Raw genomic sequence first — 57,671 nt, 5'->3', positions numbered from 1 at the left:
CAATAAAATAATATGGATCCGTAACTGTTCCGTCTATATCTATACAAATACTTAATTTCTTCATCTACTACCTCCTTGAATAAGGCTACTTATTATATTATTGTATATTTTTATATAAAAATCAAGTAAAACAAATACAAAAACCTTCAGAAGGAAGATTTTTCTATGCTTAATAAAATTATATCATTTTTGTTTTATGAATAACTTATTAAAAACTTATACTTGAGACTATTTTTAAGCAACGGAGACCGTAGGAATCGTTGATGATATGAGTGATTGCGTTAGCGAGTAGACGAATTTTTGATATTAATTTTAACTTTATTCATTTTATCTACACAACTGTGTATTAATTTATCTGATAACTTTATATTATCTTTTGTTTTAATTATATATTTTGGGCTCTTTTTATCTAAAAATTCTATACCATAATCCATAGCCTTCTTTCTTATATAAAAAGCCTTTTGTATATCTAACTTTGCATCCTGTAAAAGCTTTGTATTTTCTTTATCTTCAAACTCAGGTACTTTCAAATTTTTATACATTAACTCTGCTTGCTCACATTTTTGTCTACTATTTTGAGCAGCTTTTCTTAAGTCATCCATATTAGCTTTGCCCTTTTGTAGTTTCTTTAAAACGCCATAACACTTTCTAAGTGGAACAAGCCCTTTTTTCTCTATATCCTGTATTTCTTTTTTAAATCCATTAAAGATTTGTAACTCATTAACTTTCTCTTTTTCTACATCCTTTGTATTATTTTGATTATCAATAACTTCTGCTTGATTTTTCTTTAAATCTTTATTATATATTTTATCTACATTCGTAACCTGTACCTGAAAATCATTATTTTTAGTTTCTTTTTCTAGGTTATCTTTATAAACAATATTTTGTTTTTCACTTTTTTTATCGTCTATTTTATTGTTATTATTAGCTATAATCATTATATTTTTTATCTTATCATTTTTATATTTAATAGTTTGTATGGTATCATCCATCTCTTTATTCATAACAAAAATTGACGAAACTGTTATTATATATATTAGTGTAAACATGTATTTATTTTTATTTTTATATGTTAAAATTATAATTATAGGAAATAAATATACTATAAATAATACAATTTTATTCATAAAATTTCACCTCTTAATATTTGTAATCATTAATATATTATTGTTTGATAGATGAAATTTTATACACTTTGAGGAGGTATTATCATGAATGTTTCACCTATATACCAAATATTAAGTATGATTCTTTTAATATATATTATCTATTTCTTTATAACTAAAATAATTAAATTACCTACAAGAGTATATAATTATTTAGAGAATATGGATAAAATAAAGAATGATTAGCATAAGTACTGTATTTATCAGTTTTCATAACTAAAAAGAGGGTTGTTGAAATAAGCTATTTTTTATAGCAGTATTTCAGTAACCCTCTTTTTCACTTAAAATCTACAGTGAATCATTTAATCGACTATGCAAATTTTTGTTTTAATATTATAAATTATACAAATAGAGATAATAGACTAGTTGCTAAAATTAACATAAATGCTCCACCAATACGTGATGAAATCTGAGCAAATGGCATTAATTCCATTCTCTTACTTGCAGAAAGTACTGCTACATCACCAGTTCCACCCATATTGGCCATACATAAACCTCCAGTTATAGATGCTTCTATAGCATAAAATCCTAGAAAATGTCCTACAGCACCTGAACCAATTGTAGCTCCTACAACTGTAGTAAATACTAATACTATATATATTAGTGATAAAGATCCTATAACTGCATTTAAATCAGTATATGCTACACCAATTCCTACTAATAATGTTGGTGTAAAGTTTGTCATAACAAATCTAAACCACTGAAATGCACCTTTTTCATACTTTTGAGGTACAATGCCCAATACCTTTACAATGGCTACAGTTATAATCATTAGAGCATAAGAGTGTATAGGTATAAACTTAGCTAGTATCTTACCCCATACAAAGAAAGTCGTAGAAAATAATATTCCTATTCCCATTAATTTATAATCGAGTTTTATAGCTTCTTTTAATTCTTCTTTGATATGCTCTTGTGATTTCATTAATTTCCCATTTCCAGTTAAGTTTCTTCTTTTATCACCTATCTTATCTAATAATCCAGCAACAGCAATTGCCATTGCATTTCCTAATGCAAGTGCTGGAACCATTTTTGACATCATACTAGCAGGATCAACCTCTAATACCTGACCAAACATTTCTGCTAAAGGAACTGCTCCGGCTCCCATACCACCACCCATAATAGGTATGGCTATATAAAGTATTGCTTCCTTAGCTCCATATCCCATAATCATACCAACAAATCCTGTTAATCCTAAAGATACAACAACTCCTCCAATAATAACAGGTAAATATCTTATAGCTGCGCTAATTAACAACTTTCTATCCATTCCTAAAATACTACCTGTTATAAGGGCTGCAATATAAAAACTTAAAAATCCTTCGCTTTTCATAAAGTTAGTCATAATCTCTTTTGAACTTTCAGGAAGTATTCCATATGTTACTAATGCTGCAGATACAAATATTATAACGATTGCACCTCCACCCAAATAATCTTTTATTATTGGTAATCGGTTTCCTAACTCGTTCAGTGATGCACCTATAACCATCATAAGAGGTAGTGCTCCAATCATACCTTTAGGAAGTACTCCCATATAAGTTGCTGTTAAAATTATAATTGATAAAATTATAAACATAGGAAGTGAAATTCCCATTATATGAAACTTTTTATTTTCTATCATATTTTTAGATTCAGACATACTATCCCTCCTTCTTTATTTTATAAAAATTCGTCTACTCGCTAACGCGGTGACTCATGTCGCCAACCATACCTACGGGCTCCGTTGCTCAAAAATAGTTTCAAGTGCAGTCTTTTCATTAATATTATCCGCAGATTTAAAATCATATAATATCCTTAAGCATAAAAATCAATATAATTCTAAACTATAATATTCTTGAAATTCCAGTATCTTTAGCAGCCTTTTCAACAGCATTTGCAACAACTTCAACTATTCTTATATCAAAAGGTTTTGGAATAATATAATCCTCATTTAGTTCACTGTCTTGTATTATTTGCGCAATAGCATTAGCTGCAGCAACCTTCATTTCTTCATTAATATCACTTGCTCTTACTGCCAAAGCACCCTTGAATATTCCTGGAAATGCCAAAACATTATTTATTTGATTTGCAAAATCAGATCTTCCTGAACCTACTACTCTTGCTCCAGCCTCTTTTGCTAAATGAGGCATAATTTCAGGAATAGGATTTGCCATAGCAAATACAATTGCGTCCTTATTCATAGAAGCTATCATCTCTTTTGTAACAACATTTGGTGCTGAAACTCCAATGAATACATCAGCATTTTTTATAGCATCTTCTAATTTTCCTTTTTCACTATTAGGGTTTGTAATTCTAGATATTTCTTCTTTTAATGCATCATTATTTTCTTTTCCTTGATATAGTATCCCATTTTTACCACATACTAAAATATTTTTAGCATTCATATTCAGTAACATCTTAACAATTGCAGATCCTGCTGACCCTGATCCATTTACTACAATTTTTATATCTTCCCATTTTTTATTTACTAATTTTAATGAATTTATTAATCCTGCTGTTGTTACAATAGCAGTTCCATGTTGATCATCATGAAATACTGGAATATCTAATTCCTCTTTAAGTCTTCTTTCAATTTCAATACATCTTGGAGCTGAAATATCCTCAAGATTAATTCCTCCAAATGTAGGTGCTATTTTTTTTACCAAATCAACAATTTCATCTACATCTTTTGTATCAACACATATAGGAAATGCATCTACTCCTGCAAACTCTTTAAAAAGTACAGCTTTTCCTTCCATTACAGGCATTGCAGCCTCAGGACCAATATCTCCAAGTCCAAGTACAGCAGTTCCATCACTCACAATGGCAACTAAATTCCCCTTTGAAGTATATTTATATACATCTTCCTTATTTTTTGCAATTTCTCTACATGGCTGTGCAACACCAGGTGTATATGCTACACTCAATTCATCCTTATTAGTTACAGCAACCTTAGATACTACACTAATCTTTCCTTTATATTCCTCATGAACCTCTAATGCTTTTTTAGAATAATCCATATTTTATCTCTCCTTTATGCTTCAAATTAAATCTACATACTCTTTTATATTAAATAGTATGTTTTTTCATAATCATTTTCAATATTTATAACTTATTATAAATATTTTGTAAATTAAAAACATTTCGTTATTTATTTTTCAATTTCAGATGTTCAATCAATGTTATCCATAAATCAAAAAACTCTTATTGATAATATATTATCAATAAGAGTTTTATTTTTTAGTCAGGTTTATATTTGTAAAGATATGAAGGTCTCCCTCTAGAGCCATATTCTATCTTTTTATCAATACTTCCTATTTCATCTAGATAATCTAAATATCTTCTAATAGTAACTTTTGACATACTCATATTTTCGGATATCACTTCGCTAGATAATAAGTCATCTTTGTTTTCTTTTAAAAATTTAATTATCCTATTCAAAGTAAATCTATGAAGTCCTTTTTTTAAATCTTTTTCTTTATATTCCTTGTCCAAGTTCATAAATAACTTATCTATTTCCCTTTGTTCTATAAACGCTTTTCTCACCAATATATTTTTTCTATCTTTATAATTTAATAATGATTTTTCCAACCTCTCAAATTCAAACGGCTTTACTAAATAATCTACTGCACCTAATTTTAATGCTTCATTAATCTTATCTGTATCATTTGCAGCTGTAACCAAAATAAAATCTACCATTTTATTTTGGTTTCTAACACTTCTAAACAATTCCATACCATCTAGCTTAGGCATATAAATATCTAGTATTACTAAATCAATTTTTGTATCATTTATTATCTGAATAGCATCTTCTCCATTATTTGCAATAGATTTTACCTTAAACCCATCTATTTTATTGATAAATCTTTTATTTAATTCTGCCAGCATAGGATCATCTTCTACTACAAGTACATAAATCATACTTTTTCCTCCTTAGGTATTCTAACTAAAACACTTGTACCTTCTTTATACTTAGAGTCTATAAGTAGCTTTCCTTTTAACTGATTAATACTTTTTTGAACTAAGAATAATCCTATTCCTCCTTCATCTTTTTTAGTAGTAAAACCTCTTTTGAATATATGTTCTATATTTTTATCTTCTATGCCTATTCCATTATCATTAACCTCTATTTCTACAAAATCATTGACATCTTCTATTCTAAAATAAACTTCCCCATCTTCTCCTTTTCTAATTATAGCCTCCATAGCATTATCTAGTAAATTTCCAATAATCGTAAGTAAATTTTCATTCTGAATATTTTTATAGTGTTTCTCAAGATAACAATTTTCACATAATTCAATATCAATATTTAATTCTTTAGCTCTATTTAACTTACCTAGTATAATCGCTGATATAGTTGTATTTTTTATATTCTTCGTAAGGAAAAATCTCATTTGCTCTTGTTCTTTTACAATATCTTTGATATACATTCTTAGTTCATCTATCGCATTTAACTTTACAAGACCTAATATAACATGTAATTTATTCATAAACTCATGAGTATTTGCCCTTAGTGCTTGAATAATTTGTCTTACACCTGTAATTTCTTCTGCTAATCTTTTAACCTTTGTTCTATCATTAAAAGATGCCATAGCTCCTATAATTTCATCTCCATCCTTCATAGGAACCCTATTAGTCAATATCACTGTATCATTAATAATTTGTTCTTGGTTATACTCACATTCTCCACTTTTTAAGACTTCTAATAATCTACTTGTTGGAAATACATCTAATACATATTCTCCTACTACATTTGGTTTTTTTATATTAAGTACCTTTATAGCATAGTCATTAACTAAAGTAATCCTTCCTTTTGAATCAATAGCAATAATCCCTTCCATTATAGATTCAAGCATAGCTCTATTTTCCTTATACAAATATACAATTTCATAAGGCTCTAATCCTAAAAGGCTATCTTTTGTTCTTTTTGCAATTATTAATGCACCTATTATTCCCAAAATTATTCCAAACAAAGTAAATCCGCATATAGTTATAAGTGCATCCGCTCTGAATTCTTTAATATCTTTATATAGTACTCCAACCATTACAAACCCAATTTGATCTTGTTCATAAAAAATAGGTTCAAAAGCCCTAATGGAAATTCCAAGTGTTCCCTTTGCTTGTGATATATATCCAACGCCTTCATTTATAACCTTTTGCTCATCTCCTCCTACAAAATGCTTCCCAAGCTTGTCTTGGTTTGGGTGAGCATATCTTATGCCATTCATATCAGCTATAGTAATAATATCTACTCCATCTAATTCTTCTAATAACTTATGCATACTTTTTTGAATTTTTGTGAAATCTTTTTGCTTCAAGCCCTTTTGAATATCAGGCGAGCTTGATAATATTACTGATATATTTTTTATGTTGTCTTCTACCTTATTTTGTATATTATCTAGTGACCATTTTCCTACAAATAAAATACTCATTCCTATTGATACAAGAATTAATACAATTATTAGCATAGCAATTTTAGTTTGAAAAGAAAGACTTTTTTTCATAATTAGCTCCTTAATTAATTCTATAATTAAGTTTATTATAATAATTAGAAAAAATCAAACAATTACAAACAAAACACACTATCTAATTCTAGTGTGTTTTTCATGTCTATAAATCCCTTCTTTGAAATTTTCTAACAGCTAATATTATCATACTCAATATATAAACTATAATATAAATCATCATAGCAGAGCTTGGCTGAGTATTTGAACTAATAAAACTACTTATGCTCAAATTTAATCCTGATGATGTAGTAAATAACAGTGAAGAAGTCTTTCTATAAATCACATCTGATGGCATAATAAGGCTCGTTATAATCCCTATGTTGTTCAAAGCTTGTTTTGTGGATTCAATAGTAATAGCTATAGATATTTGCTCTAAAAAACCACCTATCATAGCACAAAAATACATTATAACTAATATAACTCCAGATGCCATTGTCGACATAAAAGAGCTAAAAAATATTCCTATTGATGTAAGTAAGATCGGTAAAAGGTACAGTGTTAATAAAGACTTTAATATAGACTTAAATGCTAAATTAACTATCATCCCTTTTCCAAAAAATATATTAAGACCTATTATACTAGAATAAAAGAATGTAATATATGGTATTAACACTAATAATACTCCTATAAATTTTCCAAAAACTATTTCATACCTTTTTATAGGTTTTGCCAGTATAGCATCATAAGTTCCATTTTCTATTTCAGATGAAATAGCTCCAACACTTGAAAAAATGGATAAAAAAGATATTATAAATATCATTGCATAAATTCCCATAGTTATAAGCTGACTTGAAATAGTAGTTCTCATAAATGCTTCTTGAATTTCTAGTGAGTCATATGCATAATTTAGTGCAGTACCGTATAATATTAGAAAAGCTACTGTAAGTGCAAGAGTTAAGTAAAGTATTTTTTTCTTTCTTATTTCAATAAAGGTAAGCCTTATTATTGTACTCATCTTTCATCCTCCTCTCCCACGGTATTTATAAATAATTCTTCTAGTAGATTTTCTTTTCTCTTTATCATATATATTAATCCATCATTTCTAACTATTGTATTTGCAACCTTTGGAATATTACTATCATCTACACATATTTCAATTTGATTGTTTGATATATTAACGATAGGATCAAATTTTTTTAATTCACTTACCATATTCTCATTTATATTTTCTACAGAAACTATTACAGGTGAATTTATCAGTTCAGTCATTGTTCCTATCTTTTTCATCTGACCTTTATCTAATATAGCAACTCTATCTGATATCATTTCAACTTCACTTAACAAGTGAGTGTTTAAAAATATTGTCTTTCCTTGTTTTTTTAAGTTAGATATAATATCACGAACTTGCTTTCTTCCTACAGGATCTAGAGCACTTGTAGGCTCATCTAAGAATAATATTTTAGGATTTGAAAGAATAGCACATCCAAGCCCTATTCTTTGCTTCATACCCTTACTATATTCTTTTAATTTCTTATTTTCGTGACCCTTAAGTCCTACTATTAAAAGAACTTCCTCTATTCTATATTTTATATCTTGCTTATTCATTTTGTATAAAAGACCATGATTGAATAAAAGTTCATATCCCGTAAGCCAATTATGGTATTGAAAAAGTTCTGGTAAATATCCTATTTCCTTTCTAACCTCTACATTACCTATTCTTTTGCCAAGAATAGTGGCATTTCCTGATGTTGGGTAAAGTATTCCAAGAAGAGTTCTTACGAATGTACTTTTCCCAGCACCATTTTTCCCAAGAAAACTAAAAACTTCCCCCTCTCTAACAGAGAGGGAAATATTACCAAAACCGCCTTTCCCATTGAATTGCTTAGTTAAATTGTAAGTTTGTATAACCATAATTAAAACATCTCCTCAATAGCTTGTATTACCTCTTTTTCTTCATAATCACTGTTTATTATATACGTATTTCCTTCATAGTTAAAAAATATACTTATATGATAATCCGATTCTTCATTATTTTTTATTAATACAGCAGTTTGTCCATTAATAGATATATCTTTCTTTATTTGAGATTCTGGATTATATGGTATTACAAGTGTAGATTCTAGCTTATCTATAGCTGCAAATTGTCTCTTTAAATTTTCTGGTAATATTTTCATAGTAATTAACGTATTTATTAAATCTTTTTCATCTACATCCTTTGGCATTTTAATCTCTGGTTTTTTCATTTGTACAACTTGTATATAAGTTTCCATTCTATTTTTATTATTTTGTTCTTGTTTATTCATTGTATATGACATAGAATCTTCAAAGCTAATAGCAAAGTTCTTATTATCTAAAGTTTTTGGAAGTTTAATATCTTCTCCCAAATAAGCTAATAAATCATTCGCTTTATCTACATCTAATTTCATATTTAAATTAGATGCTGGAATTTTATTTACATATTCATATTTAAAATTCTTAGGTAATTTGATTATATTGTCTATTTTTAATTCTTTTTTTATTGTATCTTCTGTTGGGTTATCTAAGCCTGGTAGTACTTCTTCTTGTGAAGTTACACTTATATTTCCTATTTCCCCAATTTTAAGCTCACCCTTACCTTTTTCAAATAGTGCTTCAATTTCTCTTATATCTTTCAGACTAATAGCAACAGTTTTTACTTCTTGAACTCTAAAAATCTTTAAGAAATCCTCTGCCATTACTCTAACAGGTTCTGCAAATACTAATCCTGCACAAACAACTAATCCAGCAGCTACTGCCGTCCATTTTTTCATATTTTTATTCATATTTATTTTTCTCCTTTTTTCTATATTTATAATAGGTCTTGATGGTATTTCTAAATCCTTGTTTAGTAAGTTTTTTATTAATTCGTCTTGATGACTTAATGCATTGTATCTTTCTTTACAAATTGAACAAGAATTTATATGTTTTAATACCTCATCTAAATCACCTTCATACGTATTATCTATTATTTGTTGAAGTATCTTTTCTTCATAACACATTAAAATCACCTTCTCCTTTATATAGTTTTAAAAACTTTTTCTTTCCTCGCGCTATAATCTGTCCTATATTATTTTTAGGAATATTGGTTGCATTGTGTATTTCTTCATAAGAGTATCCTGAAAACTTTAAAATAAGACATGTACTTTGTTCATTTGAAAGACTAGATAAAATATTTCTAACTGCTTCTATCTGCTCATTTCTAAATATTTCATCTTCTATAGCGAATATATTATTTGTATCCTCTAACATATTTTCTTCTCTTTTTACTCTTCTTTTTTCACCTCTTATGTGATTAAATGCCAAATTAGTAGCGACTTTAGATAGCCAGGCTCCTACAAACTCTATCTCCTCTTTTGCATTATAATACCTTATAAATACTTCTTGAGTTATATCCTCTGCTAATTCATTACTTCCTAATAAATAATATAATTGTTTATATACTACGGGATAATATTTTTCGTAGTTTAATTGAAATTCTTCTTCTTTTAATTGTTTTTTTCTTAGGATCCCAAAAATCTTAATCACCTCCTGCTTTCATATATATAAACACCACTATATTAAAAAAAATGACACTTGTATTAAAAATTTTTTAATACAATAAATGCCATAGCTTTCATGAAAGCTATAGCATACAATATATCAATCTTCTTCAGGTTCAAATTCCCAGTCAACTTCATAATAGCCCTTTGTGTTTTCTCCAGTAGCAATAAGTCTATATATAGTATTCTTCTTAATAGGTATACTTATACTCGATTTTTTATTTGTATGAAAAGTTGTAACTACTTCTCCATTGTATTTATAAACCCCCAGCTTCAAAGTACCTTTTTTAACCTTAGATTTATAATTTATCTTAAGATTTCCATCTTCATGATATCTTATTTCTGCTTCCTCACTTGAGTTGAATTTTAAATAACTACTTTCAAATGAATTATCAGTCTTAATTACTTCCCCATTAACAGCTTTTTTATACCTATCTATTCCATTATGTATAACCTTAACGGTTAATAATGACCCTCCAAGCAAAGATGTAATTAAAATAAATATAATTAATATTTTTTTTATAATTCTTTTATCAATTCTTATTCTTTTAGGAATATCTTTATTATGTGAATTACATTGTACTTCATTGTAAAAATTATTTTTATAGCTAATTATAAGATATGTAAGAAATCCTAGGTGATATGGGACAAATATAGTAGTTATTGTCCATAAGATAGTATCTAGTGCTTTATTCTTGCTATCTTTATATACATAAACAACTGTAAATATAAAAAATAGAACCTTGCATATACTAATTACAATGCTTACTCCAGCTAATAAGGACATACTATTCATAATATCTAAAATAAAATTATTTATATTATTATTCTCGTACATTTCTACCATTTCCATTTAAATACCTCTCTTTCTTTATATTATAATAACTATTATACACCATTTGTATATTTATGGTTATTTATGTAATTATTTTCACACTATATTTTTTTTGATTTTATTTCAAAAAAATATAGTATGAAACCGATTCCTATGGTACAATATCCTATAATACACATTAAGGGGTGATTTTAATGGATTTAAATAAAATACCTAAGATAGAATTACATTGTCATCTTGATGGAAGTGTTAGACCTAGTACGATATTAGATATTGCTAATAAGGATAGTATAGATATTCCAACTAACGATATAGATGAACTAAAAAAATATATAACTGCTCCTAAAGAATGTCACTCTTTAGATGAATACTTAGCTAAATTTGATGTTGCTAATAAAGTTATGCAGACGAAGGAAAATATTAAAAGAATTACATATGAGCTTATTGAAGATGTTTCAAAATACAATGTAAAGTATATAGAGATAAGATTTGCTCCTTTATTCCATATGGCTAAAGGGCTTAAGTTTGATGAGATAATTCAGAGTGTTTTAGATGGGATTAAAGAAGCTGAGAGTAAATTTGATGTAAGAGCAAATGTAATATTATGTTGTATAAGGCATATGAGTGCTGATGATGCTATATTCACAATAGAGGAAGGTAAAAAGTTTTTAGGAAAAGGTGTTGTTGCAGTTGACCTTGCAGGTAGTGAAAGCTTATACCCACCCGAAAAATTTAAAGTGGCCTTTGATCTTGCTAAAAGTTATGGATATAATATCACGATTCATGCAGGAGAAACTGGAATTGGTGAGAATGTATTTAAATCAATTGAGATGCTTCATGCGCAGAGAATTGGTCATGGAGTATTCGCCAAAGACTGTGCTAAGTCATATCAAATGCTAAAAGATATGGGAGTAACCCTTGAGATGTGCCCGACTAGTAATGTTCAAACAAAGGCAGTTAATGCATACAAAGAACATCCTATAAAAGACTTTTTAGATGATGATATAAGAATTAGTGTAAATACAGACAATATGACTGTATCTGATATAGATTTAGATAGAGAATTTGAACTATTAAGTGAAGTTAAAAGCTTAACTGAAGAAGATTTCAAGAGAATTTATCTATATAGCGTAAATGCATCTTTTACATCTAATGAAGTTAAGAACGAACTTAGAAAATATGTAGACTAATATATAAAAACGCTGGTCATCAAAATATTTTTATGATCAGCGTTTTTAATTCACATTAAGATTGATGCTATTGAGTATAAATATCATTGTTATTTTTATCGCGAAGAATTATACTTTTAATTTCTCTTTTTGATCCATAATTTTCATATGAGATCACTGTTGCCTTTTGTTTATTAGTTGTTTGTGATATCATGTATGGTTCATTTGTATATCCTTTATCTTCAAATTCAACTGTAATATCTTCTGCTCTTTTCCTTAAATCCTCATTATTAATAAATAGAGCAATATAGTTTTCTTTACTATCACTAATTTGCATATATACTATATCATCAGGATGATTACTATTATCAACACTCTCTTCAATATATCTTATTTCATCAGAAGATTCATCACGGTACAACTTCATAATGCCATACTTGGTTTCTTTTTCATAAGTTATTATATAACCATTATCTTTTTTTTCAGTATTAAGTCTTTTAATTTTATTTTTCATTGCAAAGTTATCTACTTCTTCATATGTCAATATTTTGTTATTTGGTTGCTGAGTCTTATCCAAGTCACATCCAAATAGATTAATTGCTAAAATAAAACTAACAAGAATTAATCTATATTTTTTCTTCACTTTGATATTCCTCCTCTTTATTTCATATTTCGATGTATACTTTTGAATTCATAACCATTAAGTAGTATATAATTATGAACAACAAAACTTTCCAAGATAAATCAAATTTATTTGTATACTTATCGGAATAGTTTTATGTTAGGATAAAAGTATATTTTCTTCAGTATCTATATCAAATAAATGTATTTTATCCCCATCCATAGCTAAAACTATTTCTGCATCATCCTCTATCTTATATCTAGTATTTAATCTAGCTGTTACACTTTCTCCAGCTACATTTAAGTATACATAAATTTCTGCTCCCATATTCTCCTGTATTTCAACTTTTGCATTAAAAGCCGTCTCTTTAGAAGCTTCTATAAATGTATCTTCCATATGAATATCCTCTGGTCGTATCCCTAAGAATACATTTTTACCTATATACCCTTTTTTCTTTAATACTTCGCCGTTCCCCATAGGAATTCTTATTTTCACATCATTAAATGAAGCTACTATATTTTCATTTTCTTCATCAATACTAACTTCTATTAAATTCATTTGAGGAGCTCCAATAAATCCTGCAACAAACATATTCTTAGGATTTTGATAAAGCTCTTGTGGAGTATCCATTTGCTGTACAATTCCATCCTTCATAACAACTATTCTATCTCCCATAGTCATAGCCTCTACTTGGTCATGAGTTACATATATAAATGTAGTTCCAAGTTTTTTATGAAGCTTACTTATCTCTGTTCTCATCTGAGTTCTAAGTTTTGCATCTAAGTTAGATAAAGGCTCATCCATTAAAAATACCTTTGGCTCTCTAACTATAGCTCTACCTAATGCCACTCTTTGTCTTTGTCCCCCTGATAGTGCCTTTGGTTTTCTATTTAATACACTTTCTAAACCAAGTATCTTAGCAGCTTCTTTAACCTTCTCATCTATTTGATCTTTAGGTATCTTTCTAAGCTTTAATGCAAATGCCATATTGTCGTAAACGCTCATATGAGGATAAAGTGCATAGTTTTGGAATACCATAGCTATATCCCTATCCTTAGGAGAAAGTTCATTAACTACTCTATCCTCAATCTTAATCTCTCCAGATGTTATATCCTCAAGTCCTGCTATCATTCTTAAAGTAGTAGACTTACCACATCCAGAAGGGCCTACTAGAACAACGAATTCCTTATCGTTTATATCTATATTTACGCTTTTAACCGCCTTATATCCATTGTCATATTCTTTACATATATTATTCAATATTACGTTCGACATAAAACCATCTCCCTTAAGTTTATGAATATATTTTATCATAATTTGTCAATAAAAAAAGAAGCATCAATGCCTCTTTATCCAATATGAACCTTCTCTCTTATTTTTTTCAAGTTAGGTCCAAATTCTTTGTCTAATTCTTTTCTATATTTTTTATATATTTCAGCCAAAAATATATCGTGAACTATAAAACATTCTGCCATAAGCATAAAAGCTTCATTCTCTGTCCATATAGCTTGAGATTTGCTACCTTTAAATACTGAAAATAATGATTCATTACCATCAGAAACAAGTGTAAACCATCTACCTAATTTAATCGTATCTTCTTCCATATATTCCATTTCATGAGAATAGACTTCTCCTACTCTCTCATTTGGTTCTCCATATAAAACCGCAATTATTTCTATTCCTCTTGCTTCAAGCTCTTTTAAATCATTTGCAAAAAAATTATACTCATCCTTCCAGCATTCTAAGTATATAAATTCTTTTGAATTTGAAAAGACCTTTTTTATTTTATTTATTATATTTTCTCTTCCTTGAAAATGCCACATATAAGAAATATTACTGTTAGAATCAAGTTCTTTTACATTTTCTTTTAAAAATTTAACAGTTTCATTTGTGCTTTTTTTGTAATTATCTAAATATTCTTCAAAATTCACAGCTATATATTTAGTAGGATTGTCTCCTATTATATTGACTAGACCTTTTTCTAAAAGTTTATTCATTGTTTCATATATTTTAGCTTGTGGAACTGTAGATAATTTGCTTAATTCATAAGCTGTTATGCCTGGTCTTTTAAGTAAAGCTATATATGCTTTTGATTCATACTTATTTATTCCTATTTTCATCATATTCTCTATTATCTTTTCTTCTTTCATTTCCTTCTCCCTTTCTCAATTCTACAAATTTCTACATACTTATACTAAACTATTATACATCCTATATTATTAACAATTCAAGAAAGATCTATAAAGTGAAACTTAAAAAGGATACACTCTTAGCTTTCGGATAAAATTAATTATTATTCGTAGTATATTAAAATAAAAGAGAAATAGCAAAGCTATTTCTCTTCATGTTCAAATTGTAGATAAAGTGGAACTTAATCCAGAAACTGTAGAATTTTTGTCTAGCCTTAAGAGTGAGTTTGTCCTATAAATTATTTAACTATTAATGTTCCTGTTTTTCCTTCTATTCCCTCTGCTGCTTTTTCCAAAGAAGTAATTAAAGATTTTCTTCCTTCTTTAGAATCTGCAAATTTCATTGCAGCTTGAACTTTTGGAAGCATAGATCCTGGAGCAAAATGACCTTCTTCAATATACTTATTAGCTTCCTCTAAAGTTATCTTTTCAAGCCATTTTTCATTTTCTTTTCCAAAGTTTATAGCAACTTTTTCTACAGCTGTAAGTATTATTAAATAATCTGCATCTAATATTTCAGCTATTTTTTCACTTGCAAAATCCTTATCTATAACTGATGGTACTCCAACTAAAGAATTTCCTTCTTGTACAACAGGTATTCCCCCACCACCAACAGTAATTACAATATGGCCATTATCAACTAAAGTTTTAACTGTTTCCTTCTCTGCTACATCTATAGGCATAGGAGATGGTACAACTCTTCTATATCCCCTTCCTGCATCTTCTTTCATTTTATATCCTTTTTCTATTTCAAGCTTTTTAGATTCTTCCTCTGTATAGAAAGCTCCTATAGGCTTTGTTGGATTTTCAAAAGCAGAATCATTTCTATCAACTATAACTTGAGTCACAACCGTTGCTACTGGTGTATTCATGTTTCTATTTAATAATTCTTCTCTTATAGCATTTTGAAGATGATATCCTATGTATCCTTGACTCATAGCTCCACATTCTGGGAATGGCATTTCTGGAGTATTAGCTTCTGATTTAGATGATATCTCCATAGCTAAATTTATCATTCCTACTTGTGGTCCATTTCCATGAGCTATAATTACTTCATTTCCATCTGCAATTAAATCTACTATTGGTTTTGCTGTATTTTTAACTAGTTCTAATTGCTCTTTAGGATTTTTTCCAAGAGCATTTCCACCTAGTGCTACTACTATTTTATTTTTCATACTAATCCTCCCTCGGTCAATTTAACTGTATAATTTAATAACAGGGGATTAACCCCTGTTATTTTTAAAGATTTCCTATAGTTGAAACCATTACTGCTTTTATAGTATGCATTCTATTCTCAGCTTCATCAAATACTTTTGAATGTTTAGATCTGAATACCTCATCAGTAACTTCCATTTCCTTTAATCCGAATTTTTCAGATATTTCTTTTCCAACAACAGTCATTTCATCATGGAATGCCGGTAGACAATGTAAGAATATTGCATCATCATTTTCAGTTTTTCTCATCATATCCATATTAACTTGGTAAGGAGTTAATAATTTAATTCTTTCTTCAAACTGATCTTCTTCTCCCATTGAAACCCAAACATCTGTATAAATTACATCTGCACCTTTAACATCATCAACATTTTCAGTTAAAGTTATAGTTGCTCCTGTTTCTTTTGCAGTTTCTTTCATTTCAGCTACTAATTCTTCTGATGGCCATAATGACTTTGGTGCAAGAGCAACAAAATCCATTCCCATTTTAGCAGCACCTATCATTAATGAGTTACCCATATTATTTCTTGCATCTCCAGCATAAACAAATTTAACCTTATTAAGTGGCTTATTTACATGCTCTGTTACTGTTAAAAAGTCAGCAAGTATTTGAGTTGGATGGTATAAATCAGTTAAACCATTCCATACTGAAACTCCACTATGCTTAGCTAATTCTTCAACTGTTTCTTGCTTAAATCCTCTGAATTCTATACCATCATAGAATCTTCCAAGAACTTTTGCAGTATCTTCTATTGATTCTTTTTTGCCCATTTGAGAATTTGTAAGGAAAGTTACATTTGCCCCTTCGTCAAAAGCAGCAACTTCAAATGCACATCTAGTTCTTGTTGAATTTTTTTCGAATAATAATACTACATTTTTTCCTTCTAATAAATTACCCTTTATTCCTGCTCTTTTTTTGTTTTTTAAATCTCTAGATAAATCTAGCATATATCTTATTTCTTCTGGTGTAAAATCCTTTAATGTTATGAAGTGTCTTCCTCTTAAATTTACTGGCATTGTAAATTCCTCCTTTTGAATTTATTAATTTATAGTTTACATTTATTTTTTATTTTAAGCTTTCTCTAACAAGTGGCATTGACATACATCTTGGGCCTCCACGACCACGAGATAATTCTGAAGATGGCATAATATGTAGTTTTACACCATTTGCTTGAAGCAATTTATTTGTAACATGGTTTCTAGAGTAAACTACAACTTCTCCAGGAGCAATTGCAAGTGTATTAGATCCATCATTCCACTGCTCTCTTCCTGCATCTATCATATTTCCTCCACCACATCTAATTAATGTAACGTTATCAAGTTCTAAGTACTTTTCAAGTATATTTTTAAGCTCCATAGTTTCTTTTTCTATTATTATATCTTCTGGAGTTGAACCTTTTCTTATAGAATAAACAGTTAATGGTCCTTCTATTTCTGGATGTATAGTAAATTTATCATAATCAACCATTGTAAATACTGTGTCAAGATGCATAAAAGCTCTTTTCTTTGGTATATCAAACGCAAGAACTACCTCAAATTTTTCATCTTTTTCAAATATTCTTCTAGCTAATTTTTCAACAGATGCTCCATCTGTTCTTTCAGATACTCCAACTGCAATTACCTTATCACTAAGTATAAGTTCATCTCCACCTTCTATTGCAGTATCTTCTGTTCTGTCATACCATAAAGGTATATTTGCATCTTTATATTCAGGGTGATATTTAAATATGTATTTAGCAAATAAAGTTTCTCTATTTCTTGTTACTGTTCTCATATGATTTAATGATACTCCACCACCTATTGTTGCAAATGGATCTCTTGTAAAATAAAGGTTTGGCATTGGATCTGCTATAAATGGATAATCTGATTCAATCATATCAGCTAGTGAAGTTTTCTTATAATTTTTTATTTCTTCTTTTTTAATACCTTCCATCATCTTATCTACCATTTCTCTATTACTAGAAAAACTTAAAAGGTATTCTTTTACTGCCCCTCTTTTATGTTTACTTTTTATAGAAGCTTCTGCAATAAATTCATCTATAAATTGGTTCTTTATATCTTCATTAGTAATAGACTCAGCAGCTAAATCTTCTAAATAAACTACTTCTACTCCATTATTTCTAAGTATATTTGCAAATTCATCATGTTCTTGTCTTGCAATTTCTAAATAAGGAATATCATCAAATAATAATCTATCCATTAAATCAGGAGTTAAATTTTCTATTTCCTTTCCTGGTCTGTGTAAAAGAACTTTTTTAAGTCTTCCAATTTCTGAATATGTTTGTAAAACGTTTTCATTATTCATATATCTCACCCCTATCGATTTTTTGACTACTCTAAAGTAATGTGCTTCCTAAAATCAATTTTAATAACTTTTCGTTTTTAACTACTCAGGTAGTTATTGACCACACCCTCAGTATAGCTCTTCGACTTAATATTGTCAAACATTTTTCTAACTTTTTTCTTTTTTTATATTTTTTTATATTTTTTGCATACATATTGTAGACATATCTAGTGTTTTTAATTATAATTTAACTTAAATTGATAATATTTTAGCTCAAACTAACATCTAATTGATTTAATTCAAATTTATGTAAAAATGGATTTAGATATTTTTTTAACATAATTAGATGAAAAAAGGGGTGATATTTATAAATATAGATAAAAAAATTCGTCTACTCACTAACCCGGTGACTCATGTCGCCAACGATCCTCACAGGCTCCGTTGCTCAAAAATAGTTTCAAGTTTAGCTTTTTCAATCAGTTATCCACAAAACGGTTTATAGTTTAACAAACTAAATAAATATTATAAGGAGGTCTTTCAAATGAAAAAGAAGTTTAAAATGCCAAGTGCATTCACTATCCTATTTGCAATAATAATAGTAGTAGCAGTTTTAACTCATATTATACCTGCGGGTAATTATGAATATACTGCTGAAGAAACTCCAATTCCAGGAACATATCATACTGTTGACCCAACACCTCAAGGAATTCCAGAAGTTATAATGTCTCCAATAAATGGATTCCAAGGTGCTATAGACGTTGCCTTATTCGTTATAATAATAGGTGGATTTTTAGGAGTTGTTATGAAAACTGGAGCTATTGATGCTGGAATAGCTAGGGTTGTACATAATCTAAAAGGTAGAGAAAGATTTATGATTCCAATCCTAATGATTTTATTTGGTCTTGGTGGAACAAGTTATGGTATGGCAGAAGAAACAATTGCATTTTATCCTTTAATAATACCTGTATTTATTGCAGCAGGATATGATTCAATAACTGCAGTAGCTGTTATAATGTTAGGAGCAGGTGTTGGAGTTTTAGGATCTACTGTAAATCCTTTTGCTACTGGTATAGCATCAGGTTTTGCAAATGTTTCTTTAGGACAAGGTATAGGACTTAGATTTTTAATATTAGTAGCTTGTGAAGCCGTAGCTATTATATATGTAATGAAATATGCTAAAAAAGTAAAGAAAGACCCTTCAAAGTCAATCGTATATGATCAATTTGAAGATAATAAAAAACATTTCCTTGCTCAAGAAGATGAAAATGACTTCCCTGAATTAACTGGAAAAAGAAAAGGTATACTTGCTTTATTCTCAGCAACTTTTATATTCATGATTTATAGTGTTATTCCATTTGAAGATATAGGTGTTTCTCTTCCGAGTTTAGGTTGGTGGTTTGGAGAACTTGCTGCACTATTCATGGTTTCATCTATTATAATAGGCTTAGTTGGTGGAATGAAGGAAGAGGAATTAGTTGGATCTTTTGTTGAGGGTGCACGTGATTTATTAGGTGTTGCATTAATAATAGGTTTATCTCGTGGTATAACTGTTGTAATGAATGCTGGTAATATGACTGATACAGTTTTAAGCCTTGGAGAGCACACTCTTTCAGGATTAAGTTCAGTAGCATTTACTATACTTACTTATTTATTCTATATACCAATGTCATTCTTAATTCCTTCAACGTCTGGACTTGCAACTCTTTCAATGCCAATAATGGCTCCTCTTGGAGATTTTGCTGGTATTTCAAGAGATATTGTAATTACTGCTTACCAATCTGCATCTGGTATAGTAAACTTACTAACTCCTACAAGTGCAGTTGTTATGGGAGGACTTGCTATTGCTAGAGTCTCTTATGATAAATGGTTAAAATTTGCTTGGAAGCTAGTAGCAATTTTAATGGTAGTTGTTATGATTGCTTTAGGCTTAGGTGCTATGATTTAATTAAATAAATTTTAAAAGGACTTTTCATATTGAAAAGTCCTTTTAAAATTAGACTCTTATACATTCTATAAACTCATCTATGTTTTTACTAGGTGGAACTATTGGATAAACTCCAAAATCTTTATCTATATTGCACTCTATCAACACAGGCTCTTTTCCTATCTCACAATCACTTAAAACTTTATCTAGCTTATCAATAGAATCCACACTATATCCCTTAATTCCGTATACATTAGATAGCAATCTATAATTAATATCAAAATCATTATCTGTTTGGGCATATCTTTTATCACAGAATAAATCTTGCCATTGCCTTACCATTCCAAGTGTTCTATTATTTAAAAGAACTATTATAACTGGGAGCCTATATTTTGCTATAGTTAACAATTCATTACAATTCATATTAAAACTTCCATCGCCAGTAACTAACATAACTTGTTTGTCTTTATTGGCAACTTGTGCGCCAATACTTGCTCCAAGGCCAAATCCCATAGTTCCAAGACCACCAGATGTTATAAATTGTCTATCATTTTTAAATTTAAAATACTGTGCAGTCCATAATTGATGTTGACCTACATCTGTTGCTACTAATACATCTTTGTCTAATTTTTTATTTAATAATTCAAATATGTTTCTAGGATGAAATAGTTCTTTATCAATTCTATATTTTGATTTGTAGTTTTCAATATCATTTTTCCAATGTGTATTATCCTTAGCAGATATATCTTTAGTAAGGTTTTGTAGTATTTTCTTTACATCTCCTACAAGATGATACTGAGATTTTTTGTTTTTATTCATCTCAGTAATATCTACATCTATATGTATTATATTAGCTTTAGGTGCAAATCCTTTAGAATTCCCTATAACTCTGTCACTAAATCTCGCCCCTACCGCTATTATTAAATCGCTATTTGTTACAGCTAAATTATTTTCTCTAAATCCATGCATTCCTACAAGTCCAAGAGATAATTCACATTCTCTATCTATACTTCCAAGCCCCATCAAAGTATTTACAACAGGAGAATCTAACTTATTTGCAAAAGAATTTAACTCTTTGCTAGCATTTGCTATTTTAATCCCTCCGCCTGCATATATAATAGGTTTTTTAGACTCATTTATTATCTTTACTACTTCTGTTAAATCTATATCGTCTTCGTGTTCTTCAGTTTTATAATCATCTAAAATATCAGATAACTCTTCTCTATATTCTGCTAAAAATATATCCTTTGGTATATCTATAAGTACAGGTCCTGGTCTTCCTGTAGTAGCAACCTTAAATGCTTCTTCAACTATTTTAGATATATCATCTACATTTCTAACTAAATAGTTGTGCTTGGTTATAGACATAGTAACTCCTGTTATATCTATCTCTTGAAAAGAATCTTTGCCTAATAATGTTGTTGGAACTTGACCTGTTATTACAACAAGTGGAACTGAGTCCATAAAAGCTGTTGCAATTCCAGTTACAGTATTAGTAGCTCCAGGGCCTGATGTTGCAATACATACTCCTACCTTTTTGCTACTTCTTGCATATCCATCAGCTGCATGTATTGCCCCTTGTTCATGAGCAGTTCTTGTATGATTAAAATATCCATATTCATATAATTCATCGTAAAATGGAATAACAGCTCCTCCCGGATATCCGAATAGTGTATCTACACCCTGTTTTTTTAGACAATCAAGCAATAATCTAGCTCCGTTCATAATTTATCTCCTTTTATTAATTATTTAAATACATACAGCCCCTTTTGAAGCACTTTGGACTATCTTTGAATACTTCTGAAAATAACCATTATAATTTCTAGTCTTTATGTTCAAGTTTTCTCTTCTTCTATTTAATTCTTCATTATCTACTTTAAGCTCTATAATTCCTTTATCTATATCAATACTTATCAAATCATTATCTTTAACTAAACCTATAATTCCTCCATCTATAGCTTCAGGACAAACATGGCCTATTGCCGCTCCTTTAGTTCCTCCAGAGAATCTACCATCCGTTATAAGTGATACACTCTCATCAAGTCCCATTCCAACTAATGATGATGTAGGTGTTAGCATTTCTCTCATTCCAGGACCTCCTTTTGGGCCTTCATATCGTATTACTACTACATCTCCCTTTTCTATTTTTCCCCCTAGAATACTTTCAACAGCCTCTTCTTCACTATCAAATACTTTTGCAGTAGATACTGTTTTCATCATATTGTCTTTAACAGCAGACTTTTTAACAACTGCACCTTCAGGAGCTAAATTACCAAACAATACCTTTATTCCACCATCTTCACTAAAAGGATTATCTATATCTCTTATAACTTCACTATCCTTTTTATCTTTTAATCTATTTTTTAGATTTTTTAAACTTACTGTAGGTACATCTAAATTAATTAAACCTTTCTTTGATAATTCATTCATCACGGCTAAAACTCCACCTGCATTATCAAGATCTTCTATATGATAATTTCCAGCAGGACTTAGTTTGCAAAGATTAGGAGTTTTAGAGCTTATGTAATTTATATTATCTAAATTAATATCTACTCCAGCTTCATTTGCTATTGCAGTTAAATGAAGAACTGTATTAGTCGAACATCCAAGTGCCATATCCACAGTTAATGCATTTTCAAATGATTTTTTTGTAAGTATATCTCTTGGAAGTATATTGTCTCTTAATAAATGCATTATCTGCATACCAGTCTTTTTAGCAAGTCTTTTTCTACTAGAATATACTGCTGGTATTGTAGCATTTCCATTAAGTGCCATACCCAAAGCTTCTGTCATACAGTTCATAGAATTTGCAGTAAACATTCCAGAACAAGATCCACAGGTTGGACATGCACTTTCCTCTAGGCACTTCAATTCATCTTCTCTCATTTTTTTTGAGCATACCTTACCAACACCTTCGAATACAGTCGTTAAATCTATTTTTTTATTATTAAATCTCCCCGCAAGCATAGGACCTCCACTTACAATAATACTAGGTATATTAATTCTTGCAGCAGCCATTAACATCCCTGGAACCACCTTATCACAGCTAGGTATTAAAACTAATGCATCCAGCCCATGTGCCTTTGCCATTATCTCTATGCTATCTGCTATTATTTCTCTACTAACAAGGGAATACTTCATTCCTTCATGATTCATAGCAATACCATCACATACTGCTATTGATGGAAACTCAAGAGGAGTTCCCCCCTCTATTAAAACTCCTCTTTTTACAGCTTCTGATATCTGTCTAAGTTCAACATGTCCAGGTACTATTTCATTAAACGAATTTACAACTCCAATAAGAGGCTTATCTATTTCTTCATCTGTAAACCCTGCTGCTTTAAGTAGTGATCTATGTGGTGCTTTAGTTATCCCTCTTTTTACTTTATCGCTATTCATATATTCCCCTCCTATCTAGCTATCTCTCTACTTTTCTATCCAAGACATCATACTTCTAAGTTCTTTCCCAACTTCAACTATAGTATGTTCTAGTTCCCTTTGTTTAAATGAATTGAATACTGGTCTATTTAATTTGTTCTCCATTATCCAATCCTTTGCAAAAGCTCCAGTTTGGATTTCTGTTAAAATGCCTTTCATCTCTTCTCTAGTTTTATCTGTTACTATTCTTCTTCCAACCATATAATCTCCATACTCAGCTGTATCACTTATACTGTGTCTCATTTTTTCAAATCCACCTTCATATAAAAGATCTACTATAAGTTTCATTTCATGAAGACATTCAAAATATGCTACTTCCTTTTGATAACCTGCATTAACCAATGTTTCAAATCCAGCCTTTATAAGTTCAGTCACTCCACCACAAAGTACAGCTTGCTCCCCGAACAAATCAGTTTCTGTCTCTTCTTTAAAAGTAGTTTCAAGTACTCCAGCTCTTAATGCTCCTATTCCATAAGAATAACCAAGACCTAATTCTTTAGCGTTTCCTGTATAATCTTGATGCACTGCCAAAAGTGCTGGAACTCCTTTTCCCTCTTGATAAACTCTTCTAACTAAATGTCCTGGTCCTTTAGGTGCTACCATAAATACATCTACATTTTTTGGAGGTACTATCTGGCTAAAGTGTATATTGAATCCATGAGCAAATGCTAGTGCATCTCCTTCATCTAAATTATCCTTAACCTTTTCATCAAATACTTCTTTTTGCTTTGTATCCGGAACTAACATCATAACAACCTGACTAACCTTAACAGCATCCTCAACATTCATAACTTCAAGACCCTCAGTTTTAACCTTATCTCTTGATTTACTTTTCTCATGTAAACCCACAACCACATCAACACCACTATCTTTTAAATTAAGTGCATGTGCATGACCTTGACTTCCATACCCTAAAACAGCAACTTTTTTTCCCTCAAATAACTCTAAACCAGAATCCTTTTCATAATACATTTTACTCATCTTAATCTCCCCTTTTCTATATAACCGTTATTTCTTTAACATCTGCAAGCTTAGATATTTGCTTAACAACACTTCCAGTCAAACTATCATCATATACAACTATATCCAAATCTATATGACTACTCTGAGATTTCATATTAATTTCTTTTATACTAAATTCTTTTCTTCTAAGAACGCTAGTTACTCTTACAAAAGAATCTATTCCCTGATTTAATCTCGCACAAACTCTACTTTCCATAATATACACACCCTTTCTTTTACTAATTCAATCTCAAAAATATTTATATAAAAATATAAGTGATTGCCTTTATATATTTTGTTTTAAAACTTAGGCTTTGATGTTTAGTAATACATAAAAAAATCTTCCGTCTCTATAAATACATATTTTATGTATTTATAGGGACGAAAGATTATATTCGCGGTACCACCCTATTTGCAATTTCAAAAATTGCCTTCTCAATTCAGATCGACCAAAATCAAATACTTTAGTGAATCCTAACCATATATCGGTGGTAACCGTCCTTATTTACTCGAAAATTTCTTTCAACTCGGCAACTCAGGAGTGATCATTATATATTCTATTCAATCCAACTCTCAGCAAATGTTGGTTCTCTGTAATTAAACTCGAATATTTTTGTCTCCATCTTCGTTTTTTAATATTAACTTGTTTTACGTTAATATGAATTATAAACTCTCAAACACTTTATGTCAATTATATTATTTAATTTTTTCGAAAAAAAATATTTTATGAATTTTCTGTATATTAAATTATAGCAAAAGCAATCCAACTTAAGTTAGATTGCTTTCATTTTTTCCATATTTTCAATTATCATAATTTCAATCTCATCTACAGGAAGTGGTTTGCTAAATAAATATCCCTGATACTCTTCACAGTTGAAATTTTTCAGAAGTCTTAATTGATTTTCTTCTTCAACTCCTTCTGCCAATACTTTTAGGTTTAATGCTTTAGCCATATCAATTATAGCTCTTGTAATAGAACTATCTATATTGTCAGTACAAATATTATCTACAAATGATTTATCTATCTTTAATATATCTATTGGGAAATCCTTCAAGTAGCTTAATGATGAATATCCTTTTCCAAAATCATCTAATAGTATTTTTATTTCTTTACTTCTTATTTGTTCTAAAATCTTATACGTATGTTTCTTATCCTTCATAGCCGCCGTTTCTGTAATCTCAATACTTATATGTTCAGATGTAACCCCTGTATTTTTCAATATGTATTCTAATCTATCAAGAAAAGCATTTTCAGAAAATGTTTTTCCAGAAATGTTTACAGAAATATTTGGAGGATTTAAACCTTTGTTCAACCATTTTTTAATTTGCAAACAAGACAACTCTAATATGTGCTCATCTAGTTTTTTAATTAGACCTGTTTCTTCTGCTACTGATATAAAGTTGTTTGGATAAATTAATCCTTTTTCAGGATCCTGCCATCTTACCAAGGCTTCTAATCCAGTAATCTTATTTGTTTTTATATCAAGCTTAGGTTGATAATGAAGAATAAATTCTTTTTTTTCTAATCCAATACTAAGTCTATTTGCAATTTCAAAGTTATTATCCATTTGCTCACTCATTTTATAATTATATAACTCATAAGTATTTCCATTTTTTTCTTTAGCTTTATACATTGCTATATCCGCATTTTTAAATAAAGTTTCTACATCATTTCCATTATTAGGGGATACTGAAATTCCAATACTGCAATTTATATTAAATTCTTTCTCCTTTAACTTAAAAGGTTCGTCAAAAACATTCATTATATTTTGCACAACGTTTATTATTTCTTGTTCTTGATTAATTTCATCTATTATTAATATAAATTCATCTCCACTTGAACGAGCAATTGTATCGTCTTTCTTAATAACATATCTTAATCTATTAGCAATCTCTTTTAGAATATAGTCTCCTACACTATGTCCCAATGAATCATTTATTAACTTAAATTTATCTAAATCTATAAATAAAATCCCTACTTTAGTATTATCCTTTGATGATTTCTCAATAGACTTTGTTAGTTTATCTTCTATAGCTCTTCTATTAAGCAATTTAGTTAATGAATCTGTAAAAGCTAAATATTTCAATTCTTTTAAAAGTATATTTTTTTCATCAATAGCTTTATAAAATCCATATAATATAAATATTATTGATATTACAAAAAATACTTTTTCAAATACTATATCGTACCACTTTGGAAATTGAATAAACTTTACTTCATCAATACAATTACTAAGTACTGAAATAGAATAAATTATACATCCAATACTTAGTGATTTTATTCTAAGTCCTAAAGAAATAATAGTCCCAACTAAAATCATACTAAAACATATTCCTTCAAACATAAAATCTGCAATATCTACATTGAAATCCATATTTACTAGAATAAAGCCTGTTAATGAAAATAATGATACTAAAAAAATAAACATTATTATAATATTTTTTTTGTAATTTTTATTACTCATATATATTCTCCTAATAAAATTTTTGAAAATTTATTATCAAATAAAGTCCTTATTCTTTAATTATACCAAAGCTTAATTAAAAATACCATGTGCCATAGGCTTATCCAAATAATTTACATCATGGTATTTTACTTCTTATTCAGTAAATTTTTTCAAAAGTTCTATTAATAATTTTAACTTTTCATGTGAAATATTTCCCATGAAGGATAACTGAATCCAATTTTTTTCTAATAAATATGAGCTTTCATAGCTAATTAAGTATCCTTTATTCTTTAAAAAATCCCCTATATCCCTAGATTTATATTCTGCTGAAATAGGAATAGTTATTACTGCTGGATTTCCTAGGTATTCATCTACTAAAGGCTTCATTCCAATCTTTTTTAACTCTATTCTTGAATAGTTATTCATTTTTTTAATACTTTTAAATTTTTCTTCCTTATCTAAATTTATCAAAGACGTATATAGAGCATCTACAAGGTTTGAAGAAATAGTATAAGGAATTCCTTCTTTACTTTTATATACATTTAAATCTAAATATCTTGGAATTTTATTTTTAGAGTCTATGAGTTGATTATTATAAAATACCATACTTAAACCACAATAGGATTCTAATCCTTTACCACTAACACAAGATGCTAGATATACTTCACTTAAATCTACTTCAATATTTCCTACAGAGCTTATAGCATCTACACATAAAAATGCTTTTTTTGATTTACAAATTTCACTTATTGATTTTATATCATTTAAAATTCCTGTTGATGTTTCGCAGTGAACCATATAAATCCATCCTATATTTTCGTTTTCATTCAAAATATTTTCAATTTTTTTTAAATCGAATGAATCTCCCCATTGAACCCTATGTTCTTCAAAATTCAAATTAGATCTCTTTGCATGATTAATAAGTCTATCTCCAAACTCTCCATTACTTAAAATTAATCCAGAACCTTCTAAAAGTGATATTTGTGCACAAATTATATCATTAGCTAGAGTACCTGACCCCATAAATATCTCAACATATCTTGCATTTACAAAGTTACATAATTTCTTTTTAAGGTTTGAGAACATGTTCTTAAACTCTTCTGATCTATGAGATATAGGCTTTTTATTAAAAACTCTTTTAACTTTTTCTGATATTTCAACAGGTCCTGGTAAAAAACTGAATTCTTGTTTAGATTTTAATAAATCATTCAAATTATAACTTTCCTTAGTTATATACATAGGTTGAAATTTTGATTTATCATTTCCAACTATAGGACCAAATGGTACGAATCCTATATGCTTGTACAACTTTTGTTGATTTAAAATTCCTGAAATCAAGGCCATATCATATTCTTTTTCTTCTATATACTCCATTACTATTTTTAATAATCCTTTTAATACCATACCCTTTCTGTAATCTTTCTTCACAGATAATAATCTAATCTCACACATTGCTTTAGAACATGGTAGATATGAATCAAGATTTTGTATTTTTTGATCCAAAGAAAAAGGACGTTTGTCTCTAATAGCAATCATTCCTATTAGCTCATTATTTTTTAGAGCTATGAAATATGTATTCTCATCATGGAATTTATCTTTTAAAATCTTACTTTTATTTTGTTTATGTTGGGGTATCTCTTCAACAAATGTTTCATAATTTAATTCATTTATTTTTTCAAATTCAAAATCATATTCAGCTATTTTAAATATTATGGAATTCTTCAATTGTCAACTCTCCTTATATAAATTTATTTGAATCTTAATACATACTCTTGTATATTTTTTTTATGAGCATAAATTATAAATAAAGTAACTAAAATTAAAAATATAACATTTATTAAATTTTCTCCTTTAAGTAAAACTTCTATAGGAAGCAATATATATGCTCCTAATCCGCTAATTTTATAATCTCTTAAAAATATAAATAGTATTAAGAAAGATATCGACATTAATATCAGCAAATTATAATCAAAACATAAAAAAGCTCCTAAACTTACTGCTATTCCCTTACCACCTTTAAATCCTAGTTGTATTGGGAAAATATGCCCTAATACTACTAGTATTAAACAAATTTGAATGACTATGCTTGTTTCTCCTAATAAATATTTACACATTAATAAAGCTAAAAAACCTTTAAAACCATCTCCTAATAAAACTATTAAAAATCCTTTCTTTCCATATAATCTTGAAACATTAGTAGCCCCTGTGCTAAAGCTACCTATATTCCTAATATCTTTTTTATATAAAAATCGTACAAGATAATATCCTGTACTAAAACATCCTAATATATAACTACTTATTATAATAAAAAATACTTTTATATACAAGATATATTCGCTCTCCTTCTCTTATTGAATTATACTTATCCACAATTTTAAGATGATTATAATTTGCTATTCGTTATAAAAAAACACACTCATTTAAATGTTAGTTACTTTTTAGTTAATATTTTACTATAAAACTTAGATTATGATGTTAAAATATACGCCAAGAAAGTTCTTTGTTTGACCGTAAGGGAGTTTAAGAACTTTTAGTATATTTTATAAAGCAGAATCTATAGTTTTATTAAAATATTAACTAAGTATCGGTATTTCAATGAGCGTGTTTTTGGATTAACCAGAAAACTGTAGTTGTAATAAATTATATTTCTCTAGTCCATTATTTTAATTAATTTAAAATCAGTATAATCACATGACACTAAATGATACTCTATATTATTTCGCTCACCTTTAAGCCCCGCCTTAAAAGATTCTGTTCCATGTAGATGTCCATATATAACTCTTTCAACCTTGTATTCTTCATATATCTTAGTAAATTCAGATTCTTCCAGCTTGTCATTAGTAGGTGGATAATGAGTTATGACTATGAATTTATCAAATCCAGCTTTTTTAGCACTATCAAGAGATAATCTAAGTCTTTTAGCTTCTCTTTTATATACCTTTTCATCGTCTTCATCAAATTTCACTTCATTAGGGCAAAGCCATCCTCTAGTTCCACATATAGCATAGTCTCCATATTCATAAAAATTATTTTGAATAAACTTCATATTATCATAGAGTTTATTCAACTTACTTATTGTGCTCCACCAATAGTCATGATTTCCTTTTATTAATATTTTATTTCCTTCAAGTTCATTTATATCATCAAGATCTGGAATAGCTTGATTTAAGTTCATTCCCCAAGAGGTATCTCCAACTATAAGAACAGTATCTCCTTCCCTAACCTTTTTTCTCCAATCATCTATTATTTTATCCTTATGTCCTATCCAATTCTGCCCAAATATATCCATTGGCTTGTCTACTACCTTACCAAAATGCAGATCTCCTATTGCATAAATAGCCAAATTTTATCACTCACCTTCTTTATTTTTAGTACTATTAAAAGTTTTTACTAATTACTTTAAAAAATGTGCTTATAACCGATTTATAAGCACATTTTTCTAGTTTTTATTGTATTTATCTAGTATATAATCTATCTCGCTTCTCAGCGTTATAATTTCTTTTATATCCTCTATATCATTTATCTTATCAAGTCTGCCCTGAAAATCTAAGGCTTTTTCAGTTTCTCCTAGAATATATAGCTTTTTAATACTATCTAATATATCCTTAACTGTAAGAGATTTCATTTCAAACATAACTTGAGCTCTCATTATCTCTTCTCTTATCTCGCTCATTTCTTGGTCAAGTAAAAATGCTGCATCCCCTGCACGTCTTAATCTATTAGCTATATCTTCTGGTATATCCTGTTGATACTTGTATTTTAAAGAATGTTCTATAGTACCCCAAAAATTCATAGCAAGAGTTCTTATTTGAATCTCAGCTAAAATTTCTTTTAATCCCATAGCTGTTTGTATAGGATATTTTATAATTATATGGTAACTTCTATAACCACTATTTTTATAATTTTTTATATAATCTTTTTCATATACCACAGTCATATCTTGTCTGCTATTAATCAAGCTTACAAGACTATATATATCTTCAACAAACTGGCACATAATTCTAATACCAGCTATGTCTTCTATCTTTTCTTCTATTTCATCCATTTCAACATTAAGTTTTTTTGCTTTTGCTATAATAGATGATATTTTTTTTACTCTTCCAGTTACAAATTCTATAGGAGAATATTCTCCATTATTTCTAAGTTCTTTTCTAATATTTTTGAATTTTACTTTTAACTCCTCTACTGCATATTCATATGGAGTTAATATGGTTTTCCATTCTCTTAATTCCATCTGCATCACCCTCTAGCCTGTATTTTCATTATTAGAATTCCCCAATATATTTTAACACAAAGTATATAGTATTAACTATAATTACTTAAAATTTACCATTATAATTAGAATATCCTTACTTCATAAAGTAATACATCTTTCCATTTTCATATTGATAATCTATTTCTCCACCTTCTACAAGATATGAAATCATAGATGATAATGTAGCATTTGAAAAATAGTATTCTTTATAGTTTAGTTTAAGCTCGTTGTATTCTATAATATCCTTTAATAAATCTTCTCTAGTATACGGTGTTGTTAAAAATTCTCTTATTTGATTTAAGTACTTATATATAACCTCTTTATTTATCTCTACTAATTTCACAGCCTCTTCTTTATCAAGTAAAGCCTTTGAATGACCCATAACACAAAAATCAAAATCAATTTCCTTTATTTTATCTAAGGTATTTAACTGCTCAGATATATCGAATAAAAAAGGAAAATTGTATTTTTCTAAAATACTTTCGTTAAATAAAGAATCTCCAAGATATAATACCTTATCCTCTGTTAATATACCTATAGACCCTATACTATGCCCTTTAAGATTTATTATATCAAACTTTTCATTGTTTAACTTAATTTGACCTTCATAAACCACTTCGTCTATACTAAATTTATTTTCTCTATTTTTAAAGTAATCATCAAGCAATTTATTAGATTTTCCACCATATACATAAGTCGAAAATAAATAAGAATTGTCTATAAAAGTTTTTGCATCATCTGATGCTATGGACTTAGCCCCAGTATAATAATCTAATAATATCTTACTTGCTCCATAATGATCTGAATGCTCGTGAGTATTGAGTATATACTTTACACGAAGACCCTTACTATCAAATAACTTTATAAGTCTATTACCTCTAGAATTTGAAATACCTGGATCTATAACAAGTACATATTTATCCTTAAATACATAAACCCCAGTATTAGTTCCACCTTTTATATAATAGCTATGTCCTTTGATTTTTTCCAGTTCCATATTACCCCTCTTCTCTTAAAACAAGCGCTTTAACTCTTTTTAGTACCTTATATGAATTATTTTTCGTCATATTCATTCTTATATTACTTGCAACACTATTAAAAAATATAGATTCTATAAAATACTCTACAATTCCTCTATCTCTAAATTCGATATCCATTATACTCTTAGAATAAAGCTTTGAATCTATAACAATCCCTTTATCATAATAGTTCATTCGCTCATTTTTGTTCATATAATCTATACTTGGCTTAAATTTTTTGCAATACTCTATTTTATAATTTAATACATCATCTTCTATTTTAATGTTATGCTCATTATTCATATATTTTGCAAACTCTATATTATCTTTTTTTATTCTATCATAATTTTTATTGTAATCTGTCTTTGTCCAATGTCCATATATTCTACAATTAAGAGGTCTAACATCATATATTAAGCACCTATTGCTTGAATCTTTAAATGGACAGGGTAACTTTTCCTTGTACTCCAAAAAATAATAATCTAGTATTTTTTCCATAACTATATTATATATATAGTTATTTTCATTTAAATAATTATATATATTTAAAAATTCTACTAAATTCGCTCCAACAGATTCCATACAACATTTTCCACATCCTATACAATCTCCATTGGGTATACTATTATATAAATCATTAAGTTCTTTAAAAAGATCATTCTTTAAGCAATAATCTATCCCTAAGTTTATATCATCCTTTTTTATACTAGGCATTAGACTCTCTCCTTGATATAATATTTTAATAACCTAAATATTATATCAAATTTTAATTTACAATTGGAGGTATTTCATGAATAGGTATACAAAAGTAATAAGACCTCTTGGTTCTTATTTTACTAAAGACTATGAAAAAAAGAAAAAAGATTTAATAAAAGTAAGAGAAATTAAGGAAAGTACAGTTAAAAAATTCTTTTTAAATGGGGATTGTGAGGTTCTAGTTCACTTTGAAGAAACGGGTAAAGAAATTTTAATAGACTTTTTCAGTTCTGAAGAAGACATTAAAAAATATCTAGGCGCTTCATTTATAAAAAGATAATGAAAGTTAAAATAATAAACAACCCTTCGTCAGGAACCCAAACCCTTCAAAAGAATTTAGAAATTATAATCGGAAGATTAGTGCTTGATGACACATTAAAAGAAGTCGACAAAGTAGACACTACTATAGATTTTGACTACTCAGGTGAAGTTTTAAAAATGAAAGATCAAAACTATGATTTGTTGATAATAGTAGGAGGAGATGGAACTGTCAATAATGTTATAAATGCAGTAGCAAAAAATAATATAGATGTTCCTATTTTAATACTTCCAGCAGGAACTGTAAATGATCTTGGAAAATATTTAAATCTTCCAACGTCAATAGAGGGAGTATGCTCTATTATTAAAAATAATACTGTTAAAGAAATAGATTTATGCAAGGTTAATGATAAGTATTTTATAAACGTTGCAGCTTCTGGACTTTTAGCAGATATTGCTATTAAAACTCCAGTCAAATCAAAAACTGCATTCGGAAGCTTTGCTTATTACGCACAAGGTATAAAGGAAGTTCCAAAACAATTATTTGAAACACTAAAATTCAGATTTGAATGCGACAATGAAGTTTTAGAGACCGAAGCCTTCTTATTCCTAGTTCTAAATTCTAAATCAGCAGGAGGATTCTCAAATTTTGCACCAAAGGCTGATATAGATGATGGCTTATTCGATGTATGCATAATCAAAAAATCTTATCCTTTAAATGCAGCAGGGGTATTTTTAAAAGTATTCTCAGGAGAACATATAAACGACCCTAATGTAATATATCTGCAAACTGATAACTTAAAGGTCGATTGCTTAAACAAAGAAAATTTACTTATAGATATCGACGGAGAAGATGGAGGTACCTTCCCTGCTACATTTGAAATAAAGAAAAGAGCTTTAAAGGTTATAGTTGGAATATAATTCTTTAATAAATACTATACACAAAAATTTCATAATTACCTTATTACATAAAAGTGTGAGAAATCAAATAAGATTTCTCACACTTTTTTATAACGAATAGGAAATTATAATCATCTTTAAACATTGTTAAATTTTAAATAATGTGATAATATATAGCATGATATTCCAATTTACGACACATATTTATTTTTTTACTCTAAAATATTATACAAGGAGGTAATTTTATGAAATTAAAAAACAAAGTCCTTATCCCTATCACACTCATTATAGTATTATCAATAACCATTCTATCAATATTTAGTTTTTCTCAAGTAAATAATTTGATTTCCAGAATAATTTATAATCAATTAAATGGACAACTAAATACAGTCATTGGTACTATTCAGAACAGCGAAAATATAATCGATATTACCAAAGCATCATTAAACGATAAAAATATCTCAATTGCAAATTCTATAGCTCAAATAATTAATGAAAATCCTAAAATACTTTCTAATGAAAATATGACTAAACTAGCTAAAAATCTTAATGTTGATGAAATTCATGTTACAGATGAAAATGGTATTTTAATTCACGGTACACATACTAATTTTTTTGGTTTTGATTTAAAATCATCGGAGCAAAGCCAAGAATTTTTAAAGCTAATCGATACAAAAAACATTTCTATAGTTCAAGAACCAACCTTAAGAGGATCAGACAATGAACCTTTTCAATATATTGGTGTGTCAAGATTAGATAAACCAGGAATAATCCAAATAGGTATTTCAGCTAAAACAATAAATGATATACTTTCTACAATGGATATACAAAAATTTATTGAGAAAACACATATAGGAAAAAACGGATATGCTTATATAACTGATTTAGAGGGTATAGTTATTTCACATCCTAATAAAGATATTATTGGTACAGATATGAATCAGTTTGATTGGGGTAAAAATATTCTTAAGTCTAAAGAAGGACATTTTGAATATACATTTGAAGGAGTACCTAAATACTCTGTTTTCAAAAATATACACGATAAAATAGCTATACTTACTTATTCTAAATCAGAGTTAATGTCTGTTTTTAATAAGTTAAAGATTCAAATTCTTATAGTAATATTTATAACTATACTTTTATCTATTTTATTAATAACCTTATTGTTAAATAAACTTGTTATAAAACCTCTAACTGAAATTGGCAATGCTATGAATAAAGTCGGAAACGGTGAATTAAATATAAGCATAGATTTTAAATCAAACGATGAAATTGGATTATTAAGCAGTAATTTTAATAAAATGATTGAAAATATAAAATCTATTGTTTTTAATATCCAAGAAACTACATATAAATTAAAACAAGAATCAGAAATAATTTCTCACTCAACTGAAGAGGTAAGTATATCTAGTGAAGAAGTTTCAAAAGCAATCCAAGAAATCGCTTCAGGTGCAACTGATCAAGCTCAAGAAACAAATAACACTTTAAAAATAAGTACTGACTTATCACAAAAAATAGAAAATATTTCAAATACCTTGAATTTAACTAGTTCTAATACAATAAGTATGAAAGAAAAAAATATACTAGGAATGCAATCTATTATACAACTTGATAATAAATTTAAAGAAAATACTATTGCTACTACAAATGTAGGAAATAATATAAAAGAACTTGCTGAAAAATCAAACTCTATAGGTACGATAATAGAAACCATAAAGTCAATTGCTGAACAAACAAATTTATTGGCATTAAATGCCGCTATAGAAGCAGCAAGGGCAGGAGAATCAGGTAAAGGATTTGCAGTTGTTGCTAATGAAGTAAAAAAACTCGCTGAACAATCCTCTAAATCAACAGAAGATATACAAAATATAATAAATGAAATAGTTGCTTTAATATCTAATACAACAAATACAATGGATGATACCCAATCCATAGTAAGAAATGTAAATGAATATTTAGATTATACAAAAGAACTATTCAATAATATTGAAATATCAGTAAATGAAGTAATTAAGGATGTAGATTTATTAAGTGATGATATTAATTATGTTGAACAAGCTAAAAATGAAGTACTACATTCAATGGAAAATATATCATCACTGTTTGAAGAAACAGCAGCCTCAACAGAAGAAATTAGTGCCTCAACAGAGGAGCAGTCTGCTTCTGTTGAAGAAATCTCATCTTCTATACAAAATTTAAATGAAACAATAAATGAATTATCAGAATCAATTAATATATTTAAAATTTAACTAATCTTTGGCTCATACCCTATTACTTTCTACAAGTTATGAGATGTGAGCCTTTTATATCTTTGCAATTAATCAATTAATAATCCCATAGACAAAGAATCATAGAATTTATTTTCAATTAAGAAATCTCTTTTTATAATCCCTTCTTCAAAAAATCCAAGTTTTTTATATAACTTAATTGCTTTAGTGTTATCTGTTCTAACTCGCAAATTTATTTTTCTTATTACTGCTGAACTTTTACTCCACTGAATTAAATATTTAACTAATTCTTCCCCTACTTTATTTCCCCAATATTCTTTTAATACACTAACTCCAAATTCCCCTGTATGAGCAATTCTTTTTCTTTCACCTGCACTAAAATTTAAATTACCTATTATTTTTCCATTCATCTGAGCTACTATAAATAAGCTGTTATTCTTGTTATTAGCAGCTTCAATAAATTCTTCTTCCTGCTTAATAGTTACACCAACTTCGCCTTCTCCAAATGTCAAATAATCCGATTCTTTACTAATTGAATTAAGATAATTTACTAATTCACTTGCATCAGATTTTATAGCTTTTCTAATTATAATTTTTCTATTCTTTATTCTTATTTTTTTCATAACATATGACCTTTCTTTATATAATTTATTCAAAACTTTAATTTCTCTAGATAAGAGATTTTTTAAATTTCTCTGGATCTGACACCCTCATATTTAATATATAACCACAATTAGTACATATCTCTGCTATAACTAGTGAAGAAGCAATTATACTATTGGTAGGTTTCAACGCTGCATAACCAGTAAATTCTCCTCCAGCAATTTCTGTACAACCACATTCTGGACACTTCTTTTTTTCTTTTTCCATAGTCTAATCCTCCTATTTCTAATATATTTCACATCTCGGATAAACTAACTTTTCAAATGGCCAGTCCTCTTTAATCCAATTTTTAACTGTTTCAAAAAGGAGTTCTTCTAATCATTTTTCTATTTCACTTTCTCTTGCCCATAAATATACTTCTGCATCAAAATTCTTTTGTTTACTTTGATTTATATATACACATCCTAAGCATATTTTCTCATCTAAGCTCATTACTGTATATGTAAATGCTGTTCTATCTAAAAACTCACTTTGATGTCTTTGTAAATCTTCTAAATTTTCTTCAATTGTCATATCTTTTCTTGGCCATGCATACTCATCATCTTCATCTGATAGAGTAATTAAGTGCTCTCTACTTGACATTACAGCCTCATAATCTTTTTCAACATCATCTGTTGTTAGCATTCTAAGTCTAAATATTTCAGTTTCTAGTTTTTCTGGAACTATAAAATTATCTGGTACAAATTTATTTAGCATGATTCTCCACCCCTATCAATCCTTATTTTTAGAAAAATAATCACCTCTCAATTTTTCTATATCATTTTTCATATTTTCTAAATCATATTATCTATTTTCAATTCAATATTTTACCACAAAAGTATATCTTCGTTTAATTTAAATTTTAAAATCCTACTTATAATATTTTATTATTTGTATTAAAATAATAATTAATTGATTAAATAAGTAGGTAGGTGATAAAATGCTTCAAAAGATTGGGTATGCTTGTATAAATACAAGCATAAAACCTAGAAAATTCAATGATTGTAGATTAAATTCAGTTTATAAATACGGTATAGATTATCTAAGAAATAAAATAATAAATAATCTGTATCTAGTAAAAGATATTCTACTTTGGAATATTCAAAACGATATATATATGTATAGAGTAAGTAGTAGATTATTTCCACTTGTAACCCATCCAGACATTATAAATGACTTTGATTGGAATTGGAAAAAGGATGATGAAATATTAGAGATAATGAAGGAGATATCGGGTATAGTTATACGATACAATATACGACTTTCTATGCATCCAGATCAATTTACAGTTTTAAACAGCCCTAATGAAAAAGTAGTTAAAAATAGTATAATAAATATAAAATATCACTACGATATACTTAAAAGGTTATCTGGAAATGATATGATAATTCATACAGGTGGAGTTTATAACGACAAAGAATCTGCTATAAAAAGATTTATAGAAGTTTTTAATAATTTAGAAGATGATATTAAAAGTATGATAAGACTTGAAAACGATGACAAATCATTTACAGTTGTAGATGTTCTTTATATAAATTCAAAAACAAATATTCCAATAGTATTAGATATACACCATCATAAATGCAACAATCCTAATAATATAAATATTAAAAATTATTTATCTAATATAATGAATACTTGGAAAAATACAAGTCTAATACCTAAACTTCATATAAGCAGCGGACGTGATAATACATTAGATAAAAAACACAGCGATTATATACACATAGATGATTTAAATTATCTTTTGAAAGTCATAGACAAATTCGACTTTGATCTTATGGTTGAGGCAAAACAGAAAGATAAGGCAGTACTTAATATAATTGATATATTAAAAGACATTCCTTAAAATTAAGGAATGTCTTTTTAGTATATTATACATAATAATCAATATTGCTACCCTGTGATGTTTTTGGCTTTTTCAAATTTTTATAAATTTCAAATACAGTTTTATTAACACATACTCCAAAATAATTTACTATAAAAATACTAAATCCCATTCCAAAATATCCTAAATAGCTAAATATATAAACTGCACAACTTATAGGTACATATAATACTCCACATTGAAGCATCATTTTTATAGTTATACTAAAATTGTTCATTAATACATTAATACTTTCTTTTAATCCTGAAATTAAAGATATATCTTCTACCACCATTAAATATTCTATATAAAAAAATGGCATATACAAAATAGATATCCACACAAAAGCTTCATCTATAAAACCCAATAAAAAAGGTATATAGCATATTAAGTTTAATAAAAACAATCTACACCAAAATTTATTTCCAAAATATATAAAATCCTTTAAAGAACAACTTTTATTCTTAATATCATTTATACTCCCTAGATATCCTCCCTCTATAAAACTTATAAAACATATTACTGTAAAAAAAAGAAGTATATTAAATAATGTAAGTTCATTTATAATTCCAAGAAATGCTCCGTTTTTATATTCAAGTAAAGGGCTAGGAAAATTCTTAATCAAATATCTAACACTAGGTGGTGCAGATATTATAGAAAACTGAAATGAAATCATACTAATATTAGGTATGTAATCCGTATTAAATACCTTCTCATATGAAATTAAGCTTAGAATATCTATAATACAAGGTATTAAAATTATCCATATAGATTTGTTAATACTGCTTATAGATTCTTTGAATATTTGTTTTAAGTTCATTTCTCACCTCTTGTCATAAAGTTTACTATCAAATATAATCTAATTGTACCATAAATTGGAGGTGTTTTATGAAAAAGCACAGTTTTTTAATAACCTTTACATTACTTTTATGCTTAACTTTTTTATCTTATTCATATCAAAAGGAAAACTATGAAAATGTAACTAAGCCTCATGTCAATATAGAGTCTAAAAATCTTGGTAAAATAAATAATATAGACTTTTGCAAAACTTATGAAAATCCTTGCTTAGTAATTACATCTATTAAATACGAAGATTATACCCCCTATTCATATCTATATCTACTAGATTTAGAAACAGAACAAATAACAGAAATTAATAAATACAAGTCGCATAAATATTTAAGTGATTTTCTAACTTTTGATAGTTTCTCATCAGATGATATAGTAACTGCTTATGAAGATGGTATAGTTAAGACCGAAGTAAAGTATGATGAAGACGGCTCGATTAACTTTGATTCACAAGAACTCGATATATTTAAATTTGAAGATACAGACAGTGTGGATTTTAAAAATGGGGCATTATTTTTTTCAAGTAAGAATGATAATTTAATATATAAGCAAATATTACATAATGATTTTTTCTCATCATTTACAAATGACAATGCACCCAAGCATCAAACATTTTATAGAAATCCCAACTACATAGTCAATGTAAATTCACTTGATGGATGTTTATCTTATACTAAGGTCAATAAAGATAGACTAGACCTTTATAGAATGTACTATAGCGGAGAATATGTAGATAAATTTAATGCACCTCTTATTAAGAATGTAGTAAATGCTAAAGGAATACATAATGGCTATGGATTCATAGGTATGAATGTAAATTCTGAATCTAATCTAGATATATTTATGATTAGAAATCAAAGCGAAAATCAAGATAATTATAAAATTGATACTATTAACTATAATACAGATATGTTTGGATCAGTTCCGTCTATTGACTCATTAACATTTAATGAAGATTATACATTAGTATATACATCATATGATAAGAGCCATAAAGGTAAAATTAAATCTATAGGATATAATAAAGGCATAAAAACTGTATTAGAAGATGAAAATTTATATGGACCAATTAGAATAGAGGATTATAAAATTAATGATAAGAAAATTAAAAGTATTATGTATTTTACATATGAAAATGGTTCTACCAAAATTAATATATGTGATATAAATGGTAATAAAATCAAAAGCATCAGCCTATAACCTGATGCTTTAATTTTTCTATATTTTAATTATTGATTGCAATGATACCATATTTAGATGAGTCTTGTGATGAACCAAACCATATTTCTCCATAACCAACCATTACTCCTTGGTAATTTACAAATGTATCTTTAACCTCTTGATTTAAAAGAGCTTTTTTTACTTCTTCAGTAAATATACTATCATAGTTTTTTATAAATTCATCTGCTGTTTTAATTTCTGTACTACATTTATCATGATTTACTCTTAATGGATATATAATATACTCTGATACTTTTTCCTTATTATCTTCAGATACGAATTTTTTTATCTCATTAAATATTTTTTCAAATTTAACAGGGTCATCAATTCCTCCTACATAGTATCTATTATCCTTATTAGTATCTTCCTTTGAATTTTCATTATCCGTGCTCTCAGAAACAATTACGTCATATTTAGATACATCATCATGTGATTTATCACCTTTCTCGCAACCTGTTAAAAAACTTATACTACATATAAGTATTAAAATAAAGCTTATAATTTTCTTCATGTCATCACCCCCTATAAAAGTTTAACATATTTTAATCGTCTAACATAATAGTTTATCAAGTGAAACTTATAACGAAAATTTTATTTATCCAATGAGTCTTAACGAAATCTATTGATTAAAAATATCTAATCAAAACTGTTTTACAAAATAGAATAATTATTATACAATTGTATACACAATACATTTTCATTTGAAAGGACTTGATTTTATGAACAATAAATCAAAAGCAATTCTTTATATGCTTTTTTCATCATTTTGTTTTGCTTTAATGGGAGCATTAGTTAAACTAGCAGGAGATGTTCCTACTATAGAAAAAACTTTTTTTAGAAACCTTATAAGTACTTTTGTAGCAGGTTTTTTAGTTATTAAGAATAAGAAAAATTTCTTTGGTAAAAAAGAAAATCAAAAACATCTAATTTTAAGATCTATTCTTGGAACTATAGGAATGATTGGATATTTCTATACTATAGACAATATGTTACTTTCAGATTCTGCTATGTTAAATAAGCTGAATCCTTTTTTTGTAACATTATTTGCTTTATGGTTTTTAAATGAAAAGTTATCTCCTATACAGATGCCCTCTTTAATAGTAGCCTTTTTAGGTGCTTTATTTATAATAAAACCACAATTTAATATAGAAGCATTTCCTGCATTTGTAGGTGTTATATCTGCTATATTTGCAGGTGGAGCTTATACTATGGTACGACTTTTAGGAGATAAAGAAGAATTCTACACTATAGTTTTTTATTTCTCGTTCGTATCATCTTGTATAATGTTTCCCTTGATGATGATAAATTTTAAACCTCTAAGCTTACATCAATTTTTTATACTTATAATGACTGGGATAGTGGCATCTCTTGCTCAGTTTAGTATGACAATAGGTTATAAGCTTGCCCCAGCTGGTGAAATTTCAATATATAATTACACTAACGTAATTTTTTCAGGACTATTAGGCTTTATACTTTGGAGTGAGGTTCCCGATGTATTTAGCTTTATAGGGTATACATTGATAATAGGTTCTGGATTTAGTATATATTTATATAACAAAAAATCTACTTCATGCTAACTTATATATGAAAAAAAGGAATATCTAGACATAAAATTTAATTTCTATATCTAGATATTCCTTTATTTAACTAAATGGTACTATAATTCTTTAAAAAGTTTATAGCATTAAATCTATCAACAAACTCTGCATTTATTTTATCTCCATTACTATACTTTATTTGTATTTCATACTTTACTATATCACAATTTAAAGGCAATTCTTTATAAGTTTCTATATAATCTATAGCATCTTCAATCCTATTTACTTCTTTATATTTACCATGTAGTGGTAAAATAATTATATTCTCAATTCTTCTCAAAATGCTAGTCTCCAATTTAAATTTGAAATTATCAAGTTCTTGCTTGTTTAGATAAATAAGACGATCTACAACTTTGCTTAGATCTTCTTTGGTTAAACTCTCATATTGTTTTATTTTTTCTTTAAAGGTTTCATCATCAGTCTTTTCATCCCAACTTACATCTATATTTACAGTTGAAAATGCATCAATTATAGTTTCATATTCGAAATAAACAACACTAAAGCCATGAGACTTTAATTGTTGTATTGAATTATTAGTAAAAACCCCTGCTAAAATACATCCATAAAAAGGAGATAGGTGACTATATTTATCTATTATTGGAAGTATTGCTCCTTGAATTTCCTGTGCCTTATTCTTTGAATGTTTAGTATACCTTCTCCAAGCCATTTCAATGAATGCAATAGGATCACCAAATTGCTCTTCTGTTCCATATTTTTCAATTACTATATCTAATTTATGTTTATTTCCATATTCATCTGTATATATAACTTCTTTTTTATTATTCCTTGCCTTTCTAGGCCTTTTTTTATCTATATATAAATTATGTTGATTCTCTATTGGTTTTAAATATATATTTACAATATATTCTAATAAATCGCCTATAATTTGACCAAATTTATGAGATGGAGAATTAGCCATTTAACCCACCTATCCTTTCACCCAAAGTCTTCCTTCTTTTAATGGTTTTTTATGTGTTCTATTATCCCACTTAACATTTCTATCTCTTGTTTTATCAAATTTATATTCTTTAAAACCAGCAGCTAATGCTAACTTTCCCATCCATTCATCCACAGGAACATATACTCCATATGGAGCTGAATCACCTATAACAAAACAAACTTCTGAATTTTCTTTACAAACACGTCTTAAGTCAATCCAAACCTTTGCTATATCTAAAAAGTATGTTGCAATCATAGTATGGTAATTTTTTTTCCCACTACGATATTCTCTTTCTCCTTCTAATTTTTTACACACTTCAAATATTTCATCATATATACATTTTAACTTGTCATCTTTTATTATTTCAAAAGTTTCCTTTCTTAATTTCGAAACATGTTGAGTACACGATCTCATTAAATATTTTCTGACATAATCTTGTAAATCTCCCCACTTTTCTATTTCACCTAAAAAAGTTAATTCTAATCTAGTCGCATCTGCATAATCATAATTATTTGCATAAGGAGGTGATGTTATTACTAAATCAATACTCTTATCTGGTACTGAATTTTGTTCTCTGCAATCTTGTCTGAAAAATTTAGCTTTAGATTTAGAGCTACAAGATTGCATGAATTTCATATCTTCATACATAATATTTATTTTTTTTTCAAAGGTTTCAAATGGATGATTTTTTAACTTTTTCGTCTTATTAGGTAAAATATATTGCCATTGAGCAGTTCCAGCAGTTGAGCATGTTCTTAGTATACTAACAAATGCTAACCATGTTAATTTATGCTCATTAGAATCATCTTTTTTTTCTTCTAATACAGATTTGAGAGCATCTAGCATATATAAAATATCCTCTGGATAACACTTTTTAATTAATTCTGGATAATTTTCAGTAAAACCTTTTTTCTTTTTTGATTCATTCAAAACTTTTCCAGCATAATCAACAAATAAATCAAAATCTGTATCCCATAATAACTTCGCTTCTACAACTCTTGATATAAATGGATGCGGATCAACTCCATAACTTTCAAATCCTAATTTATCACTAGTCAATAATACGGTACCTGATCCTGTGAAAGGGTCATATATTCTAAATTTTTCATTAATATCTTTTGTTTTTTCTTTTATTAGTTGTTCAACCCACTCTGCATGAAATCCTGCTGAATACCTATACCATCTATGCATTGGTAAGGACATATTATTTACAAAAGAAGTTGAATTATCTTTTTTTATTTTATTTGTCAATTTAATCCTCCTAAAGAATGTATATTTATCCGAAAGCTAAAAATTCAGTTGGAATAAAAAAGTCTTTCTTCTAAAGATCTTAATGTAGACTTTTTTGAAACTCATAACGAAAATTATACTTTTTCACGACTTAAAGATGAATATAATTTCCTATTCGTTATAAAAACTCCATCTGGATTAAGTTTCACTTTATTATATAATAATGAAAGTACGATTGATTATACCATAAAAAATATAAATAATTAAATGATTAGATAATTTTAATACCCTCTTCTACTGTTAACCTTTGACTGTAAAGAATTTAAAAATAGACCTTAATCAAAAATTAAGATCTATTTTTCTATAGCCTAATACTTATATCTTTGTTTTATATCTCTATCTTCTTATCATATATTTTACATGTTACAAAATATATAATACCTGCTAATACTAAAAATATTAAAGAACTTCCCATAAAGTTTAAACCCAATTCTTTAAAAAATTCCATAACTACTTCTACATTCATATATTCCCCTCCATGAATGTGAAATGAAAAAGACTCAACTATAAAGTCTATCACTTTTCCTCCTATAAATAAAACAATAAAAAATAATCCAAAGCTAACTAATTTAGAATATTTTTTAAACATCTTTCCTGTTAAAGATGATAAAAATATTATACTAACTAAATATATAAGTATGCTCATTGAAAGAATATATAAAAAGCTTCCCATACCAAAAATTCTTATATCAAATATTTTTTTTATTTCTTCAGTATAAGGAATTCTATTAAAAAATATTAAAAGCTGAATACCAGTAATAATAATTATTGATAAACTTGATATAAGATATTGAGCTATTACAGCTAAAAATTTACTTAAAAATATTTTTTGACTAGATACAGGTAGGCTCATGGTAAGATAAACCGTATTGTCTTTCCACTCTTGACCTATAAGCTTAGAGCCTGATGAAAATAGTGGTATCAAAAATGTTATTGGAAATAAAAACATATTAACAGCAAATCCAGATTCTATAGCCCATCCATTATAGCTTTTATAAAGACAGAATATATTTATTATTAAAGCTAATCCTAAAAATATTATAGTTTCTTTTTTGAACTTCATTAAATCTTTTTTAAATAAACTAAATATCATTTCTATATACCTCCTTCATAATTTCACTCAAAGACATATTGTACTTCATTTTTATATCATCTACATTTCCAGAAAGCTTTACCTTTCCTTTTTCCATAAATATAACGTCTTCAAATATATTTTCAGTTTCTGCTATTTCATGAGTAGAGAATATTATTGTTTGTTCTCCCTCTCTATAATCTCTTATTACAGCTTCAACTATTTCATCTCTTGTCAATATATCAATTCCAGATAATGGCTCATCCAAAAGTATTATTTTTGAATTTCTAGAAAAGGCTAGTAAAAGTTTTATTTTTGCTCTCATACCCTTTGACACTTTTCCTATTATCATATTTTCTTCTAAATTCAAAACCTTAAGTAGTTCTTTGTATTTATTAAAATCCCAGTCGGAATAAAATGAAGATATAAATTCTGCTATCTGTCTTATATTCATATCTGAACATAAATAATCTATTTCTGGAAGATATGCAATATCTTTTTTTGTATCGATACAAGGTTTATTTCCATAAATTAATATTTCTCCACTATCAGGTCTATTTAGCCCTGCAATCATTTTTAATGAAGTTGATTTTCCTGAACCATTAGGTCCTAATAATCCTATAATTTTTCCTGTTTCTATTTTCAAATTTAAATCATCTAAAGCTTTTGTTCGTTTAAAGGTTTTATTAACATTTTTGAATTCTATCATTATTTGCACCTCCTATAGTTTTTGTTGGTATTCTTTTATTAAACTTATCATTTCATCATCTTCAAATCCTAAAGATCTCATATCTTGTATGAATTTAATAAGAACTTCACTTGCCATATCATTCTTTATTTCTTTTAAAGTGTCTATTTCTTCAGTTATAAATGTACCTTGACCTCTTAATGTTTTTACAAGACCCATACTCTCCATCTCTCTATACGCTCTTTGAACTGTGTTGGGATTAACCTTTATTTCTTTTGCAAGTTCCCTTTGAGAAGTCATTTTGTCTCCTAATTTTATATCTCCTCTAATTAACTTCTTTTTTATGTCTTCGATTATTTGAATATATATGGGTTTATTATTATCAAAGTTCATAGCACCCCTCCTTATAAAGTGAAACTTAATTCAGATGGAGTTTTTATCCCATCTGAATTTCTAGTTGAACTAATCCAGAAGCTGTAGGATTCTTAGCTTTCGGATCAAGTGAAACTTAATCTATATACCCAGTTGTCGTAGTGGATTAATTAGTTAGTACACTATAACAATATCGTGTTTTTTTGTTTTTGTCAATACTTTTTTATTTGCATTAAAAAAAGGATGTTAAAAACATCCTTTTTTACATAATCATAAAATCTATAGAGTTAAATACTAAACTCTACCTTTTCTTCTATTTGCTTTATACTAACAACCTTATCCTTATATTCTATTTCAAAATTGCTAAATGCAGAATATAAATCTATATCTCTTAACATATGACAAGTCATTATCGTTCCATTTTTGCTAAATCTTAAAAGCACAGCCCTTACCATTTGAAATTGTATTCTTGATATATTTAAATCGTTATTTCCTATATTAAGGTCTACACTTCTATAATTTATATCTATAAATAAATCTATATCAAATTCATCTTCTCTTATAACCCTTATCTCAAAATCACTGTCCAGCTTTAAATTTCCATTTATATACATAACATTCTCCTAAACAAATTTTTTAACACTTTTTCCATTTAAATAATCACACTTATCTCCTTGATTTATATTATTATTTTCCATATATTCATCTATCATGTCTTTTATTTTCCACCAAGAAGTATTCCAATTGCAAAATAGTGTATCTTCCTCAGGTGCTCTACCTATAAGTCTGTGTATTACTATATCTTTTGATAGATATTGTAAAAATGTACAAACTCTTCTCACATATTCTTCTAACTCTATTATTTTTATTTCTTTATTTTCATACTCACAAGCCATCTTAGTTCCCTTAGCTATATAAAGTGAATGTAGCTTAACTCCTTCAACCTTAAGTGCAGATAATATCTTAGCATTTTCTATAATATCATCCATATTGTCGTTTGGAAGGTTCAATATTAAGTGAACTGTAGTCTCAAACCCATATTTTTTAATTCTTATAACTGCATCTATTAACTCGGCTAATGTATGGCCTCTGTTTATTTTTTTGAGTGTATGATAGTTTACTGTTTGAAGTCCAAGCTCTATAGATATATTTACACCTTTTGACTCAATCTCTTTTAATATTTTTAGATATTCATCGTTTATAGCATCTGGTCTAGTTGATACTGATATCTCAACTATATCCTCAATAAGTGCCTCATTCATATAATTTTTAAATCTATCAATTTGCATATAGGTATTAGTATAGTTTTGAAAATATGCTATAAACTTGTTTGCTTTATATCTTTTTCTTATATAATTCATATTCTTTTCTAATTGCTCTTTTACTGAAAGAGTATTCTCTAAAGATTCAAATCCAGCTCCGACATCTGCACAAAAACTACATCCCCCAATCCCAGCTACACCATCTCTATTAGGGCAAGTTAGAGGTAGATTCAAAGGTAGCTTGTACACCTTCTCTTTATACTTTTCCTTTAAATATTTTGAATAAATTCTATATCTATCTTCCATAATATCCTCCAATTAAATTAAGTTTCACTTTATCTTCTATTCATTATAGCAGAATCTATATTGTAAGATATATTATTTTACAAAAATTAAAAAGGTTATTTCAAAATATTATTTTTGAAATAACCTTCTTATCAAGTGAAACTTATCTTCAGGTGGAGTTTGTAACTCCATCTGAAGGTTAGTTGAACTTATCCAGAAGATGGAGTGTTAGAACTCTTAGCTTTCGGATAAATTATCTATTATTTAAAAATATTAACGATAATTTTTCATCTTTTCCAGTTTTTATATCATAGTATGTCATATTTTTTTCATTAGTTTTTAAAATATCTAATACCTTATATTCTTGTTTATTATCTGTTGCACCAAATTTATCTCTTGTACTATCTTTTATACATTTTAATCCTTCATCAGTAAAAACCAAATCGTTAATTATGGCATCTCCTTCTACCGTATAATGTGTTATTCTTATCATGCCTCCTATATTCAATTTTTTATTTCTAAATTGATCAATAAATTTATCTAGTTTTTCTATATTGTAACCTTCTCCATGATGCCCTATAACATCACCTTTACTTAAGGCTAATTCAAAGGTATAATTTTCAGGTAATTTTTCTAGTTCATTATAAATTCTTTTACTCTTAATTATTATTTTTTCTGCATTTGTAATTGGCGGTAAGCTCATTGTCATAATGTTCCCATAATATACTTCAACATCAGTTCCTTTAGTTAAAACATCCCTATTTAATTCTTGTTCATTTTCATCAACTATTATTGTTTTTTCATCTACATTAAAGTTTATTCCATCATTCATATTTCCTATAAGAAACATCTTTCCATTCTTTATATCGGTTATTTGTGTTATTTTGCCATATTCCATATTTAAATCGCTTATTTGTTTTATTTTACTATATTCTATATTTACATTGTCAACTACTATTTTTTGTGCATGTCCTATAGGAGGTAGGCTTCTTGTCATAGTTGCATCGTGATAAACAATTACTTTACTTTCTGCTTTTATGTCATTCTTTGATAATTTTTTACCATCTAAGTCTACTATCTTCGTATCTTCATTTATCCTAAACACTATTTCCTCATACATTCCTTCTCCTTCAACTCTTACAGTATCATTTACTATATTATTAACAATACCAGCCATTTTATAAAGCTCTAATTTTTCGTCAAAATATTTGCTTCCTCCTGCATCAAGATTATTACCTTTTTTATTTAATTCTACCATATTAGTTTTATTGTTCCAAGAAACATCATACCCAAAGGTTTCACTTACAAATCTTAAAGGTACATAAGTTCTATTGTTTATTATTGTAGCCGATGTATCAAGTTCTGCTTTTTTTCCATTTACTTTAGCATATTTTTTATTAACAGGTAATTCAATTTTCTTACCATCTAGTTCAATTATAGCTGTCTTTGTATTATCATTCCAAGAGATTTTTCCTCCTAAATGTTCAGTTATAAATCTTACAGGGACTATAGTTCTTGATTCTGATAATAGAGGTTTTTGATCTGGGAAAGATAGTAGCTGACCATTTATATTTATATTAATATCTCTGTTTATGCTTGCCTGAGTAAGATCTATACAGTTGATTGGTTTTTCATTTGCATATCCAGTTATCATACCAGTTAATAAACTTGCCCCTATTAAAGTTGTAGCTATCGCTTTATTTTTTATTTTCATTTTAAAATTCTCCCTTCATATTGTTTTCTATACTCATTAGACGATATAAAATTAAAAAAGTTCCATAAAAATTAAAAAAGTTTTTTTTATTTTTATTTGCTATTTTGACAATAATATTAGTGGTAACAAATATGGATTGACAAATACACATTAATATCTTAATATTGTAATATAACGTACAACAGGAGGAAGCTATGGAAAACTATAAAACTAACCCAGAATTATTCGATCAATGCTCTGAACTTTTAAAAGCTTTAGCTCATCCAGTAAGACTCTGTATAGTTAAAGGTCTTTTAGATCAAGGTTCTAGTAATGTATCTAATATGCAAAATTGTCTTGAGATGCCTCAATCTACTATATCTCAACATGTTTCAAAGTTGAAGTCAGCGGGTATAATAAAGGGGAATAGAAACGGTCTTGAGATAATTTATAGTGTATCAAATGATAAGGTAAAAGATATTATAAAAGCATTATTTTAAAGGTATTATAAAATTTTCGTCTCATAAATAACTTGTTGCTCAAAGATACACTTGCGACTATCTTTGAGCAACAGAGTCGTTAGACTTGTTGGCAACATGAGTCACCGTGTTAGCGAGTAGACGAATTTCTTATACAATTTACATCATAATATTCTAATATATGAATTTTAAGGAGGTTTAATATGAATAAAAAAGTAGTTATAGTTGGTGGAGTTGCAGGGGGTGCTTCTACTGCTGCAAGACTTAGAAGATTAGACGAAAATGCTAAAATTGTTATGTTTGAAAGAGGAGAATATATTTCTTTTGCAAATTGTGGTCTTCCTTATTATATAGGAGAAACTATAACTCAAAGAGATGCATTACTGGTTCAAACAGTTGAAGGTATGTCTAAAAAATTTAATATGGATATTAGAAATTTAAGCGAAGTTGTTAAAATAAATAGATTAAATAAAACTGTTACAGTTAAGAACTTAAGAACTAATGAAACTTATGAGGAAAGCTACGATATATTAGTATTATCTCCTGGTGCTAGTCCAATTAAACCTCCAATAAAAGGTATAGATGATGCTAAAAATTTATTTACTCTTAGAAATATACCTGATATTGACAATATTAAAAATTTTGTAGATAACAACAATCCTAAAAAAGCAGTTGTTATAGGCGGAGGATTTATAGGTATTGAAATGGCAGAAAATCTTTATGATAGAGGTGTTGAAATTACTTTAGTTGAAAAAAGTAACCAAATAATGGCTCCTGTTGACTATGAGATGGCTAGTATTCTTCACTCTCACATAAAAGATAAAGGTGTAAATTTAATTCTTGAAGATGGAGTTAAGGAGTTCAAAAACAACGGAAAGCAAATAGTTCTTTCAAGTGGCAAAATAATAGATACAGATATGATTGTATTATCAATAGGTGTTAAACCTGAAAGTTCACTTGCAAAGGATGCAGGTCTTGATATAGGTAATAGTGGTGCAATAAATGTTGATGAAACGCTTAGAACTTCTGATAAGAATATCTATGCTATTGGTGATGCTATAGAAGTCAAGGATTATATAAATAAAAAGCCAACTGTTATTCCTCTAGCTTGGCCGGCTAATAGACAAGGAAGACTTGTAGCTGACCATATAATGGGCAGAAATATCAAATACAATGGAACCTTAGGAACATCTATAGCAAAAGTATTCGATATGACAGTTTCTTCAACAGGTAACAATGAAAAAACTTTAAAAGAACTAGGTATTAAATACAAATCTATCCATGTACATCCAAATTCTCATGCTGGATATTATCCTGGTGCACTTCCTATATCTTTAAAATTAATATTTGATCCTAATACTGGTAGTATATTTGGAGCTCAAGCTGTAGGATATGATGGTGTTGATAAGCGTATTGATGTTATAGCTACTTCTATTAAGGGTGGTCTTAGTGTTTTAGACCTTCCAGATTTAGAACTTTCATATGCTCCACCATATTCATCAGCTAAAGATCCTGTTAATATGGCTGGATATGTTGCATCTAATATAATTGAAGGTCTAGTTGATGTTGTTTATTGGGATGAAATAGATAAAATAGTTGAAAACGGAGGTCTTTTAATAGATGTTCGTGAATCAATCGAAAGAGATATGGGATATATAAAAGGTTCTATAAATATTCCATTAGGAGAAATAAGAGATAGACTTGATGAAATACCCAAAAATAAAGAAATCTATATAACTTGTCAAGTTGGACTTAGAGGATATCTAGCTTCTAGAATATTATCTCAGAATGGTTACAAGGTTAAGAATTTAGATGGAGGTTATAAAACTTATTCATCTGTATTTGAATCAGTTACTTCTAACAGTTGTGACTGTGGTGTTACAGATTCTGGAACAACTAATATCGAGGAGGATTGCCTTATGGAAATAGCACCTACTATATCATTAAATGCGTGTGGTCTTCAGTGTCCAGGACCTATTATGAAAGTATATCAAAACATGGAAAATATGAAAGAAGGCGAAGTTTTAGAAATAACTGCAAGTGATCCTGGTTTTGTTAAGGATATTTCATCTTGGTGTGATAAAACTGGAAATAGTCTTTTAAAATCTGATTTTGAAAACAATGCATTTAAAGCTTTAATTCAAAAAGGTCAAGTTAGCGATTTAGTTAGATCACATGATTCTAATTTATTAAATAATACAAAAGATGGAGCTACTATGGTTATATTTAGTGGTGATTTAGATAAGGCTATTGCTTCATTTATAATAGCTACAGGAGCAGCATCTATGGGTAAAAAGGTTACTATGTTCTTTACATTCTGGGGATTAAATGTTTTAAGAAAGCATGATGCTCCTAATGTTGAAAAAGATACTCTTGAAAAAATGTTTAGCATGATGATGCCAAAAGGAACTTCTAAACTTCCTTTATCTAAGATGAATATGGGTGGTATGGGTGCTAAAATGATAAATCATGTTATGGAAAAGAAAAATGTTGACTCACTTGAAACTTTAATGAAAAATGCTATGGATTTAGGTGTTAAAATAGTGGCTTGCTCTATGTCTATGGATGTTATGGGTCTTAAAGAAGAAGAATTTATAGATGGAGTTGAAATAGGAGGAGTTGCAAGCTACCTTGGTGCAGCTGAAGATTCTGGATTAAATCTATTTATATAGTTAAAATGAAATGAGCTATCTCAAAATGATGTAAAAATCATCTAAGATAGCTCATTATATATCTAAGCCTTTAGCTTTTTTATAAACTATTAATTTGACTTTTCTTTTAACCTTTTCGTTAATTCACCTGATTGATATATAAATGAAATCAAGTCACTAAAATAGCTTGTTTTAGCTTCTGTATCTAGCATTAACCCTCGAACGTTATTCATATCTTTATTTACCAATTCCTCTATTAGCATAAGTTCCTTTGATATATTTTCTATTCTATTAATATTAGTTTTTGCTGTTGTAGAATTAGCTTCTGCAAGTTTAAACAGTTCTTGCTGTGTATCTAATACATCATTTAGTATAGATTCGGCTTTATCAGTTAAATCAATCCCTTTATTAACTTCTTCGGTTACAACTTTATTTTTATTATTTAGACTTTCTATAGAATCTTTTATAATTGCTATGTTGTTTTCTATTTTATTAGAGGCAGTGGATGTTTCTTCTGATAATTTTTTTACTTCTTGAGCGACTACAGCAAATCCCTTGCCATTTTCCCCTGCTCTAGCTGCTTCAATAGTAGCATTTAATGCCAATAAATTTGTTTGACTTGATATGGACTTTATTATTTCTGTGAAATCCTGTATTTTTAAATAAGCATTTTGTAATTTATCATAAGAATCTTTGAATTCATTAAAAATATTCGCTATTGTCATGACCTGTTGAGCTAGTTCATGTATACTTTTACTTCCAATATCTAGACTATTCTTAGTCTTACCTACACTATAAAATACTTTTTCAGTAATATTATTTTCTATCTCTAAATTATCTGAAAGTCCAGCCATATTTTCTGATATTTCTTCCATCCCTTTATTTGTAGTAATAAAGTCATCTGATATTTCACTAATACTCTTTGTTATACGTCCTTCATTTTCTAAAATTCCATCTACTTTATTTTGAGTTAATTGATTTAGTGATTCAAATACTTGTACCATTCTTATAAATTCTTCTTTTTCCATTATAACTTTATCATCTTGTATATCTATAATTTTATTCTTATTTATTTGTTCTTCTTCTTTAAAAAGTTTTAATATATTTTTCATATTTATTCTCCTAATGCAAGTAATATCAATGTTTGATTTAAATGATTACTATTAATTTGCTCTCCATAGCTTGAAAATCCTACAGTAGGTGCAGTCATTAACAATGGCTCTAATACCTTTTTTTCTATTCTTTCCTCTTGAAACTGTAATTTCCTTGATACACAATTTACTGCTAAAATTCCTTTTATATTAGAGATATTTGCTTTTAATTCCTGCACAGTATTACTTGCCATTTCAACAGGGTCTAAAGGTTCTAGTATTTCTAAAATAGAATTGGTTAATACTTGACAATGAAACTGCATAGAATCATCTTCATTTATAGTTGCAGGAGATGCTATCCATATATTATCTCCTATTTTTCTCCCTAAAGGATTTGTAATAAATTGTTTATGTAAATCTTTTTTATCTACTTCTAATTTTTTAGCATAATATTTAGCTGCTGGCTGATTATTAAACTCATATACAATTCTATTATTAATATCAGCTCTAGTTACGATCATTTGCTTTTTAGTAGATTTAAAAATATTTTCTTTATATATACAAAATTTATGTTTAGTATTTACAAAAGTAACCACCGCTGCATCTTTGTATACTCGACCATTATAACTTACCTTTGTTTCTTTAAAATCCAAACCATCTCCAGCACTTCCTCCTATAATAGGAAAATTCTGAAAATCAAATATAGAATTAATAACTGATAAAACCCTTTCTTCTCCTAAAGACAACCCATCCATTAAAGTAATTACAAATCCATCTTTATTACTTTTTAATCCTACTTCATTATATGTTTTAATTAATTCTTCTCTATGTATTATTGGTACCGTTGATATATCATTGACAACAGTTGTTTTAGTAATGAAATCTTTTGAAGATATCGCCATAGCAACTAATGAATTTTCAGTTAGATATTTTTTAGATATTTCTCCAGCAGTAGTACATCCTATAACTTCTGCTTGCTCAAAAGCTTCTTTCATATTTTCGCTTAATAACTCAAAATCATATTTATTTCCTGCAAAATAAATAACATAATTTATATCTTCTTTTTTAATTTGATTAGCAATTTCTTTTACTGCAGTTTCAGTATCTTTATGTGAACTATAAGCATCATATATTTTTAGCAAATAAAAACCTCCTATCTATCAAGTTAAATCCTTACTTTTTCTTCTCAATATAATTATAATATAATTTTTATTATTTTCACGACTTTTTTTTACTTTTACCCCATAATTTATTCCTTATTCATGAAATTAGGGCATAAAAATGTAATTTTAAATATCAACCTTTGATCCAATACCACATTCAATAGCTTTTTGATATATTCTATTAGCTGTAACTATATCCTGAACTGCTATTCCAACACTTTTAAATATAGTTATTTCTTCATCATTTTCTCTTCCTTCGATAGTTTTATTTATAACTTCTCCTAATTCACCATCTATTCTATCTTTTTGTATAATTCCTTTATCTAAAGGTATTATTATATCCCCTGCTTCTTCAAGACAGGCATAAACTGAATCAACATAGATTTTATCAGCATTTGATATTATATATTCATCCATTTCCTGCATTTGAGGTGTAAATGAACCTATTCCATTTATATGACAACCTTTTTTTACCAATTCACCATTGAATACAGGCATGTTTGAAGATGTAGCTAGCGTTATTATATCTGCATCAATAACTGCATCATCTGCATCCTTAGCAGCTATAATTTGAGTTTTATATTTACACAACTTTATTTTTACTTCATCTACAAATTTTTGAGTTTTCTCTTTATTTCTTCCATATACTTTAACTAATTCTAATTCTCTAGCTTCAAGAACAGCCTCAAGCTGCTTATACGCTTGCCCTCCTGTTCCAAATAAAGCTCCTATCCTACTATCTTTTCTAGCTAATATGTCTGTTGCAGCACCAGATGCTGCTCCTGTTCTAATTTGTGTTAAATAAGTTCCATCTAATATACAGTTAACTTCACCTGTTGTATTATCAATAAGTATCATACTAGCAGGCACTACAGGCTTATTTTTACTTGAGTTTTCGGGAAATATAGATACTATCTTTATTCCTGCATTGTCTAATTTTTCAACATATCCTGGCATAAATAAATTTATACCATTGTTATTTGTATTCTCCAGTTTAGTTCTTAAGGGAACTACACTCTCATTATTTGAAAAAATTTCAAATGCTCTTTTATCTGCTTCTATAGCATCCCCCATACTAAATACCTTATCTATATCTTGTTTATTTAGTAAAAGCATTCTATCGCCTCCATATTATGTAATATTTGTCTATTTAAAAATAACATTTAGGTTCGCATAAGTAAACACTATTTTTTATTAAAATACTTGTTATGGTTCTAATTCTTTTATTAAATCAATCCATTAAATAGACTCGTAATATTTTTTAATTTCTTTATACCTTCCATTAATCACATAAGCTTTTATTTTATCTTTCGTTCTATTTATATATTCACATAATAAAAAAATTCGTCTACTCGCTAATGCGGTGAATCATGTCTCCAGCGATCCTTATAGGCTCCGTTGCTCAAAAATAGTTTCAAGTATAGCTCCTTTAATTAGTTATCTACAAAATAAAAAATGATATAGTTTCCTATAGAATAAAAAAGATGGTTATTTAAATGTTAGTGAATCTTTTAAATAGATTTCAATGAAACTTGGATTGTATCGTTTAAATATACGTTAAAAAATTTCTTATGTCTTAGCCTTAGCGAGTTTAAGAAATTTTAGTATATTTAATAAGATACAATACTTAGTTTTATAAATCTATTTAATGAATTCACGGTATTTAAATAACCATCTTTTTAGCTTAAGAACAAAAAAAGATTACGTGGCTACGTCCTACTCTCCCAGGAGGCTGCCCTCCAAGTACCATCGGCGCTAAGGAGCTTAACTTCTGTGTTCGGAATGGGAACAGGTGTATCCTCCTTGCTATAATAACCACAT

At 28.0% G+C, this 57,671-nt stretch carries 55 protein-coding genes, 1 rRNA gene and 1 other annotated feature (1 of these 57 running past the window's edge); of the genes, 11 read left to right on the top strand and 45 right to left on the bottom strand.

Going from position 1 to position 57,671, the window contains the following annotated elements; translation table 11 throughout:
* On the bottom strand, positions 1-64 hold the 5' end (the start) of the coding sequence (locus N4A48_RS05105; protein WP_293664747.1) for a 5' nucleotidase, NT5C type. The gene continues 506 nt to the left of window position 1, outside the view; 64 of the gene's 570 nt are visible here — the first part of the coding sequence; its start codon is at positions 62-64; its stop codon lies beyond the left edge, outside the window.
* Between the two features lie 217 nt (positions 65-281).
* The gene (locus N4A48_RS05100) at positions 282-1,127 is read right to left on the bottom strand and encodes a hypothetical protein (RefSeq protein WP_293664746.1); all 846 of its coding nucleotides are present in this window, start codon (positions 1,125-1,127) and stop codon (positions 282-284) included.
* An 84-nt stretch (positions 1,128-1,211) separates the two neighbouring features.
* Between N4A48_RS05100 and N4A48_RS05095 the strand changes: the two genes are divergently transcribed.
* Positions 1,212-1,352, top strand: coding sequence for a hypothetical protein (locus N4A48_RS05095; RefSeq protein ID WP_293664744.1), 141 nt, complete (start codon positions 1,212-1,214; stop codon positions 1,350-1,352).
* A gap of 154 nt (positions 1,353-1,506) precedes the next feature.
* Here the strand turns inward: N4A48_RS05095 and N4A48_RS05090 are convergent, their stop codons facing one another.
* The 9 genes from N4A48_RS05090 to N4A48_RS05050 form a co-directional block, all read right to left on the bottom strand.
* Positions 1,507-2,802 carry a 2-hydroxycarboxylate transporter family protein gene (locus N4A48_RS05090; RefSeq protein ID WP_293664743.1) on the bottom strand — a complete coding sequence of 432 codons (1,296 nt, stop codon included), beginning with the start codon at positions 2,800-2,802 and terminating at the stop codon, positions 1,507-1,509.
* 184 nt (positions 2,803-2,986) lie between these two features.
* Positions 2,987-4,162 carry an NAD(P)-dependent malic enzyme gene (locus tag N4A48_RS05085; RefSeq protein WP_293664742.1) on the bottom strand — a complete coding sequence of 392 codons (1,176 nt, stop codon included), beginning with the start codon at positions 4,160-4,162 and terminating at the stop codon, positions 2,987-2,989.
* Positions 4,163-4,382: 220 nt separating this feature from the next.
* On the bottom strand, positions 4,383-5,063 hold the full coding sequence (locus tag N4A48_RS05080; protein ID WP_293664741.1) for a response regulator: 681 nt from the start codon (positions 5,061-5,063) through the stop codon (positions 4,383-4,385).
* The gene (locus N4A48_RS05075) at positions 5,060-6,646 is read right to left on the bottom strand and encodes an ATP-binding protein (RefSeq protein WP_293664740.1); all 1,587 of its coding nucleotides are present in this window, start codon (positions 6,644-6,646) and stop codon (positions 5,060-5,062) included. The genes N4A48_RS05080 and N4A48_RS05075 overlap by 4 nt, the downstream gene beginning before the upstream one ends.
* 106 nt (positions 6,647-6,752) lie before the next feature.
* Entirely contained in the window at positions 6,753-7,604 is an 852-nt protein-coding gene (locus N4A48_RS05070) for an ABC transporter permease (protein ID WP_293664739.1), read from the bottom strand.
* Entirely contained in the window at positions 7,601-8,500 is a 900-nt protein-coding gene (locus N4A48_RS05065) for an ABC transporter ATP-binding protein (protein WP_293664738.1), read from the bottom strand. Before N4A48_RS05065 ends, N4A48_RS05070 begins: the two co-directional genes overlap by 4 nt.
* Before the next feature lie 2 nt (positions 8,501-8,502).
* Positions 8,503-9,606, bottom strand: coding sequence for an anti-sigma factor family protein (locus N4A48_RS05060; RefSeq protein WP_293664737.1), 1,104 nt, complete (start codon positions 9,604-9,606; stop codon positions 8,503-8,505).
* On the bottom strand, positions 9,596-10,132 hold the full coding sequence (locus tag N4A48_RS05055) for a sigma-70 family RNA polymerase sigma factor (RefSeq protein WP_293664736.1): 537 nt from the start codon (positions 10,130-10,132) through the stop codon (positions 9,596-9,598). The genes N4A48_RS05060 and N4A48_RS05055 overlap by 11 nt, the downstream gene beginning before the upstream one ends.
* A gap of 114 nt (positions 10,133-10,246) precedes the next feature.
* Positions 10,247-10,999, bottom strand: a complete 753-nt coding sequence (locus tag N4A48_RS05050) for a PLD nuclease N-terminal domain-containing protein (protein ID WP_293664734.1) — start codon at positions 10,997-10,999, stop codon at positions 10,247-10,249.
* A 176-nt stretch (positions 11,000-11,175) separates the two neighbouring features.
* Here N4A48_RS05050 and add point away from each other — a divergent pair, with 176 nt between their 5' ends.
* On the top strand, positions 11,176-12,171 hold the full coding sequence (gene add, locus N4A48_RS05045) for an adenosine deaminase (RefSeq protein ID WP_293664733.1): 996 nt from the start codon (positions 11,176-11,178) through the stop codon (positions 12,169-12,171).
* Between the two features lie 67 nt (positions 12,172-12,238).
* On the opposite strand, the gene N4A48_RS05040 is transcribed toward add, so the two are convergent.
* The 6 genes from N4A48_RS05040 to arcA form a co-directional block, all read right to left on the bottom strand.
* Positions 12,239-12,793 carry a hypothetical protein gene (locus tag N4A48_RS05040; RefSeq protein WP_293664732.1) on the bottom strand — a complete coding sequence of 185 codons (555 nt, stop codon included), beginning with the start codon at positions 12,791-12,793 and terminating at the stop codon, positions 12,239-12,241.
* A gap of 138 nt (positions 12,794-12,931) precedes the next feature.
* Positions 12,932-14,047: an ABC transporter ATP-binding protein gene (locus tag N4A48_RS05035; RefSeq protein WP_293664731.1), complete on the bottom strand. Its 1,116-nt coding sequence runs from the start codon at positions 14,045-14,047 to the stop codon at positions 12,932-12,934.
* 74 nt (positions 14,048-14,121) lie between these two features.
* Positions 14,122-14,922 (bottom strand): TrmB family transcriptional regulator, encoded by an 801-nt coding sequence (locus N4A48_RS05030; RefSeq protein WP_293664730.1) that lies wholly within the window; start codon positions 14,920-14,922, stop codon positions 14,122-14,124.
* A 278-nt stretch (positions 14,923-15,200) separates the two neighbouring features.
* Entirely contained in the window at positions 15,201-16,136 is a 936-nt protein-coding gene (arcC, locus tag N4A48_RS05025) for a carbamate kinase (protein ID WP_293664729.1), read from the bottom strand.
* Between the two features lie 64 nt (positions 16,137-16,200).
* Complete coding sequence (gene argF, locus N4A48_RS05020) at positions 16,201-17,193, bottom strand: ornithine carbamoyltransferase (RefSeq protein WP_293664728.1); 993 nt, start codon at positions 17,191-17,193, stop codon at positions 16,201-16,203.
* A 49-nt stretch (positions 17,194-17,242) separates the two neighbouring features.
* On the bottom strand, positions 17,243-18,481 hold the full coding sequence (gene arcA, locus N4A48_RS05015) for an arginine deiminase (protein ID WP_293664727.1): 1,239 nt from the start codon (positions 18,479-18,481) through the stop codon (positions 17,243-17,245).
* A 520-nt stretch (positions 18,482-19,001) separates the two neighbouring features.
* On the opposite strand from arcA, the gene N4A48_RS05010 reads away from it, so the two are divergent.
* A complete protein-coding gene (locus N4A48_RS05010; protein ID WP_293664726.1) occupies positions 19,002-20,405 on the top strand; it encodes a YfcC family protein in 1,404 nt (467 codons plus the stop codon).
* Between the two features lie 48 nt (positions 20,406-20,453).
* On the opposite strand, the gene ilvB is transcribed toward N4A48_RS05010, so the two are convergent.
* From ilvB to N4A48_RS04955, 11 genes are all read right to left on the bottom strand, one after another.
* Entirely contained in the window at positions 20,454-22,109 is a 1,656-nt protein-coding gene (gene ilvB, locus N4A48_RS05005) for a biosynthetic-type acetolactate synthase large subunit (protein ID WP_293664724.1), read from the bottom strand.
* A gap of 24 nt (positions 22,110-22,133) precedes the next feature.
* Positions 22,134-23,783: a dihydroxy-acid dehydratase gene (gene ilvD / locus N4A48_RS05000; RefSeq protein WP_293664723.1), complete on the bottom strand. Its 1,650-nt coding sequence runs from the start codon at positions 23,781-23,783 to the stop codon at positions 22,134-22,136.
* A 27-nt stretch (positions 23,784-23,810) separates the two neighbouring features.
* Positions 23,811-24,803 (bottom strand): ketol-acid reductoisomerase, encoded by a 993-nt coding sequence (gene ilvC / locus N4A48_RS04995; protein WP_293664722.1) that lies wholly within the window; start codon positions 24,801-24,803, stop codon positions 23,811-23,813.
* A gap of 16 nt (positions 24,804-24,819) precedes the next feature.
* The gene (locus N4A48_RS04990; protein WP_293664721.1) at positions 24,820-25,041 is read right to left on the bottom strand and encodes an ACT domain-containing protein; all 222 of its coding nucleotides are present in this window, start codon (positions 25,039-25,041) and stop codon (positions 24,820-24,822) included.
* Positions 25,042-25,198: 157 nt separating this feature from the next.
* Positions 25,199-25,459, bottom strand: a binding site (T-box leader).
* 138 nt (positions 25,460-25,597) lie between these two features.
* Positions 25,598-27,289, bottom strand: a complete 1,692-nt coding sequence (locus N4A48_RS04985) for a putative bifunctional diguanylate cyclase/phosphodiesterase (RefSeq protein ID WP_293664720.1) — start codon at positions 27,287-27,289, stop codon at positions 25,598-25,600.
* A 135-nt stretch (positions 27,290-27,424) separates the two neighbouring features.
* Positions 27,425-28,996 carry an aminotransferase class V-fold PLP-dependent enzyme gene (locus N4A48_RS04980; RefSeq protein WP_293664719.1) on the bottom strand — a complete coding sequence of 524 codons (1,572 nt, stop codon included), beginning with the start codon at positions 28,994-28,996 and terminating at the stop codon, positions 27,425-27,427.
* 23 nt (positions 28,997-29,019) lie between these two features.
* A complete protein-coding gene (locus N4A48_RS04975; RefSeq protein ID WP_293664718.1) occupies positions 29,020-29,598 on the bottom strand; it encodes a glycerol-3-phosphate acyltransferase in 579 nt (192 codons plus the stop codon).
* Positions 29,599-29,921: 323 nt separating this feature from the next.
* Complete coding sequence (locus N4A48_RS04970; protein ID WP_293664717.1) at positions 29,922-30,614, bottom strand: metallophosphoesterase; 693 nt, start codon at positions 30,612-30,614, stop codon at positions 29,922-29,924.
* Between the two features lie 96 nt (positions 30,615-30,710).
* The gene (locus tag N4A48_RS04965; RefSeq protein WP_293664716.1) at positions 30,711-31,505 is read right to left on the bottom strand and encodes a GTP pyrophosphokinase; all 795 of its coding nucleotides are present in this window, start codon (positions 31,503-31,505) and stop codon (positions 30,711-30,713) included.
* 115 nt (positions 31,506-31,620) lie between these two features.
* Complete coding sequence (locus N4A48_RS04960) at positions 31,621-32,523, bottom strand: MBL fold metallo-hydrolase (protein WP_293664714.1); 903 nt, start codon at positions 32,521-32,523, stop codon at positions 31,621-31,623.
* A gap of 1 nt (position 32,524) precedes the next feature.
* On the bottom strand, positions 32,525-33,259 hold the full coding sequence (locus tag N4A48_RS04955; protein WP_293664713.1) for a YkgJ family cysteine cluster protein: 735 nt from the start codon (positions 33,257-33,259) through the stop codon (positions 32,525-32,527).
* A 76-nt stretch (positions 33,260-33,335) separates the two neighbouring features.
* Here N4A48_RS04955 and N4A48_RS04950 point away from each other — a divergent pair, with 76 nt between their 5' ends.
* From N4A48_RS04950 to N4A48_RS04940, 3 genes are all read left to right on the top strand, one after another.
* Positions 33,336-33,581, top strand: coding sequence for a hypothetical protein (locus tag N4A48_RS04950; protein ID WP_293664712.1), 246 nt, complete (start codon positions 33,336-33,338; stop codon positions 33,579-33,581).
* Positions 33,581-34,480, top strand: a complete 900-nt coding sequence (locus tag N4A48_RS04945; RefSeq protein WP_293664711.1) for a diacylglycerol/lipid kinase family protein — start codon at positions 33,581-33,583, stop codon at positions 34,478-34,480. Before N4A48_RS04950 ends, N4A48_RS04945 begins: the two co-directional genes overlap by 1 nt.
* A 224-nt stretch (positions 34,481-34,704) precedes the next feature.
* Positions 34,705-36,708, top strand: a complete 2,004-nt coding sequence (locus N4A48_RS04940) for a methyl-accepting chemotaxis protein (protein ID WP_293664710.1) — start codon at positions 34,705-34,707, stop codon at positions 36,706-36,708.
* Positions 36,709-36,776: 68 nt separating this feature from the next.
* Here the strand turns inward: N4A48_RS04940 and N4A48_RS04935 are convergent, their stop codons facing one another.
* From N4A48_RS04935 to N4A48_RS04925, 3 genes are all read right to left on the bottom strand, one after another.
* Positions 36,777-37,310, bottom strand: a complete 534-nt coding sequence (locus N4A48_RS04935; RefSeq protein ID WP_293664709.1) for a GNAT family N-acetyltransferase — start codon at positions 37,308-37,310, stop codon at positions 36,777-36,779.
* 46 nt (positions 37,311-37,356) lie between these two features.
* On the bottom strand, positions 37,357-37,557 hold the full coding sequence (locus N4A48_RS04930; RefSeq protein WP_293664708.1) for a transcription initiation factor TFIIIB: 201 nt from the start codon (positions 37,555-37,557) through the stop codon (positions 37,357-37,359).
* 111 nt (positions 37,558-37,668) lie between these two features.
* Positions 37,669-38,046: a hypothetical protein gene (locus N4A48_RS04925; RefSeq protein ID WP_293664707.1), complete on the bottom strand. Its 378-nt coding sequence runs from the start codon at positions 38,044-38,046 to the stop codon at positions 37,669-37,671.
* 223 nt (positions 38,047-38,269) lie between these two features.
* Here N4A48_RS04925 and uvsE point away from each other — a divergent pair, with 223 nt between their 5' ends.
* Positions 38,270-39,178, top strand: coding sequence for a UV DNA damage repair endonuclease UvsE (gene uvsE, locus N4A48_RS04920; protein WP_293664706.1), 909 nt, complete (start codon positions 38,270-38,272; stop codon positions 39,176-39,178).
* 25 nt (positions 39,179-39,203) lie between these two features.
* On the opposite strand, the gene N4A48_RS04915 is transcribed toward uvsE, so the two are convergent.
* Positions 39,204-40,016 (bottom strand): hypothetical protein, encoded by an 813-nt coding sequence (locus tag N4A48_RS04915; RefSeq protein ID WP_293664704.1) that lies wholly within the window; start codon positions 40,014-40,016, stop codon positions 39,204-39,206.
* A gap of 68 nt (positions 40,017-40,084) precedes the next feature.
* Here N4A48_RS04915 and N4A48_RS04910 point away from each other — a divergent pair, with 68 nt between their 5' ends.
* Entirely contained in the window at positions 40,085-41,245 is a 1,161-nt protein-coding gene (locus N4A48_RS04910) for a hypothetical protein (RefSeq protein ID WP_293664703.1), read from the top strand.
* A gap of 25 nt (positions 41,246-41,270) precedes the next feature.
* On the opposite strand, the gene N4A48_RS04905 is transcribed toward N4A48_RS04910, so the two are convergent.
* Positions 41,271-41,777, bottom strand: coding sequence for a hypothetical protein (locus N4A48_RS04905; RefSeq protein ID WP_293664702.1), 507 nt, complete (start codon positions 41,775-41,777; stop codon positions 41,271-41,273).
* A 208-nt stretch (positions 41,778-41,985) separates the two neighbouring features.
* On the opposite strand from N4A48_RS04905, the gene N4A48_RS04900 reads away from it, so the two are divergent.
* Positions 41,986-42,843: a DMT family transporter gene (locus tag N4A48_RS04900; protein WP_293664701.1), complete on the top strand. Its 858-nt coding sequence runs from the start codon at positions 41,986-41,988 to the stop codon at positions 42,841-42,843.
* 70 nt (positions 42,844-42,913) lie between these two features.
* On the opposite strand, the gene N4A48_RS04895 is transcribed toward N4A48_RS04900, so the two are convergent.
* From N4A48_RS04895 to N4A48_RS04860, 8 genes are all read right to left on the bottom strand, one after another.
* Positions 42,914-43,783, bottom strand: coding sequence for a hypothetical protein (locus tag N4A48_RS04895; protein WP_293664700.1), 870 nt, complete (start codon positions 43,781-43,783; stop codon positions 42,914-42,916).
* A gap of 9 nt (positions 43,784-43,792) precedes the next feature.
* Positions 43,793-45,055, bottom strand: a complete 1,263-nt coding sequence (locus N4A48_RS04890; RefSeq protein ID WP_293664699.1) for a hypothetical protein — start codon at positions 45,053-45,055, stop codon at positions 43,793-43,795.
* A 367-nt stretch (positions 45,056-45,422) separates the two neighbouring features.
* Positions 45,423-46,187, bottom strand: coding sequence for an ABC transporter permease (locus N4A48_RS04885; RefSeq protein ID WP_293664698.1), 765 nt, complete (start codon positions 46,185-46,187; stop codon positions 45,423-45,425).
* On the bottom strand, positions 46,177-46,875 hold the full coding sequence (locus tag N4A48_RS04880; RefSeq protein WP_293664697.1) for an ABC transporter ATP-binding protein: 699 nt from the start codon (positions 46,873-46,875) through the stop codon (positions 46,177-46,179). Before N4A48_RS04880 ends, N4A48_RS04885 begins: the two co-directional genes overlap by 11 nt.
* A gap of 12 nt (positions 46,876-46,887) precedes the next feature.
* A complete protein-coding gene (locus tag N4A48_RS04875; RefSeq protein ID WP_293664696.1) occupies positions 46,888-47,247 on the bottom strand; it encodes a GntR family transcriptional regulator in 360 nt (119 codons plus the stop codon).
* Positions 47,248-47,513: 266 nt separating this feature from the next.
* A complete protein-coding gene (locus N4A48_RS04870) occupies positions 47,514-47,840 on the bottom strand; it encodes a hypothetical protein (RefSeq protein WP_293664695.1) in 327 nt (108 codons plus the stop codon).
* 9 nt (positions 47,841-47,849) lie between these two features.
* Positions 47,850-48,794: a TIGR01212 family radical SAM protein gene (locus N4A48_RS04865; RefSeq protein ID WP_293664693.1), complete on the bottom strand. Its 945-nt coding sequence runs from the start codon at positions 48,792-48,794 to the stop codon at positions 47,850-47,852.
* A gap of 232 nt (positions 48,795-49,026) precedes the next feature.
* Positions 49,027-50,487, bottom strand: coding sequence for a stalk domain-containing protein (locus N4A48_RS04860; protein ID WP_293664692.1), 1,461 nt, complete (start codon positions 50,485-50,487; stop codon positions 49,027-49,029).
* 194 nt (positions 50,488-50,681) lie between these two features.
* On the opposite strand from N4A48_RS04860, the gene N4A48_RS04855 reads away from it, so the two are divergent.
* A complete protein-coding gene (locus N4A48_RS04855; protein WP_293664691.1) occupies positions 50,682-50,966 on the top strand; it encodes an ArsR/SmtB family transcription factor in 285 nt (94 codons plus the stop codon).
* A 182-nt stretch (positions 50,967-51,148) separates the two neighbouring features.
* On the top strand, positions 51,149-53,617 hold the full coding sequence (locus tag N4A48_RS04850; protein ID WP_293664690.1) for a CoA-disulfide reductase: 2,469 nt from the start codon (positions 51,149-51,151) through the stop codon (positions 53,615-53,617).
* Between the two features lie 89 nt (positions 53,618-53,706).
* Here N4A48_RS04850 and N4A48_RS04845 read toward each other — a convergent pair whose 3' ends face one another.
* The 4 genes from N4A48_RS04845 to rrf all read right to left on the bottom strand — a co-directional run bounded on the left by N4A48_RS04845 (position 53,707) and on the right by rrf (position 57,670).
* Positions 53,707-54,708, bottom strand: a complete 1,002-nt coding sequence (locus N4A48_RS04845) for a methyl-accepting chemotaxis protein (RefSeq protein WP_293664689.1) — start codon at positions 54,706-54,708, stop codon at positions 53,707-53,709.
* A 2-nt stretch (positions 54,709-54,710) separates the two neighbouring features.
* A complete protein-coding gene (locus N4A48_RS04840; protein WP_293664688.1) occupies positions 54,711-55,829 on the bottom strand; it encodes an FIST signal transduction protein in 1,119 nt (372 codons plus the stop codon).
* A gap of 147 nt (positions 55,830-55,976) precedes the next feature.
* Positions 55,977-56,966 carry an ornithine cyclodeaminase family protein gene (locus N4A48_RS04835; protein ID WP_293664687.1) on the bottom strand — a complete coding sequence of 330 codons (990 nt, stop codon included), beginning with the start codon at positions 56,964-56,966 and terminating at the stop codon, positions 55,977-55,979.
* A 587-nt stretch (positions 56,967-57,553) separates the two neighbouring features.
* A 5S ribosomal RNA gene (gene rrf / locus N4A48_RS04830) occupies positions 57,554-57,670 on the bottom strand.
* Between the last annotated feature and the right edge of the window lies 1 nt (position 57,671).

Source organism: Tepidibacter sp. (assembly GCF_025210165.1).
GTDB lineage: Bacteria > Bacillota > Clostridia > Peptostreptococcales > Peptostreptococcaceae > Tepidibacter_A.
This window is presented reverse-complemented; position numbering and strand designations above follow the sequence as displayed.

Bases quoted from the DNA above. Each gene is read 5' to 3' on its own strand.
- N4A48_RS05100 (WP_293664746.1), bottom strand. From the start codon at position 1,127: ATGAATAAAATTGTATTATTTATAGTATATTTATTTCCTATAATTATA.
- N4A48_RS05095 (WP_293664744.1), top strand. From the start codon at position 1,212: ATGAATGTTTCACCTATATACCAAATATTAAGTATGATTCTTTTAATA.
- N4A48_RS05090 (WP_293664743.1), bottom strand. From the start codon at position 2,802: ATGTCTGAATCTAAAAATATGATAGAAAATAAAAAGTTTCATATAATG.
- N4A48_RS05085 (WP_293664742.1), bottom strand. From the start codon at position 4,162: ATGGATTATTCTAAAAAAGCATTAGAGGTTCATGAGGAATATAAAGGA.
- N4A48_RS05080 (WP_293664741.1), bottom strand. From the start codon at position 5,063: ATGATTTATGTACTTGTAGTAGAAGATGATCCTATGCTGGCAGAATTA.
- N4A48_RS05075 (WP_293664740.1), bottom strand. From the start codon at position 6,646: ATGAAAAAAAGTCTTTCTTTTCAAACTAAAATTGCTATGCTAATAATT.
- N4A48_RS05070 (WP_293664739.1), bottom strand. From the start codon at position 7,604: ATGAGTACAATAATAAGGCTTACCTTTATTGAAATAAGAAAGAAAAAA.
- N4A48_RS05065 (WP_293664738.1), bottom strand. From the start codon at position 8,500: ATGGTTATACAAACTTACAATTTAACTAAGCAATTCAATGGGAAAGGC.
- N4A48_RS05060 (WP_293664737.1), bottom strand. From the start codon at position 9,606: ATGTGTTATGAAGAAAAGATACTTCAACAAATAATAGATAATACGTAT.
- N4A48_RS05050 (WP_293664734.1), bottom strand. From the start codon at position 10,999: ATGGAAATGGTAGAAATGTACGAGAATAATAATATAAATAATTTTATT.
- add (WP_293664733.1), top strand. From the start codon at position 11,176: ATGGATTTAAATAAAATACCTAAGATAGAATTACATTGTCATCTTGAT.
- N4A48_RS05035 (WP_293664731.1), bottom strand. From the start codon at position 14,047: ATGTCGAACGTAATATTGAATAATATATGTAAAGAATATGACAATGGA.
- N4A48_RS05030 (WP_293664730.1), bottom strand. From the start codon at position 14,922: ATGAAAGAAGAAAAGATAATAGAGAATATGATGAAAATAGGAATAAAT.
- arcC (WP_293664729.1), bottom strand. From the start codon at position 16,136: ATGAAAAATAAAATAGTAGTAGCACTAGGTGGAAATGCTCTTGGAAAA.
- argF (WP_293664728.1), bottom strand. From the start codon at position 17,193: ATGCCAGTAAATTTAAGAGGAAGACACTTCATAACATTAAAGGATTTT.
- arcA (WP_293664727.1), bottom strand. From the start codon at position 18,481: ATGAATAATGAAAACGTTTTACAAACATATTCAGAAATTGGAAGACTT.
- N4A48_RS05010 (WP_293664726.1), top strand. From the start codon at position 19,002: ATGAAAAAGAAGTTTAAAATGCCAAGTGCATTCACTATCCTATTTGCA.
- ilvB (WP_293664724.1), bottom strand. From the start codon at position 22,109: ATGAACGGAGCTAGATTATTGCTTGATTGTCTAAAAAAACAGGGTGTA.
- ilvD (WP_293664723.1), bottom strand. From the start codon at position 23,783: ATGAATAGCGATAAAGTAAAAAGAGGGATAACTAAAGCACCACATAGA.
- ilvC (WP_293664722.1), bottom strand. From the start codon at position 24,803: ATGAGTAAAATGTATTATGAAAAGGATTCTGGTTTAGAGTTATTTGAG.
- N4A48_RS04990 (WP_293664721.1), bottom strand. From the start codon at position 25,041: ATGGAAAGTAGAGTTTGTGCGAGATTAAATCAGGGAATAGATTCTTTT.
- N4A48_RS04985 (WP_293664720.1), bottom strand. From the start codon at position 27,289: ATGAGTAATAAAAATTACAAAAAAAATATTATAATAATGTTTATTTTT.
- N4A48_RS04965 (WP_293664716.1), bottom strand. From the start codon at position 31,505: ATGGAATTAAGAGAATGGAAAACCATATTAACTCCATATGAATATGCA.
- N4A48_RS04960 (WP_293664714.1), bottom strand. From the start codon at position 32,523: ATGGAACTGGAAAAAATCAAAGGACATAGCTATTATATAAAAGGTGGA.
- N4A48_RS04955 (WP_293664713.1), bottom strand. From the start codon at position 33,259: ATGCCTAGTATAAAAAAGGATGATATAAACTTAGGGATAGATTATTGC.
- N4A48_RS04950 (WP_293664712.1), top strand. From the start codon at position 33,336: ATGAATAGGTATACAAAAGTAATAAGACCTCTTGGTTCTTATTTTACT.
- N4A48_RS04945 (WP_293664711.1), top strand. From the start codon at position 33,581: ATGAAAGTTAAAATAATAAACAACCCTTCGTCAGGAACCCAAACCCTT.
- N4A48_RS04940 (WP_293664710.1), top strand. From the start codon at position 34,705: ATGAAATTAAAAAACAAAGTCCTTATCCCTATCACACTCATTATAGTA.
- N4A48_RS04935 (WP_293664709.1), bottom strand. From the start codon at position 37,310: ATGAAAAAAATAAGAATAAAGAATAGAAAAATTATAATTAGAAAAGCT.
- N4A48_RS04930 (WP_293664708.1), bottom strand. From the start codon at position 37,557: ATGGAAAAAGAAAAAAAGAAGTGTCCAGAATGTGGTTGTACAGAAATT.
- N4A48_RS04925 (WP_293664707.1), bottom strand. From the start codon at position 38,046: ATGCTAAATAAATTTGTACCAGATAATTTTATAGTTCCAGAAAAACTA.
- uvsE (WP_293664706.1), top strand. From the start codon at position 38,270: ATGCTTCAAAAGATTGGGTATGCTTGTATAAATACAAGCATAAAACCT.
- N4A48_RS04915 (WP_293664704.1), bottom strand. From the start codon at position 40,016: ATGAACTTAAAACAAATATTCAAAGAATCTATAAGCAGTATTAACAAA.
- N4A48_RS04910 (WP_293664703.1), top strand. From the start codon at position 40,085: ATGAAAAAGCACAGTTTTTTAATAACCTTTACATTACTTTTATGCTTA.
- N4A48_RS04905 (WP_293664702.1), bottom strand. From the start codon at position 41,777: ATGAAGAAAATTATAAGCTTTATTTTAATACTTATATGTAGTATAAGT.
- N4A48_RS04900 (WP_293664701.1), top strand. From the start codon at position 41,986: ATGAACAATAAATCAAAAGCAATTCTTTATATGCTTTTTTCATCATTT.
- N4A48_RS04895 (WP_293664700.1), bottom strand. From the start codon at position 43,783: ATGGCTAATTCTCCATCTCATAAATTTGGTCAAATTATAGGCGATTTA.
- N4A48_RS04885 (WP_293664698.1), bottom strand. From the start codon at position 46,187: ATGATATTTAGTTTATTTAAAAAAGATTTAATGAAGTTCAAAAAAGAA.
- N4A48_RS04880 (WP_293664697.1), bottom strand. From the start codon at position 46,875: ATGATAGAATTCAAAAATGTTAATAAAACCTTTAAACGAACAAAAGCT.
- N4A48_RS04875 (WP_293664696.1), bottom strand. From the start codon at position 47,247: ATGAACTTTGATAATAATAAACCCATATATATTCAAATAATCGAAGAC.
- N4A48_RS04870 (WP_293664695.1), bottom strand. From the start codon at position 47,840: ATGTATATAAATGGAAATTTAAAGCTGGACAGTGATTTTGAGATAAGG.
- N4A48_RS04865 (WP_293664693.1), bottom strand. From the start codon at position 48,794: ATGGAAGATAGATATAGAATTTATTCAAAATATTTAAAGGAAAAGTAT.
- N4A48_RS04860 (WP_293664692.1), bottom strand. From the start codon at position 50,487: ATGAAAATAAAAAATAAAGCGATAGCTACAACTTTAATAGGGGCAAGT.
- N4A48_RS04855 (WP_293664691.1), top strand. From the start codon at position 50,682: ATGGAAAACTATAAAACTAACCCAGAATTATTCGATCAATGCTCTGAA.
- N4A48_RS04850 (WP_293664690.1), top strand. From the start codon at position 51,149: ATGAATAAAAAAGTAGTTATAGTTGGTGGAGTTGCAGGGGGTGCTTCT.
- N4A48_RS04845 (WP_293664689.1), bottom strand. From the start codon at position 54,708: ATGAAAAATATATTAAAACTTTTTAAAGAAGAAGAACAAATAAATAAG.
- N4A48_RS04835 (WP_293664687.1), bottom strand. From the start codon at position 56,966: ATGCTTTTACTAAATAAACAAGATATAGATAAGGTATTTAGTATGGGG.